Source organism: Carboxydocella sp. ULO1, assembly GCF_002049255.1.
Taxonomy (GTDB): domain Bacteria; phylum Bacillota.
This window is the reverse complement of the sequence record NZ_BDLQ01000076.1, coordinates 1-52,707: the sequence shown is the minus strand read 5'-3', so window position 1 is coordinate 52,707 and position 52,707 is coordinate 1. Positions and strand designations below refer to the sequence as shown.

The following is a 52,707-nucleotide window of genomic DNA, read 5'->3' as shown; positions in this document are numbered from 1 at the left end:
GAGGCGGGGTCACCGGCTGCAAGCCCTGCTAAGGAGAGGAGCAGATGAAACCACCCCGGAGTGCCGTTGCCAAAACCGGTTGGTGAGTAGTGACGGACGGCGCCCGCCGTTATCGGGATGGAGAGGTTTTGCCAGCTGGCAAAACAATTTGGGTGGAACCGCGGAAGCAGAGCTTTCGTCCCATAGGGATGAAAGCTTTTTATTTTTGGTCTGCAGAAAAAGGGGGTTTAATCAATGGCTGAACAGTTAGAGATTACTTTGAAAGATGGCTCAGTGCGAGAGTATCCGCAGGGAACTACAGTAGCAGAGGTAGCGGCCAGTATCGGCCGGGGTTTGGCCAAAGCCGCTCTGGCGGGGAAAATGAATGACAGGATTATCGATTTGCATCAGCCTTTACCTGGTTCGGGGGCGCTGGAGATTATCACAGCTGAGAGCCCGGAAGCGCTGGAAATCCTGCGCCATAGTGCCGCTCATATTATGGCGGCTGCCGTGCAGAAACTTTACCCTGGTACTAAATTTGGGATTGGTCCGGCCATTGCCGATGGTTTTTACTATGACTTTGACAGCCCCCATACCTTTACTCCCGAGGATTTTGCCGCTATCGAGGCGGAAATGGCCCGATTGGTCAAAGAGGATTTGCCCTTTATCCGTAAGGAAATCAGCCGGGAGGAGGCGCTGGCCCTGTTCGGGAAACGGGGAGAAATCTACAAGGTGGAGATCATCAATGACCTGCCGGAAGATGCGGTGATCAGCATTTACCAGGTGGGGGATTTTGTTGACCTCTGTGCCGGGCCCCATTTGCCCTCCAGTGGCCGGATCAAGGCTTTCAAGATCATGAGCATTGCCGGAGCCTACTGGCGGGGCAGTGAAAAGAACAAGATGCTGCAGCGCCTTTATGCTACTGCCTTTTTCAAAAAGGAAGACCTGGAACAGTATCTGTTCCGGCTGGAAGAGGCCAAACGCCGGGATCATCGCAAAATCGGCCAGGAATTGAAGCTGTTTGATATTATGGATGAAGGCCCTGGTTTTCCTTTCTTCTTCCCCAAAGGGATGATAATTCGCAATGAACTGGAGAGTTTCTGGCGGGAAGAGCATCGCAAGGCGGGTTATCAGGAAATCCGTACTCCTATCATTCTGAACCGGCAGCTCTGGGAGCGTTCTGGCCACTGGGCCCACTACAAAGAAAATATGTATTTTACTAAAATCGATGACGAAGATTATGCTGTCAAACCGATGAACTGTCCTGGAGCTATTCTGGTCTACCGGTCCCAGCTCCATTCCTATCGGGATTTGCCCTTGCGCTATGGGGAAATGGGGCTGGTCCATCGCCATGAAAAATCGGGGGTATTACATGGCTTGATGCGGGTGCGCTGTTTTACCCAGGATGATGCCCATATCTTCATGTTGCCAGAGCAGATTAAGGACGAAATTCTGGGAGTAATCGAGTTAATCGACAAATTTTACTCCACTTTCGGCTTCGAATACAAAGTGGAATTGTCCACCCGACCGGAGGACTCCATGGGGTCAGATGAGATCTGGGAGCTGGCTACCAGTGCCCTGCGGGAGGCGCTGGAGGCCAGAGGGATGGAATACAAGGTCAATGAAGGGGATGGCGCCTTTTACGGACCTAAAATTGACTTCCACCTCAAGGATTGCCTGGGACGGACCTGGCAGTGCGGTACCATTCAGCTGGACTTCCAGATGCCGGAGAAATTTGACCTGACCTATGTGGGTGAAGATGGGCAAAAACACAGGCCGGTAATGATTCACCGGGTGGTCTTTGGCTCTATCGAGCGTTTTATTGGCATTCTGACCGAACATTTTGCCGGGGCTTTCCCGGTGTGGCTGGCACCGGTTCAGGTTAAGCTGTTGACTGTAACCGACCGGGCCCGGGATTACGCCGTGAAACTGTATCAGCAGCTGCAGGGGGCTGGCATCCGGGTAGAGCTGGATGACCGCAATGAAAAGATTGGTTACAAAATCCGGGAGGCCCAGCTGGAGAAAGTCCCCTATATGCTGGTACTGGGGGACAGGGAAGTGGAAGCTGGTACCGTTGCCGTACGGCGTCGGGGCCAGGGAGATCTGGGCAGCATGACTCCGGAAGAACTGCAGGAAAGGGTCTTGCTGGAAATTCGGGAAAAAGCTCTTGACTAATCCCGGTCTGGATGTTATACTATGCTGAGTGAGACAACCAAGCAGAAGCCATCCGCTTCTCACCTCAGGACAGCGGGTCACTGAGGTTGATAGGGTCGAACATTACGGCTTGGCCGTAGAGTGAGGACTTTCAGGCGGATGGATATCCATCCGCCTTTTTGTAATTTCAGCAGGAGGTGACTGATTATTAGCAAGGAATTGCGTATCAATGAGGAGATCCGGGTCAAGGAAGTCCGCGTAGTGGACGAAAACGGGGAACAGCTGGGCATCATGCCTATCAAGGATGCCCTGCGCATTGCGGCCGAGCGTAATCTCGACCTGGTGGAGGTGGCTCCTACTGCCAAACCGCCGGTGTGCCGGATTATGGATTACGGCAAATACCGTTATGAGCAGTCTAAACGGGAAAAGGAAGCCCGGAAAAAACAGAAAGTGATCAGTGTTAAGGAAATTAAGCTGCGTCCCAGTATTGAGCAGCATGATTTTGAAGTTAAAGCCAATCATGTCCTGCGCTTTCTGAAGGATGGCGACAAAGTCAAGGCCACCATCATGTTCCGGGGCCGGGAAATCACTCACCCCGAGCTGGGCCAACAGCTGCTGGAACGGCTGGCCGACTATGTCCGGGACTATGCCGTTGTGGAACGGGCCCCCAAAGTGGAAGGCAGGAATATGATAATGATTCTTGCACCAAAACAACACGACTAGGGAGGAGGATCCTGCTATGCCGAAGATGAAAACCCACCGCGGTGCAGCTAAACGTTTCAAGAAAACCGGAACTGGAAAGTTCAAAAGAAGAAGAGCTTTCCACAGCCATATTCTGGAGAAGAAAGCTCCGGCTCGCAAGCGCCGTTTGCGCACTGCTACAGTAGTTGACAAAACCAATGAAAGAAAACTGCGGGTCTTGTTGCCCTACTAAAGGAGGTAAAGGTCAATGCCGCGCGTTAAAGGTGGTACCGTAACACGGAGAAGACATAAAAAGATTTTGAAACTGGCCAAAGGCTACTGGGGTGCTAAGTCCAAGAAATTCCGCATGGCTAACCAGCAGGTGATGAAGTCCCTGATGTATGCCTACCGGGACCGGAAGGATCGCAAGGGCGAATTCCGCAAACTGTGGATTGCCCGGATCAATGCTGCTGCCCGGATGAATGGCATCTCCTATAGCCGCTTGATCAATGGCCTGAAAAAGGCCGGTATCGAAATCAACCGGAAGATGCTGGCCGACCTGGCTGTCAATGATATGCAGGCTTTCAGCCAGCTGGTGGAAAAAGCCAAGGCCAGCCTGTAATTGCAAGCTGAATACCGGGTAAGAATAAAAAAGGGTATGGCATTGCCATGCCCTTTACATCTATGACGAAAAACCCTGAAAAAACCGGGGAGGCTCATTTTATGCGAAGGATTTGGACCTGGCTGACAGCTCCGGCCAGGGTACTGGTAATTGGTTTTGCAACTGTTATTTTGCTGGGTGCTTTCCTGCTTACCTTACCCATTGCCACTAAAAACGGGCAGGGCTTAGCTTTTGTGGATGCCCTGTTTGAAGCCACTTCAGCCGTTTGCGTAACTGGCCTGGTTGTGGTGGATACAGCCACCACCTTTACCCTGTTTGGGCAGATTGTGTTGCTCAGCCTTATTCAAATAGGGGGATTGGGCTTTATGACCATGACCGCCTACATCTTTGTTTTGCTGGGGCGGAAAATTGGGTTAAAGGAACGGATCCTGATCAGGGAATCTCTGAACCAGTGGTCATTACAGGGGATGGTCAAGCTGGCCCGGTATGTGCTGGTTACCACAATTATCATTGAAGGCACAGGTGCCCTTTTGATTGCGTATTTTCTGCATGAGCGCCTGGGCTGGGGACAAGCTCTCTGGTATGGCATCTTTCATGGTATAAGTGCATTTTGCAATGCCGGGTTTGACCTGTTCGGCAATTTTTCCAGTCTTACCAGTGAAGTGGGTAACTGGGGCCTCAATCTGACGGTGATGGCTCTGATTACCCTGGGCGGTTTGGGCTTTGCTGTTATTGCTGAAATTCACCGGGGGAAACACCGGAAATGGAAACAGTTGTCCCTGCACAGTAAAATGGTTTTTGCTATATCTTCGGCTCTGGTGATCATTGGTGCGGTTGCCGTGTATTTTCTGGAATTCAGTAACCCCTTTACTTTGCGGCCCCTGGCCTGGGATACCAAAATTCTGGCCAGTCTCTTTCAGGCAGTTACCCCGCGTACTGCCGGTTTTAATACCCTGGATCTGGCCCATATCCGTCCGACTACGGTTATCATCCTGATTATGCTGATGTTTATCGGGGCTTCCCCGGGGTCGACCGGGGGCGGGATCAAGACCACCACCTTCGGAGCCCTGGCTGCGGCAGTCTGGTCTGTGGTAAGGGGCAAAACGGAAGTGGAAGTGTTTGAACGCCGTTTGGGCCAGGAAATAATCTACCGGGCCATGGCCATCACTGCCCTGGCCATTGGTGTAGTCAGTTTGGTCAGCATGATTCTGACCGTCACAGAGGAAGCGGATTATCTTACTGTCCTGTTTGAGACAGTGTCTGCTTTCGGCACTGTGGGGTTAACCCTGGGGCTTACTCCTAAACTATCTCTGGCCGGGAAACTGCTGATCACCATGACTATGTTTATCGGGCGGCTGGGGCCCCTGACCATGTTTATGGCTCTGGCCCAGATGGAAAAGCCGAATCTGATCAGACATCCAGAAGAGAAGATTCTGGTGGGTTAAAAGGAGGCAGGCAAAATGCAACAATTTGCCGTTATTGGTTTGGGGCGTTTCGGCACCGCAATGGCTAAGACCCTGACGACTATGGGGCATGAGGTACTGGCGGTGGACAAGGATGAAGACCGGGTGCAGGAAATCCGCGATTTTGTTACCCATGCTGTGGAAGCGGACGTACTGGATGAAGCTGTCTTGCGGGAACTGGGCCTGACCAACTTCGACAAGGTTATCGTGGCGATCGGGGCCGATGTGCAGGCCAGCATTCTGGTTACTGTCATGCTGAAAGAAATGGGAGTAAAAAAAGTAATCGCCAAAGCCCAGAATGAACTGCATGGCAAGGTGCTGGCCAGGGTAGGAGCTGACCAGGTGGTATATCCGGAACGGGATATGGCCGTCAGGGTAGCGCAAAACCTGGTTTCCTGCAATGTGCTGGATCATATTGAACTTTCCCGGGATTACAGTATCCTGGAAATCATTGCCCCCGATGACCTGGTGGGGAAGACACTGGCGCAGTCCAATATTCGTAACAAGTACAAAGTTAACATCATGGCTATTAAGCGCGGGGAGGAAATCATCGTCGCTCCCGGCGGTCAGACCATGATTATGAATAATGATATCCTGGTAGTGATCGGAGATAACAAATCCCTGAAAAAACTGCGGATGGAGGGCTAAAAGTGATAATTACCTCCACAGCCAATCCGGAAATCAAGGAGCGGGCTCGCCTGCTGACAGCCAGAGGGCGCCGCGAACAGCAAGCTTTTCTGGTGGAAGGAGTGCGCTTGCTGGAAGAAGTCCTGAAAGCCGATTATCCGGTTACTAAAGTTTATTATACAGCTGCCGGGATTGGTAAAGAGCGGGGACAGGCCCTGTTTTGGCAGTTAAAGGAACGAGCCATTCCTTGCCAGGAGGTTAGTGAAGGGGTGCTGGCCAAACTCAGCGCCACTGAGACGCCGCAGGGTCTGGTGGCGGTGGTGCCGGTACGGCAGCAGGATTTTGCCCTCCCCCGGCTTGGGCGGGGAATAATACTGGTGCTGGATGGGATTCAGGATCCAGGTAATCTGGGGACCATCATTCGCACTGCCTTTGCCGCCGGTATCAGGGAGGTTTGGACCACTCCGGATAGCTGCGATCTGTATAATCCTAAAACGGTACGGGCCACCATGGGTGCCATCTTTCACCTGCCCTGCCGGGAGTTGACCGACATCCTGGCCGCTGTTCGGGCAGCAGCAGAACTGGGCTGGTGGGTAACAGCTACTGCCCTGGAAGGAGCAGTTCCCTATTACCGGTTAGACTGGCGACAGCCCCGCTTGCTTTTGCTGGGCAATGAAGGCCGGGGGTTGAGTCCTGAATTGCTGGCTCTGGCCCGGGAGCGGGTAACCATTCCCATGCCGGGAGGGGCCGAATCCCTGAATGTGGCTGTGGCTGCCGGTATCCTGATGTATGAAACTATTCGTCAGAACTCCGTCGTTTAGGCGGGGGTTTGCCCGCCGGGCCTCGGTGGGTGAAATGCTGCGCATAGCCAGGGAAAAAGGTAAAGGACTGTAAAAAAGAGCCCGGAGATGGGCTCTTTTTTAATGGGCGGCTTCCGGCAGCACAGACTGAAAAATATCCATACCTTCGGGAGTGATATGGATAAAGGTGCGTCGTTCAGGGTCACGACCCCCTTTGCTGTAGAGCTGTTCATAATATTCCCGGATCATACGATGGGCGGAGAATTTTTCCCGGGACATTTCGATACTGGCCCGCATCATCCGGCCCCAGCGGTCCTTGTCTTCATAGTAGGTGGGGATTACTTCATTGACCAGAATATGATAGAGGGCCTTCAGATCCTCGGTGTCCTGATCCCAGTGGGCGGCATTTTTCTCAATTACATGGTCCAGCAGCCAGCCGCTGATACCATGCTGGGGACCTTCGGCTACCCAGCCATCCACGACACTCAGGTTCAGCACTCCATTCATGGCAGCCTTCATGCCCGAAGTACCGCTGGCTTCTAAGGGCCGCCTGGGGTTATTGAGCCAGACATCACAGCCCTGAACCAGGTATTTGGCCACTTCCATGTTGTAGTTTTCCAGGAAGACGACGGCATCGCCAAAGCGGCGGTCCATTTTGACCAGGTCGGCGATAATATTTTTGCCATGTTCATCAGCAGGATGAGCTTTACCGGAAAAGACCAGTTGCAATTTGCCGTTCAGCAGCAGGGGCTCGATCAGGGAAGTATTGCGGAAAATCAGGTCCGAGCGTTTATACGGGGCAGCCCGCCGGGCAAATCCTACCAGCAGGGCACTGGGATTTAAAGGCGTACCGGTACGCTGGCGGATGAAATCGATTAAGCGCTGTTTGGCTGCCTGGTGGGCCGGCCAGAGACTTTGTCCCTTCTGATAGGCATCCCAGATGGCCGGATCCTGCCAGGTTCGATCATGTACTCCATTGGTGACGGAAATGATGGGGGCAGAATTGCTTATCTGCTTCCACATCCGGCGGGCTACTTCCCCGTGGATACGGGAGACTCCGTTAGCAATACAGGAGAGCCGCAAACCGGCTACCGTCATGCCAAAGGGATCGCCGCCGATCAGACGCATTTGCTCATAGGTAAGGCCATTATAGGCGCCCATAAATTGCAGGAGTCCGTGGTCATGCACCTCATTTCCGGCCGGAACCGGTGTATGGGTAGTAAAGACAATCTGGCGGCGGGCGGCCCGCCAGGCTTCCTGAAAAGAGAGGCCCTGGGCCATTTTTTCCCGGATCAGTTCCAGCCCGGCAAAAACCGCATGGCCTTCATTGAAATGATAAATATCCACTTCTATGCCCAGGGCCCTCAGAGCCCGCACTCCGCCGATACCCAGCACAATTTCCTGGGCCACCCGGTCCTGGTTTCTGCCGCCGTAGAGTTTGGAGGTAATCCAGCCGTGACGGCTGCCGGGATAGTTGGTGTCCAGCAGGTATAGGGGAGCATTGCCATACTGGTCCACTTTTTTGATGCGGCAAACCACTTCCTCGCCCCGCACATTCACGGTAACCGTTACACCTGTGTCCTGCAGGAAACTGTAGTCATAAGTCGGGAAAACATCATAGGGACGACCATCGGCCCCGATGTATTGTTCAGTATAATCCTGAGCCCAGAGGATACCGATACCTACTACCGGCAAGCCCATGTCCCGGGCCGCCTTGAGATAATCACCGGCTAAAATTCCCAGTCCACCGGCATAAATAGGGAGCTGGGGGTGAAGACCATATTCCATACAAAAATATGCTACCCTGGGCAGGGTTTTTTGTTGCTGGTACTGCAAAGTTTCTCGCCTCCTGTCTCCTTGATCAGCATTAGTTTTTCTAGAGGCGAAAAACATTATTCTATTCCAGTTCATCTTTGCAGGTGATTGGCTGGTTTAGCAGGCTGTTGCGGATAAATTGTCCCAGTAAATCCAGCCCCAGAACCAGGAGGAGAATAACCAGCACCAGAGTAGCTACTTCGTGATAGGCAAACAACTGCATGCTGAGGGTTAGCTGGGTACCGATCCCGCCGGCTCCCACAAAACCCAGGACGGTAGCAGCTCGCATGTTGCATTCCCAGCGAAAGAGGGTATAGGAGAGCAGTACCGGCAGATTTACAGGAATGCGGGCATAAAGCAGCACCGCCAGCTCAGAGGCGCCAGTAGCCCGCACCGTATCTACCAGCCGCTGGTCAGTCGCCTCAAGAATTTCGGCATAGAGTTTGCCCAGAATGCCCAGACTGTGGGTAGCCAGAGCCAGTACACCCGGAAAAGGGCCCAGACCGACAGCGGTGATAAAGATCAGGGCCCAGAGCAGCTCGGGGACGGCCCGGCAGAGATTCAAAAGCGAGCGGCTGAGATAATACAATCCCCAGCGCAGCAGCCAGGGCAGGGTTCCCTGCGCGACCCGGGAGAGCTCTTCACCCCGGGGCGGGGTAGCCAGGATAGTCAGGGGAATGGCTCCCATGATTGCCAGGGCGGTACCGGCAGTGGAAATAGCCAGGGTTTCCAGCAGAAGTTTGCCCACAGTTCTGAGAAATTCCGGGCTGAAATCCGGGGGCCAGAGGCCCAGCAGAAAGGCCTGCATGTTCTTCAGGTTACCGGCTTCCCGGAAAGCAGCGGGCTGGAATTTAGTATAGCTGAAACTCCAGCTGACCAGCAGCAGCAGAAAGAGGATCAGAGTCAGATGGCGCATCATTCGCTTAAGCATCAGCCCACCTCCCCGGTCCGGGGAAAGCCTCCGGTGGGCCATCATAGACCAGCTGGCCTCTGTGCAAGACCAGCAGACGCTGACAGTAGGTCAGGGCAAAGTCCACCTGGTGCAGGTTGAACAACAGGGTGGTACCGTGATTTTCGTTGAGTTCCCGAAGGGTATTGAGCAAAAGATGGGCAGTGTTGATATCCACCGAAGCAATGGGTTCATCAGCCAGGATAATTTGCGGCCGGGCCAGGATGGTACGGGCAATCGCTACCCGTTGCTGCTGACCCCCGGAAAGTTCACTGGCCTTCACTTCCAGTTTATCGGCCAGACCGACACTGGCCAGTACTGCCTGGATTTCCTCCCGTTCCCGGGCAGTCAGCCACCAGAGGGAGCGCCAGACCTGCCAGGGAGAGATACTGCCCAGACGGCCCATGTTGACATTGTGGGCAACACTAAGTTCCGAAATCAGATTATAGTTTTGATAGATCAGGGAGATACGGGTGCGAAGCTGGCGCAATTCCCGATGGCTGAGCCTGTCCAGGTCCTGCCCCAGCACCGAGATTCTGCCGGAAGTGGGTAATAGCGAGCCGTTTAAAAGCCGGAAAAGGGTGGTTTTCCCGGAGCCGCTGGGCCCGAGAATTCCCACCCGTTCTCCCGCCTGGATTGAAAAAGACACTTCTTTGAGGGCCTGGGTACCATTGCCATAGACCTTGCTGACATTCTCTACCTGTATGATCGGCTTCATTGTTTTAACAACCCCAGTCGTCTGGCTTCCTGTTCTACATAGGCGTAGTCTTCGGCTTTAACCCTGGCAAAGCCTTCAGCCCGTAAAAGCTTGAGCAACTCCGGATCTTTGATGCTGAGAAAAGCGTCCACTATTTTTGCTTCCAGCTGAGGGTCCATGCTGTCCTGGACACACCAGGGATACCCTTCAATGGGGTCAGATTTGGCCAGAATACGGATTTTGTTTTTGTCGATTTTGCCATCTTCAATTAGCTTGTTCAAAATTCGGCCCTCCAGGCCGCCGGCATCCACTTTGCCATTCTGAACAGCCAGAGCAGTGGCATCATGTTTGCCGGTATAGATGATATTGGCGAAATCATCCGGTACCTTCAGCCCGGCCCGGTCCAGCATAATCCGTGGATACAGGGAACCGGAGGTGGAGTTAATATCCCCGAAGGCGAAGGTTTTGCCTTTCAAATCCTGCAGGGTTTTAATAGGGCTATTGGCCGGGGTAATAATCAGGCTGTAGTATTTGGTAGTTTTGGTTTCACTGTCAATCTCCGTGACGATAGGATGAATTTTCGCTTTTTGTTTGGCCTGTACATAGGTGAGACCGCCGAAATAGGCCATATCCAGTTTATCTGCAGCCATTGCTTCTACTACACCGGCATAGTTGGTGGCAACAAACAGCTCTACCGGCAGGCCCAGCTTTTCCTCGAGATATTTGCGGAAAGGCTCATATTTGGCTTTAATTTTCTCCGGGGCCTGGTTGGGTATGAGGCCGACCCGTAATACCTTGGGCTGCTCTTTCTTCTCACTGGTAGTGGCTGTTTGCTGGCTGCAAGCTGCGGACAGCAAGGCCACCAGTATGAGCAACAGGGTGAGTGCTTTTCTGTTCACAACCCTCATCTCCTTCAAGCTAATCTTATTTCATGGTTACTATAGCATAAATTACTTTTTTTCGTCCAATTAAAGTTTTTTATCAGATTGAGCTGGTGATAAATTTTGCTTATAACTTGACATTGAACGCGAAAATTGTATATAATACTCAGCAAACAAAACAATAAAAGCGATGACGGAGAAAAGTAGCACGGGTCATACCTCCCAGGGAGGCGGGGTCGGCGACTGGAAGCCCTGCCAGGTTAGCCGTAGCGAAGTTCCCTCCTGAGCAGCCAGCTGAACGCCATTTCGGCCAGTAGGTGCGGCCGGCCACCCTGACCGTTATCCCGGGGGGCATATCGGACTTACGGTCCCGTATGCTTAATGAGTGCCGGCTATCAGCCGGAAACTGGGTGGTACCGCGGAGCACAGGCTTCGTCCCATTATTTTGGGACGAAGCTTATTTTATTTCTAAAGCAAAAGGAGGGTCATGGGATGGAAATGCAGGTATTGAAAAACCCCAATCCTAAACCGGTGAAGGTGGGTGAGATCTTTTTTGGCGGCAGCCAGGTGGTGCCCATGGCCGGTCCTTGCGCCGTGGAAAGCCGTCAACAGGTTCTGGCCTGTGCTGAAGCGCTGCACAAATTAGGAATAAAAGTCATGCGCGGGGGTGCTTTTAAACCCCGTACCAGTCCCAGGGGGTTTCAGGGCCTGGGGGAAGCTGGCCTGGAATTACTGGCTGAAGCCAAGGCCAGATACGGACTTTTGCTGGTTTCGGAAGTAATCGATGAGGATTCCCTGCGGGCGGGAGCAGAGGTGCTGGATATCATCCAGATCGGTTCCCGCAATATGCAGAATTTCAGCCTTTTGCGCAAAGTCGGTCGCCTGGGTAAACCGGTACTCCTGAAGCGGGGCCTGGCGGCCACCCTGCAGGAATGGTTAGCGGCAGCCGAATACATTCTGGCGGAAGGCAATGATCAGATTATCCTCTGTGAACGGGGGATTCGCACCTTTGAACCGGCTACCCGCAATACCCTGGACCTGGGGGCGGTAGCCTGGCTCAAACAGGAAGTGGGTTTTCCGGTAGTGGTGGACCCCAGCCATGCCAGCGGGCAAAGACGGCTGGTGGGGCCGCTGGCCCGGGGAGCGGTAGCCTGTGGTGCTGATGGGCTTTTGATTGAAGTGCATCCGGAGCCTGACCAGGCTTTGTGTGATGGGCAACAATCCCTCAATTTCGAGCAATTTGCCCGCCTCTTACAGGAACTGGAGCCTGTGGCGAGGGCGGTTGGAAAAAGTTTGGCATAAGGAGGAAAGCGACTGTGCGGCAACAACTGGAGCAAATGGAACAGACGGCCCTGCAGGAAATCAGCGGGGTTCAGGACCTGAACGCATTAAATGAAATACGGGTAAAATATCTGGGCAAGAAAGGGGAACTGACTCAAATCCTGCGCGGCATGGGAACACTAAGCCCGGAAGAGCGGCCGGTCATCGGCCAGCTGGCCAATACGGTAAGGGAGCGATTGGAGTCAGCTCTGGAGAGAAAAACCGCTGAGCTGAAGGAAAAAGCCAAACAGGAAAGGCTGGCCCGGGAAAAAATTGATGTTACTTTACCCGGCCGCCCGGTATTAAGAGGCCATAAGCATCCTCTCACCCAGGTGCTGGAGGAAATCCAGGAAATCTTCATGGGTATGGGCTTTGCCGTGGCGGAGGGCCCGGAAGTAGAATATGACTACTATAATTTCGAAGCATTGAATATCCCCAGGGATCATCCGGCCCGGGATATGCAGGATTCCTTTTATGTAACCTCGGAAATTCTGCTGCGTACCCATACTTCACCGGTACAGGTACGTACCATGGAGGCCATGCGGCCTCAGGTGCCAGTGAAAATTATCGCTCCGGGCAAAGTCTATCGACGCGATGATGATGCTACCCATTCTCCCATGTTCCACCAGGTGGAGGGGCTGGTGATAGATCGCGATATTTCTTTTGCCCATCTCAAGGGTACGCTGCTACTGTTCGCCCGGCAAATGTTCGGACCGGAGCGGGAAATCCGCCTCCGCCCCAGTTTCTTTCCCTTTACTGAACCCAGTGCCGAGGTGGATATTTCCTGTATGATGTGCGGCGGTGCGGGCTGCCGGGTTTGCAAAGGGACAGGGTGGCTGGAGATTTTAGGGGCCGGGATGGTTCACCCCAATGTACTGGCCATGTCCGGCTATAATCCCGAGGAAGTGACTGGCTTTGCCTTTGGCATGGGGGTAGAGCGGATCGCTATGCTGAAATACGGTATCGATGACCTGCGCCTGCTCTTTGATAATGACTTGCGTTTCCTGCAACAATTTTAGACTGGAGGGAAGAGAGAGTGCGTGTTTCCTTTAACTGGTTACAGGAATATGTGGATTTGACGGGGATTACCCCCGAGGAACTGGCAGAAAAAATGACCCGTTCCGGGGTAGCAGTGGAAAACCTGCACTACCGGGGGGAAGGGATAGAAAAGGTAGTCGTGGGCCGGGTGGAAAAGATTGAAGCCCATCCCAATGCCGATAAGCTGCGGATTTGCCAGGTCAATGTCGGGGAAGCTGAGTGGCTGCAAATCGTTACCGGTGCCACCAATGTCCAGGCCGGGGATGTGGTGCCCGTGGCCCTGGTGGGAGCGCGGCTGCCGGGGGATATCAAAATCAAGCGGGGCAAACTCAGAGGGATAGAGTCCAATGGCATGCTCTGTTCCGGAGAAGAACTGGGGATTGAAAAACGATTGCTGCCGGAAGGACAACAGGACGGGATCCTGATTCTGCCTCCGGACATCCCCCTGGGAGCAGATATCAAGGAAATTCTGGGCTTAAATGATGTGGTTCTGGAGCTGGAACTCACCCCCAACCGGTCGGATTGCCTGTCCATGCTGGGAGTAGCCTATGAGGTGGCGGCTTTACTGGGCCGGGAAGTGCGCCTGCCGGCCCTGGATTACCGGGAATACCAGCCGGGGGCAGCGGAACAGGTCCAGGTGGATATCGTTGCTGCTGATCTATGTAAACGCTACACAGCAACGGTTATTCGGGAAGTCAAGCTGGGGCCTTCACCCCTATGGCTGCAAAATCGTTTGCAAGCAGCGGGAGTACGTCCCATCAACAATGTGGTGGATATTACCAACTATGTCATGCTGGAACTAGGCCAACCCCTGCATGCTTTCGATTATGATACCTTGCAGGGACAGCGGATTGTGGTGCGGCGGGCAGCAGAGGGCGAAGAGCTGACCACTTTGGACGGGCAAGAGCGGACGCTGAGCAATGATGACCTGGTCATTGCCGACAGCCAGCGGGCCGTGGCTCTGGCCGGGGTCATGGGTGGACTGGATACTGAGGTAACAGCGGCTACCAGCCATATTCTGCTGGAATCGGCCTGGTTTGCCGGAGCCACTGTGCGCCGGACCTCCCGCAAACTGGGGCTGAGGTCAGAAGCATCCCTGCGCTTTGAAAAGGGACTGGATCCTGAGCTGGCACCATTAGCTGCCCGGCGGGCGGCCCATTTGCTGGAACGGCTGGCTGGCGGGCAAGTGGCAGCCGGTATGGTTGATGTACAGGTGGAAAAGTGGCAGGCACCGGTGATCAGGCTGAAAACCCAGCGGGTTAATTCCTATCTGGGGCTGCAGCTGACCTCTGCAGAAATTGCTGAGCTGCTGGAACGCCTGGGTTTGACCGTGAACGAAGCGGAACCGGGCGTACTGGTAGTAACAGTTCCCAGCCGGCGCCAGGACCTGAGCATTGAAGCTGATCTGATTGAGGAAGTAGCCCGGCTCTATGGCTACGACCGCATTCCTACTGATTTGCCGGTAATGGCTACCACCCAGGGACGCTTGAAGCGGGAACAGGCCCTGGCGGCCCGGGTGCGGGACTATCTGGTCGGAGCGGGCCTGACGGAAGTGATCAATCTCAGCTTTGCCAATCCCGGCCAGCTGGAGAAGTTGAACCTGCCCCAGGGCAGTCCCCTGGCCCGGGCGGTAGTAATCCAGAATCCTCTCAGTGAGGAAGCATCACAAATGCGGACCACTCTCCTGCCGGGCCTGCTGGAGACAGCGCGACGCAATTATAACCGGCGGCTCAGGGAAATGGCCATTTTTGAACAGGGTCATGTTTTCCTGCCCCTGGGGGAAGGAGAATTGCCACGGGAAAGCCTGGAGCTGGCCTTCCTGGGCCTGGGCAGCAGCCCTCGCAGCTGGCTGGGGGCAGGCCAGCCCTATGATTTCTACTGGGCCAAAGGCATTGCCGAGGGATTATTTCAGCTGTTAGGTATTACTGATGTACGCTGGCAGCCGGTGGATTTCCTGCCCACCTTCCATCCGGGCCGTACGGCACGGGCAGTAGCTGGCGGCCGGGAACTGGCCTTGATCGGGCAGCTTCACCCTGATGTGGTGGAAAACTATGAATTGAGCGGGGAGATTGTAACTGGCGAAATGTACCTGGAAAATCTCTTTGCTGTTGCAGGTGGAGTGAAACAATACCAGCCCCTGGCCCGCTTCCCCGGCATTGCCCGGGATTTGGCCCTGCTGGTACCGGTGGAAACCCCGGCGCAAGAACTGTTGCGGGTAGTGCGGGAACAGGGCGATGAAATCCTGGAGCGGGTGGAAATCTTCGATGTCTACCAGGGGACCCAGGTGCCGGCGGGATGGAAGAGCATGGCTCTCAGCCTCTATTACCAGGCGGCTGACCGTACCTTGACCGATGAAGAAGTAAATGCCCGGCAGGAGCGGATCCTGACTGCTGTAGCTGCGGAGTTTGGTGGCAAGCTGCGCTAGGCGGATTTTGTTCCGCGATGGGGGACATTTTCAGGAGCTGGCCAGAAGGACAGAAGGAGAATTAAAATGAGTGGTTTGGATAAAAATATAAAAAAAAACTCGGAAAATTTGCCCGCTGAGCTTTACCTGGCTATAGACGAAGCAGCTGGCATCCTGAAGGTGGATATTATTGAACTCAATTGACTACGCAATGGTAAATTAAGGCAAAGGATTGAAGAAGAGGGCAAGGAAATTTACTCTGTCCTTTAGTATCTTTCTACACCCCTCCGGCTACACTATTATTAAACAGCAAGGCTGGAGGGGTGTGTATGCAAATTGAGGCCTATTTTGGCAATCTCAAACGGGCCAGTGAAACGGTAGCCCGCTTGAAAGCTGCTGGCTTTAACAAAGTTTATATGGATATCAATGACCATTACAATGAAGACCTGAATGTGGACACCAATCTGGCCGGTGCTGAGGGAGCACCCAGTCTGGCTGGCCTGACTTTGCGCTCTGCCGCTCATGCGGTGGATATGAGCAAATCTCCCCTGGCAGCGGCCAGCCCCATGGCCAGTGGTTATGGGCGGTTCGAGGAAATAGCTGATGTTAACTGCAAGGTAATTGTGGAAGTAGAAGAGGGCAAAGCAGAAGAGGCGCGCCTGCTGTTACGCCAGGAAGGTGGCGAGTTGAAGGATCCAAATATCGCCCGACCGCGGATTATCGATGATACGGACATCCTGGATGCTGTGATTGATAATATCAGTAAAAACATCTAGTGCTGAAAAAACATTTAAAAGTGTGGCTGCGGTCACACTTTTTTTATTTGTTCTGTGTTACAATTTAACCAGAGCTTACCACTAAAAAAGATAAGAGGAGGATGATGAAAACATGTTCTGTTACCAGTGTGAACAAACCGCCGGCGGCAAAGGCTGCACCACTGTAGGGGTCTGTGGCAAAAACGAAGATATTGCGGCTCTGCAGGACCTGCTGGTCTTTGCCCTCAAAGGAATTGCTGCCTATGCCTATCATGCCCGGGAATTAGGTTATGTCGATGAAGAAATTGATGCTTTTATGGAAAAAGCAATGTTCACTACTCTTACCAACGTGGACTTTGACCTGAACCATCATATCGAAATGGTACTGGAAGCTGGTCGTATTAACCTGAAGGCTATGGAGCTGCTGGATAAGGCCAATACCGAACGGTTTGGTACTCCCGTACCTACCACTGTTGAAACCGGCAGCAAGCCTGGCCCTGGTATCCTGGTCACCGGCCATGACCTGCTGGATCTGTATGAGCTGTTGAAGCAAACTGAAGGCACCGGGATCAATATCTATACCCATGGTGAAATGCTGCCGGCCCATGCTTATCCGGAACTGAAGAAATTCCCCCACCTGGTGGGCAACTGGGGCACTGCCTGGCAGAACCAGAAAAAAGAATGGTCCGAGTTCCCTGGCGCTATCCTGGTAACCACTAACTGTGTGCTATTGCCAGCTGAAGCCTATAAAGACCGGATTTTCACCTGTGGTGTAGCGAAGCTGCCCGGTGTACCCCATATTCAGAACCGGGATTTCTCTCAGGTAATTGAAAAAGCCAAATCCCTGCCGCCCTTGCCGGAAGCGCCTAAAGGCACTCTTTCCACCGGTTTCCATCATGTGCCGGTACTGAGCCTGGCCGATAAGATCATTGAAGCGGTGAAAGCAGGCAAAATCAAGCACTTCTTCCTGGTAGGCGGCTGCGATGGTGCCAGGCCGGGACGTAACTACTACACTGAATTCGTGGAAAAGGCTCCTAAGGATACCGTTATTCTCACCCTGGCCTGTGGTAAATATCGCTTCAACCACCTGGATCTGGGAGACATTGATGGTATTCCCCGCCTGATCGATATCGGCCAGTGCAATAACGCCTACTCTGCGATCCAGATCGCGCTGGCCCTGGCTAATGCCTTTAACTGCGGAGTCAACGACCTGCCTCTGAGCCTGGTGCTGTCCTGGTTCGAGCAGAAGGCCGTTGCTATCCTGACCACCCTGCTCTACCTGGGTATCAAGAATATGCGCTTAGGTCCTACTCCTCCGGCTTTTGTGACTCCGAATGTATTCAAGGTCTTGCAGGAAAACTACAACCTGCAGCTGATCACCACTCCGGAAGAAGACCTGAAAGCGATTCTTGGCTAAGCAGGAAAACCCCCATCGGTTTACTGGACCGGTGGGGGTTTATATATATTTTTATCTTACCTTTCCAGACTCAAATGAGCTGAAAACTTTTTCAGGAATGAAACCAGCACATTCACACTCTTCTTGATATCAGGATCTGAATTCAACTGCCGTATTATAGCAAACATGCTTTTGGGTTGTTTGTTTTTGTTTTCTTCTATGGCTTCATTCAAAGAATTTATCATACCCAGTAAAAGCTCGCCGCCACCTAAAGCCAGTACTTGGTCCAGCATCGAAACTAATTCCACTACTTGTTTCAGAATATCAGTAACAACCCCTGCTGTAGAAGAATCTTTTACAGATTTTACTATTCCTACTAGTTCAATTAAAACCTCAAATGCGCCTGATTCCTGCAGTTTATTTACTTCAGCAATTAAAGACTGGAGGTTTTTACCGGCCTTTTGAACTTCTCGCAAAAGCTCAAGCATTTCCGGCGTATTTAATTCATCGGCAACTTCACCGATTTGAACCACGGTACTGACCAGGTTTTGCACTACCGAAGCATCCATTGAATCAATGGCGGCATTGAGAAGGCCTAACAGCTGATGGGTTTTTCCTGCTGCTTCAGAGTCATTTTGAACGATGTGTACAACATTTTGTGCGGGTTGGGACATGGTTCACCACCCCCTTTACATGATCCCACGAACGGATAACCAGTACAATTCATTGTAAGCAAGCTTAAACCAGTGCAACATTTCAGAAGATGGCATAGGTTGAGGTGGTGTCTTATAATCAAACCAAATATAGGTTGCATCATTCAAACCTGACTCAATAAAGCAAAACGCTTTACCGCTGTAACGATGAGAAGCAGGGAGTCCTTTTATCTGGCTAATAATATTTTTAACAACTACATCCGCCTGATAATGAGCAGTAGAACCAGCTTTACTTACTGGAAGATTGGTTGCATCACCTAAAACATAAACATTGTCTTGACCAATCATTTTTAAACTGTAACGGTCAGTGGGAATAAATCCGTCTTCATCTCCAATATTGGAATCCCTAACCACTTTTGCTCCGACATGCGCCGGTACGGAGATAAGCAAATCATAAGGATGCGCGGTTCCGTCCATGTTGTATGCCAGTTTTTTGTTTGGATCAACTTCTTCAAGATTAAAGAAAACTTCATACTCGATGCCGCGTTTTTCAAATTCCGCCTCTGCCCATTCGGCAACAGGTTCCAGAGAATGAACTCGGCCAATAGGATAAGTATACTTAAGTGTTACTTTATCGCGAATTCCTAAATCTCTGAACAGTTCATCTGCCATAAAAATCCACTCAAGCGGAGCAACAGGACACTTGTGTGGAACATCTATGGTCATTAAGATTGTACCACCTTTAAATTTGAAGAGTTCATCACGTAACTTCGCAGCACCTTCAGGCGTATAGAAATTATGTGAAGCCTCAGCCAGCCCGGGAACTGAATTGAAATCCGGGTACGACCCCGTTGCAATCACCAGAAAATCATAATTATAGGATTGTTTAGTAGTAGTTACAGTGTTGTTGGCTGTATCAATTTTTGTTGCTTCTTCGAGTATAAACTTAACCTTTGGATGTAAAAGATGTTTTTGTTCCCTGGAAAATTGCTCTAATGTGCCTTCGTTAAAGGACATAAACAAAAAACCAGGTTGATAAAGGTGCTGTTTTTTGTTCCCAATAACCAGCACTTCTACTTCGCCACTATATATTTCCTTTTGCATGGATTTTGCCAAGCGGTTGGCCACCATGCTACCAGCCACGCCACTCCCTAAAACGATAATGCGTTTGGCCATCAGGTTCACCTCCCTGTGCGAAAATAAAAAATAAATTACTTCAATTTTTTAACAGCTATACGCCAAAAATCCCCATCTTGCTTACTGTAAACAAGCTCATGTCCCATCTTGCTAACCCATTCCGGAACATCTTTAGCCGAACCACTGTCACTGGATAACAATTCGTATACTTCGCCAATGTTACCTCTTTTAATTGTTTTTACTAACTCCATCAATGGTCCTGGACAAAATGCACCACGAGCATCAATAGTTTTTGTAATTTGTACTTCAGACATATTATTACCCTCCTTCAATTTACATTACAATAATTTGACTGCCTACAGCTTTACCAAGGAAAGCAGTGACACCGATAATATCATCAAATACGTCTACTAAATCTTCTTTCTTCCATTCCATTAAGTCCATTGCCATTGCGCAACCGTATACATTACAGGTGCCCATATCTCTTGCATTTTCTAACAACTGATAAAAAAGTTCAACGTTCTTATTGAGCATCTCCTGGCCAATTTCACCGGTTTTGAAGTTTTTGGATTCAATTACATCTTTGCGGAAAGCTTTAAGTGCATCCATTGTTACAAAAATGTTTACTTCCATGCCGGATACGGCAGCTACTGAACTCACCAAGCAACCTGCATGTAATTTTTCCATTTCTCCGGAAATAAGGATAACAGTTAATTTTGGTTGTTCCATTTTATCTTCTCTCCTTTTTTAGTTTAGTTTTGTGAATCTTTTCAACCGCTTTTTTATTTGAAAAATTTTCTTACCTTTTTGAGATTCTCACCACCTTGATACATCTTAGATTGGTATTATGTAAGTTTTAATAAATTTCCCCCGTCACTTTATATTTTTGTTTTCATAAATTATTTGACGCAGGGAAAACTTTATCATACTACTTAATCCGTATTTTAAGTTATTACATATACCCCGTATATGTATTCTTTTATTATTATAATTCACTAAATTCGCTTTGTCAATCATTTATTGAAAAGTCAGCGCTGAAGCATGAAGTTTTTGAGAAGTCTTCTATTTTAGATAACTAACACTTTTTAATGTTTGCTAAGGTTCAAAGTTCTTAGGTATGATATTGCAAAAAAAAGAAGACACTACGACTCTTAAGAGTTAAAATAATGTTAGGGGAGATATTATGACACGAGGTGACCACTGATGGCGATTCTGGAAACAGCCAATATTGAGCAAGGCATGCCCACGGTGGAGCAGGCCCGGCTGCGCTTGCTGCAGGCCCTGCGGGGTGCCAAAGCCCGGCGGGCCAGGGCAGTAAAAGTAATCCACGGCTACGGTTCCAGTGGGGTGGGTGGCACTTTGCGGGGGGAAATGCAAAAAGCCCTGGCTGCTCACCGCCGCTCAGGCTTAATTCGTCACTTTGTTTCCGGTGATAAATGGTCCATCTTTACGCCGGAAGGGCGGAGGGCTCTGGAACTGGTGCCGGAACTGAAAGGGGACCGGGACCTGGACCGGGGTAATCCGGGAATAACGATTGTTATTTTGTAGGCAATAGCACCCTTTTACCCCCTCTGTCATAGGCTGAAATGAAGTCCTGACAGAACGGGGGGTGATGCCGGTTGAAGACAGCGACATATCTGGCAGCTGTACCTGCCCGCCGCAGCTGGCTATCCAGCCTGGGCCCGGCCGTGGTGGTAGCGGTGGCCTATGTCGATCCAGGCAATTTTGCTGCCAACCTGGAAGGGGGAGCCCGTTTCGGCTACAGCCTGCTCTGGGTACTGCTGCTCAGCAATTTAATGGCAATTTTTCTGCAGCGCCAGTCAGCCAAACTGGGGATTGGCGCCGGGAAAGACCTGGCCACACTGTGCGGGGAACAGTTTCGGCCAGGAGTCAATCGCCTGTTATGGTTACTGGCGGTAATCGCCGCTATGGCTACTGATCTGGCTGAATTTCTGGGAGCGGCTCTGGGGTTTTATTTGCTGCTGGGGGTTCCCCTCTGGCTGGCCGGGCTATTGACAGCGGTGGTGACTGTTTCCATTCTGGCCCTGGAACGCTATGGGCAAAGACTGCTGGAAATAGTGATAGGCACCATTGTAGCTTTAATTGGGTTCTGTTATGTGATAGAATTGTTTCTGGCCAAACCTGATTGGCCGCAGGTGCTGGCCCATACAGTAATTCCCCGTTTGCCTGCCGGCTCGATTCTGGTAGCGGTGGCTATGCTGGGGGCAACGGTAATGCCCCATGTAGTGTTTTTGCATTCTCAGCTGGTGCTGTACCGGCGCCCCCAGGGAGCATCTGCAGCTTTTTTACGCCAGCTGTTTCGCTGGGAATGCCGGGATATTGCCCTGGCCATGAATACCGCCTTTTTCATCAACTGGGCCATGGTGGTGGTGGCAGCGGCAGTTTTCCACCGGCAGGAGATTGCAGTAAACAGTCTGACCGGTGCTTACCACAGTTTACAGCCAATGCTGGGCAGTCTGGCCCAGCTGGTGTTTGGCATTGCCCTGCTGGCTTCCGGTCTTTCCTCCTCTGTGGTGGGGACGATGAGTGGCCAGCTGGTGCTAAAAGGCTTTATCGGCCTTGACCTGCCTGTGACCTGGCGACGGCTTCTGGTCATGGGCCCGGCTCTGGCGGTTTTGCTCTGGGCAGCCGATCCCCTGCAGGCCCTGGTGTTCAGCCAGGCGGTCTTGAGTTTTGCCCTGCCAGGGGCGATTGTGCCGCTGCTTCTGCTGACCCGGCGCCGGGATTTACTGGGGGAACTGGCGGACCGGCCCTGGGAACAGCTGCTGGGCTGGAGTGTGGTGACTGTGGTGCTGGCTTTTAACGGCATACTATTATTGAGCGGTTTTGGGGGGTGAGCCCCCCATTTCCCCTTTTCACAGAAAAAAGACCTTTACCCCGACCTGCAGTCGAGGTAAAGGTCTCGTTGCCCGTCCCCGGGTTTGGACGGTGGCAGAACCGGGTATTGCTACCAGTATGTCGATTCTGCCTGTGGCAGGTTAATACCACCAACTACTCCCCTTTACACTGGCAATATATGCACTATCCTGCCCAGGGGTGCATACATTGAAGCAGAAGACAGGTACTGGGGGGAGGAAAATGCCACAGGAAGAACTAATCTTCTGGCTGGGAATATTACAGGAACATCTGCAGACAGCGAAAAACCGGCTGGCGGAAGGGGAAAAAGCCTGGCGGCAGGAGGCGGAACAAATTCAACAACGCCTCCAGGCCGTGCAGGACCAGCTGCGGGGAGGCTATTTTGTCAGCAAGGCAGATATCCTGGCTCTGGCCCGGGAAACCTGCCGCTGGCTGCGGCGTTTGCTTTATCGCATGTTGCGCTGTCAGGTGCAGGCCAGCCTGTATCCCCTGCTGGTGGACCACTGGGCCCGGGAGACCCGCTTTTTCTGTCAGTTATTGCGGTTGAGTGCCACCGGTAACCCCCATGCCCGCCTGGGACAGTTAAGGGAGAGTTTATTCTGGTTACGTATTTTTGCTGAACACCTGCAACTGCTCAGCCAGCAGCTGGATCCTACGGAACAGTTACTTCAGGCTGAAGCAGCCCTGTTGTTGCGGCGACTGGAACGATGTCGCCTGACTCTGAGTAACTGGGAGTCTCTGGTGGGGCAGGATAGAGATTTCCCCCTCACCCTGGGCCAGGCATTGGCGGATAGCCGGGAAACGGTGCTGGCGGTGTTGAAATACAAACAAAAAGTAGCGCGGCGGGCCAGACGGTGTCAGTTGCTGGCGGTTTTTCCGGCTGACTGGCCGGAACATCTGTTGCGGGAAGGACGTTATTTTCTCAGTCTCTGGCCATAGGAAAACAGAAAGAGAAAGGAAGGACAAGGGATGGACAGCTATCGTTCGGTAGGCCGGGAAGCGGTGGCGGAAATTGTGATCAAAAAATCCCGGTTTATCTGTTATGTAAAGCCTGTAGAAACTGCCGAGGCAGCCCAGGAATTTGTCGAGGCTATTCGCAAAAAACACTGGGATGCTACTCACAATGTTCCAGCCTGGCGGGTGGGAATGCCGGTACCGGCAGAAAGGTTCAGTGATGATGGCGAACCGGCGGGAACAGCCGGCATGCCGGTACTGGAGGTATTGCGCAAACAGGAGGTAACCAACTGCGTCCTGGTAGTGACCCGCTATTTTGGCGGCACTTTGCTGGGAGCAGGGGGCCTGGTGCGGGCTTATACGGAAAGTGCCGTTAAGGGGCTGGAGGCAGCCGGGATTGTTACCTATCACCTTTATCGGCGATTTACCATTATAGTTCCTTACCCGCTTTTGGGCTCCATCCTCCATCTGCTGGAAAAGCTGGAGGGGAAACTGGAAGAACCCCTTTATGGAGCAGAAGTAGAGGTGCGAGGCTGGTTACTCCCTGAGCTGCAAAACAAGCTGGAAAAGGAAGTGGCGGAACTGGGGCAGGGACAGCTGCTGGTGGAATGGGGGGAAAGCTGTTACTTGCCGTAAATGCCTTTCAGCCGTCCCTTCCAGAAACGCAATCTATTAGTCAGGCCGGGATATCTGGCCTGTAATTTTTTTTGCCATTTCCGGGCCCAGGGCCAATCGGGGGCCAGCAAATAGAGGGCCAGCAGCAAAAACAGAATTCCCTGCAGAACTGGTAAAAAGAGACCGGCGATGCCCAGGATTAGAAAAATCAGGCCCAGGCTGAGGCGCAACAGCTTTTTAGCTTTTTCTCTCATGAGCGTCTCCTTCCTTTGGGACTTCTTCACACTTCTATTATGACTGATTAACCGGGCAAAAGCAATGGGACTGGCACCCGGATTCCTGGTCCCCGATAGTATATTACACAATCACAGCACAATCGAGGGGACAGTGAATGAGCATTCTTCCAGTCCAGCCTGAGTTAAAGGAAACCCTGTGGGGCGGTACCTGGTTCTGGCGCCAGGGCCTGCACCAGGAGGGGAGAAGACGGATAGGGGAAATGTGGTATACTGTACCGGGTATGCCCCTGATGGTGAAATTTATCGATGCAGCGGCACCCCTTTCCCTGCAGGTCCATCCGGGCGATGCCCAGGCCTGGCAGCGTGAGGGCAAAAGGGGTAAAACGGAGGCCTGGTATATCTGGTCCACTGAACCAGGAGCGTATATCTATTATGGGTTTCAGCGGCCAGTGGAAAAAAAAGAGGTGGAAGCGGCTATTCGCGCGGGCCAGCTGGAAAAACTGGTGAAAAAAGTGAAAGTGCGGGCCGGGGATATGATCTTTGTGCCTCCCGGGACTATCCATGCCATTGGCGCCGGGGTAAGATTGGTGGAAGTACAAACTGCGGTAGACCTGACCTACCGTCTGTACGACTGGGGACGGGGCAGGAAACTGCAGATAGAGAAAGGACTGGCGCTGCTTAACACTGCTGCTGTAGAAGAAAATATCGTGGTGTCTACCCTGGAACGGCAGCTGACGGAATTGGATTGTCCGGCTTTCAGATTACAGAAACTCAATTTGCAAGGGCAGATGCAACTATCCCCCGGCGGTTCCTGGTTTTTCCTGGTCGGTCTAAAGGGGGAGGGGCAGCTTAGTAGTGGCAGGTGGCTCTATCAGGTGAAACCGGGAACAGTGTATTGGCTGGATTCAACACCGGTTTGGTTAGGAGGCAAGATAGAGGTTTTAATCTTGAATGGAAATATTTGATATAATATAATAATTTTAATAGAGCTAGAAAAAGGAGTACCAGAGATGAAAAAATTCTGGGATGCCCATGTCCATCTCTTCCCGGAGCGAATATTTAAGGCGATCTGGCGCTGGTTTGCTCAAGCTGGCTGGGAAATACCCTTTGCCAACTGGGAGCTGGAACAATATGTGGCTTATTTGCAGAAAATGGGGATGGAGCGGGCTTTTTTGCTCACTTATGCCCATAAACCGGATATTTCCCTGGAGTTAAATCGCTGGGTGCGAGAAGTATGTCAGCAGTATTCGCAATTCATTCCCTTTGCCTGTATTCACCCTCTGGATACTAACCTGGAAGAGGTCATTATTACGGTTATAGATCACTGGCAATTTGCTGGTTTTAAACTGCAGTTATCAGTACAACAATTTGCTGCTGATGATCCCGGATTAGAACCAATCTATCAGGCCGCATTAGAACGGCGGAAGCCTTTGATCATTCATGCCGGCACCGCTCCTTACTCCCAGCAGGACCCACTGCTGGGGTTAGACCATTTGGAAAAGGTGTTGTTGCGCTGGCCGGAGCTGAAAGTAGTGATTCCTCACTTAGGATTTTATGAGTTCGAAAAAGCCATTCAGCTGGTGAAAACCTATCCCCATGTCTATCTCGATACCTCCTGGGTACTGGGTAATCCCAGGGTACAGGTAGCGTTACCTACTCTGGCCCAATTTATGGAAAAATATCCACACCGTTTCTTGTATGGCAGCGATTTTCCCATTATGGAGTATGCACCGCAAGCAGGACTCCAGACCTTGTTAACTTTGGGACTATCGGAAAGTACATTGGATTGTATACTTCGTGAAAATGCCAGACAATTGCTGGAAGAATAAGAGGCCCTTTGCCAGATATATTGACAAAGGGTCTTAATTTTTTGTTTTACAACCCAAAAGGCTTTAATACCCGTTCCAGAATGCCATGGACGGCAGCAATCAGTACCCCGTAGTTGACAATGGGCACCTGGCGACTGCGGGCCTGTTGCAGGCGGTGTAGCATGGAACGCCGGTTTAACATACAGGCACCACAATGGACGATTAATTTAAAATCCTCCAGGTTATCGGGATAGCCCTGCCCGGATGACCAGGTGTACTGCAGCTCTCCGCCTGCCAGCTGATTGAGCCAGCGGGGAATTTTGGCCCTGCCGATATCATCGGGTTGCCGGTGATGGGTACAGGCTTCAGCGATCAGTACCCGGTCCCCGGGTTTTAATGCTGAGATCGCCCGTGCACCTGCGGCCAGGGTGGCCAGATCTCCTTTGTAGCGGGCATAGAGGATGGAAAAGCTGGTCAATGGTACATTTTCTGGCACCAGCCGGGAGACCAGGCCAAAGGCCTGGGAATCGGTGACCACCAGGGCCGGGGGCTGCTGGAGATTGGCCAGGGTTTGTTCCAGTTCGAATTCCCGGCAAACATAGGCCATTACCCCATGATCCAGGCAATCCCGCAGTACCTGAACTTGCGGCAGTATCAAGCGGCCTTTGGGAGCAGCGGAGTCAATGGGGACGACCAGTACCACTGTATCACCGGGCTTGACCAGGTCGCCCAGAATAGTTTCCGGCTCCCAGTTTTGCGGGGCCTGCTCGATCATCGCCTGTTTCAGTTCTTCGATTCCGGCGCCGGTACGGCTGCTAACCTTTACCCAGGGGAGGTCGAGGACGGCCCGGGCAGCAGCCAGATCGGGGTCAGCCAGGTCGCTCTTGTTTAGCACGCCGACCAGGGGCAGGTTGTGCTGCCGGCAGAGGGCGGCGATCTCCCGGTCAAAGCTGGTTATCCCGGTAGTAGCATCCACCACCAGCAGGGCCAGATCGGCTTTGGGCAGCACTTCCCGGGTTTTTTGTACCCGCAGCTGGCCCAGTTCCCCTTCATCATCCAGACCGGCGGTATCGATCAGCACTACCGGGCCCAGGGGCAGGATTTCCATGGCTTTGTAGACTGGATCTGTGGTGGTGCCGGGGATAGGGGAGACCAGGGCGATGTCCTGGTTGGTCAGGGCATTGATCAGACTGGATTTACCGGCATTGCGGCGACCGAAAAGGGCAATATGCAGGCGATTGGCACGAGGGGTTTCCAGCATCAGTGTTCCTCCTGTTCATCCCTGGCGCAGATACCGGGGGGGCCGGCGGCCGGCCCGGGCGATCTGCTCCAGTGCATAGTTGAGATTGACGGGATTTTTGTTGCTGTAGATCTGGTAATTACCCCGGTACTGGGGTGGGGTCATAATCAACATAATGGTATTGGCACCGGCGCGCAGAGCCAGTTCCTGGCCGCGGGGATGCAGGGTAGCCATGGCGGTAGTGGCGGGCAGGAAAACATTCTGGCAGACTATCCGGGTCAGGGCCACTACCCGCAGACAGAGGTGCAAATCCCCTGGTGGCTGATCGGCCCAGGGGGTATTGGCTGCCGGTAAAAAGGGGCCGATACCGATCATGTGAATGCCATCATCTTTAAAATGGAGAATATCGGCGGCCAGGTCCATTACTGTCTGCCCGGGAAGGCCCACGATATTGCCGGATCCGCTTAAAAGTCCGGCCTGTTTGATTAACTGCAGATGTCGCCGCCGTTCCCCGTAATCATCATCAGGATGGGCTGCTGCAAACAGACAGGGGGAGCCGCTTTCCAGTTTGAGCAGATAGTTGTTGGCCCCTGCTTCCCGAAATAGCCGGTATTCTTCCGCCCTGCGTTCTCCCAGACTGAGGGTGATGCGCAGGCCGTATCTTTCCTTGATGGTCCGGATGAGACGCAGGATTTTTTCCGTAGTATAATAGGGGTCTTCGCCCGATTGCAGGATCACGGTGCGCAAGCCCAGACGGTAGATTTCATCCACTGTGGCCAGAATTTCCTCTTCGCTCATGCGATAGCGGGGCAGAACTGTATTATCCCGGCGCAGGCCACAGTAGTAACAGTTTTTACGGCAGTAGTTGGAAAACTCGATGGCACCCCGGATATCCACCATGTCGCCTACACATTCCTGGCGGACCAGATCACCGGCGGTAAGCAAAGCCTGTTCTTCCGCTTCATCCTGCACAGCCAGTAAACGGGCCAGCTCCTCCTGACTCAAGGGTTCTTCCCGCTCCAGACGCTGCAGCAATTCCCGGTAATCAGCGGCCAGGGGGTAGGCATAGACTGGTGACCAGTCGATGCGCCGGGGCTGGGTGGAATAAGGATAGATGCCTTCCCACTCAATGGCTTCAGCGGCCAGGATTTTTTCCACTTCGGTCCGGTGGCTGGCAGCAAAGCGGATGACAGTGGTACAGGCTGAACCTATGCCCCGGGGAGTAGGCAGCAGTTCCGTTGCAATTCCCGCTTCCCGCAAGGCGTGGTCTGCTTTCAACATATGCTGGGTGGAGGCACAGACCAGCAGCAATGATGGCTCTGTTCTGGCCTTAGCCATGAATTTTTGCAGGAGACTCATGACTTCACCGCCTTACAGGTACAGATCTTTTTCGCCCTGCTCCAGACGGCGCAAGCGGTCAGCGGTGAGACGGCGAATATCCTCCCGCCGGATGGCTTCCTGCTCTTTAGCCAGGACAGGGGCAGCTGCGTTGCGGGCAGCCTCACTGCCAAAGTGGAGGAGATATTCCTGTAAAGTCAGCAGGGCATTGGGCTGGCAGACATTCTGGATATTACCGCTCTTGGCCAGTTGCATAAAGCGTTCCCCGGTGCGGCCGCTGCGATAGCAGGCGGTGCAAAAACTGGGGATGAACCCCGCCTGGAGGACACAGGTAATCACTTCATCCAGAGTGCGATGATCCTCGATAGCGAACTGTTCTGTCGGGTCGGCAGTCCGGGCCCGTTCCCGGTAACCGCCGGGGGAAGTAGCCGAACCGGCGGAAATCTGGCTGATACCCAGATGCAAGAGTTCATCCCTGAGGGCTGGCGTCTCCCGGGTCGAAAGAATCAGGCCGGTGTAAGGAACAGCCAGGCGCAGAACGGCCACGATTTTCTTGAAATCCCGGTCGGAAACGGGATAGGGCGCAGCCTGGAGCTGTGATCCCGGAGCCGGACGCAGCCGGGGTACAGACAGGGTATGGGGGCCAACCCCATAAGTGCGATCCAGATAATGGGCATGGGCCAGCAGCGCCAGGGTGTCGTACCTGTGGTCATAGAGACCATAGAGGACGCCCATCCCGATATCATCGATACCGGCCTGCAGGGCCCGTTCCGGGGCGCTGATCCGCCAGTGATAATCGGCTTTCGCTCCCGCAGGGTGCATCTGCCTGTAAGTGTCGAGATGATAGGTTTCCTGGAAAAGTTGATAGGTGCCGATTCCGGCCGCTTTCAGGCGGCGGAAGCCCTCCCCATCCAGTGGGGCGATATTGACATTGAGGCGGCGAATATCCGCCTGCTGATAAATGGCTTCAATCACCTGAACGATATAGTCTACAGCGGCCTGGCGGCCATTTTCACCGGCTACCAGCAGCAAGCGCTTGTGGCCCTGGCTTTCCAGGGCTTTCGCTTCAGCCACGGCCTCTTCCACTGTCAGGGTGCGGCGGGCCAAACTGCGGTTGGCTGCCCGAAAGCCGCAGTAGAGGCAATTATTATGGCACTCATTGGTTAGATAAAGGGGGGCGAAGATGACCACCCTTCGCCCGTAAATCCGTTCCTTCACCTGACCGGCGGCCTGGAACAGCTCGGTCAGCAGTTCTTCATCTTCGATTTGCAGAAGCTGAGCCGCTTCGGCCAGAGTCAGGCCCTGCGCAGTTGCTGCTTTGGCCAGAATCTCCCGCACCCGGGGAGCAGAAGGCTTAGCCGCTTCCCTGAGCAGATTTTCCAGATCAGCTTCCGCCAGCCAGGTTGGAATTTGCATAATCATTACCTCCGATTCTGATTTACCTCTGTCTAATATTTTAACACATTAGCGGCGTGGTTGGTACCTGGTATGCAAAAGCTGGTGGCTCTTGTGACTCAAAGGATGGCCCAGAAACTCGGCATACAGCTCCTTGATAGCCGGGTTTTCGTGGGACTTGCGGAACCGGGCCTGAGAGTCGCACTGGTAAATACCCTGGGCCCGCTTTTGCCGCACTTCCCAGGTGGTAGGAATCGGCTGGCCGCCACCACCGATACAGCCGCCGTGACAGGCCATAATTTCGATAAAATGGTATTCCGCTTCGCCTTTTTGCAGGGCGGTCAAAAGCTGTTTGGCATTGGCCAGGCCGTGGGCTACCGCCAGTTTCAGCCTGCGCCCTTTTAGTTCTACTTCCGCTTCCTTAATGCCATTGAAGCCCCGCACTTGCCGGAATTCAATCTCAGCCAGGGGCTGGCCGCTGGTCACTTCTGCCACTGTTCTGAGGGCCGCTTCCATTACCCCGCCGGTGGTGCCGAAAATGACACCGGCACCAGTGGATTGGCCCAGAGGCTGATCAAAATCTTCGTCAGGCAGATTCCTGAGATCCAGACCGGCTTCCCGCAGCATGGCGCCCAGTTCCCGGGTGGTGAGGACGATGTCCACATCCTGGTAGCTGGAGGCCTGCATTTCCGGCCGCTGGATTTCAAACTTCTTGGCGGTACAGGGCATAATGGATACCACCACTATGCTGGCCGGGTCAATCCCGTGTTTGCTGGCATAATAGGTTTTGGCCACCGCCCCGAACATCTGGTGCGGGGATTTGCAGCTGGACAGATGTTTTAGCAAATCGGGGAAGAAATGCTCTATATATTTCACCCAGCCGGGACAGCAGGAAGTGATCAGCGGCAGGGAGCCGCCCTCTTCCAGCCGTTCTAGCAGTTCATGACCTTCTTCCATGATGGTCAGGTCAGCAGCAAAATTGGTATCAAAAACGCGGTCAAAACCAAGGCGGCGCAGAGCGGCCACCAGTTTACCGGTCAGGACAGTGCCGGGTTCATAGCCCAGCTCTTCCCCGATGGAAACCCGCACGGCAGGAGCCACCTGAACCACTACGTGCTTTTCGGGATTGGCCAGGACGGACCAGACCCGGGCAGTTTCATTTTTCTCGGTCAGGGCCCCGGTGGGGCAGACCAGCACACACTGGCCGCAGAAGGTGCAAACTGCCTCATTGAGGTTATCACCAAAGGCCGGAGTGATATTGGTGTCGAAGCCCCGCTCGGCTGCCTGCAGACAGCCTACCTGCTGCACCTGCTGGCATACTGCCACACAGCGGCGACAGAGGACACACTTGCGGGGATCGCGGACGATAGAGGGGGAGCTGGCATCAACAGGCAGCTGAGTAGTAGCTCCGGTATAGGGAATCTGCCGTACTCCCACTTCCTCGGCCAGTACCCGCAATTCACAGGTACGGTTGCGGGCACAGGTCAAACATTCCTGAGGGTGGTCGGAAATGATCAGCTCCACCGCAGTCCGCCGGGCTTCCCGTACCGCCGGACTTTTGGTATTGACCACCATGCCGGGGCTGACGGGGAGAACACAGGAGGCCTGCAAAGTACGGGCCCCCTGTACCTCTACCAGACAAACCCGGCAGGCCCCGATTTCATTGAGTTCTTTCATATAGCAGAGGGTAGGGATTTTGATGCCCAGCTGGTGGGCCGCCTCCAGCACGGTGGTGCCTGCTGGTACTTCTACCGTTTGTCCATCTATGGTCAATTGCACCATTTCAGTCATTATCTTCACCTCATTACTTCTTGCTGATGGCTCCGAATTTGCATTTGCTGACACAGGCGCCGCATTTGAGGCATTTTTCCTGGTCAATTACAAAGGGTGACTTAACCACACCGCTGATCGCCCCGGCGGGACAGGCTTTGGCACAGAGACTGCAGCCTTTGCAGAGGGTAGGATCAATCACATAGTTCAGTAAGGCCTGACAGACTCCGGCCGGGCATCTCTTTTCCTGGATATGGGCCAGGTACTCATCCCGGAAATGTTTAAGAGTACTGAGTACCGGGTTGGGAGCGGACTGGCCCAGGCCGCAAAGGGAACTGTTCTTGATATTGCGGGCCAGGGTTTCCAGCTTGTCCAGATCTGCCATGGTGCCCTGACCGGAAGTGATCCGCTCCAGAATTTCCAGCATGCGTTTGGTACCAATCCGGCAGGGGGTACATTTGCCACAGGATTCATCGACAGTGAATTCCAGGTAGAAGCGGGCAATGTCCACCATACAGTCAGTTTCATCCATGATAATCAAGCCACCGGAGCCCATCATCGAACCGGCTGCCAGCAGGGAATCGTATTCAATGGGGGTATCCAGATGGCTGGCAGGCAAACACCCGCCGGAAGGTCCCCCGGTCTGGGCGGCTTTGAAAGCCTTACCATTGGGAATTCCGCCCCCGATTTCGAAGATAACCTGGCGCAAGGTAGTGCCCATGGGCACTTCGATCAAACCGGTATTGTTGATTTTGCCGGCGATAGCAAAGACCTTGGTGCCTTTGCTTTTTTCTGTCCCCATGGCGGCATACCAGTCAGCACCATTGAGGATAATCATCGGGATATTGGCATAGGTTTCTACGTTATTGATGAGGGTAGGCTTGCCCCACAAACCCTTGACTGCCGGGAAAGGCGGCCGGGGCCGGGGTTCGCCGCGGTGACCTTCAATGGAGGTGAGCAGAGCGGTTTCCTCACCACAGACAAAGGCACCGGCCCCTAAGCGAATATCTACATCAAAATTGAAACCGCTGTTGAAGATGTTTTTGCCCAGCACACCCAGGGCCCGGGCCTGAGCAATGGCAATTTTCAGCCGTTCCACGGCAATGGGATATTCGGCCCGGACATAGATATAACCCTGCTGGGCCCCGATGGCATAACCGGCAATGGCCATGGCTTCCAGCACACTGTGCGGATCCCCTTCCAGGATGGAACGGTCCATAAAGGCCCCGGGGTCGCCTTCATCGGCATTGCAGACGACATACTTGATTTCACCTGGTGCATTCGCGGTAAATTCCCACTTCAGACCGGTGGGAAAACCACCACCACCCCGGCCTCTCAGGCCTGAGGCCTTGACAGTAGCAATAACCTCAGCAGGAGTCAGGCTGGTCAATGCTTTGGCCAGGGCCTGGTAGCCATCACGGGCAATGTATTCATGGATATTTTCCGGGTCAATTTGCCCGCAGTTGCGCAGGGCAATCCGCTTTTGATAGCGGAAGAAATCGATGTCCCGGAATTTCTCGATCACTTCCTCTGCCTCAGGCCCGTGATAAAGCAAACGTTTTACCGGTCGGTCCTGCAGGAGATGGGAATTGACGATTTCAGCGGCATCAGCTGGAGAGACAGAGGTGTAGAAAGTTTCGTCGGGATAGATTACTACAATAGGTCCTAAGCGACAGAAACCGAAACAACCGGTTTTAACCACTTTGGCCTGTTGACTGAGACCGGCCTCAGCCAGACTGCTTTCCAGGGCTTCCGCAACTTTAAGGCTGCCAGATGAGGTACAACCGGTACCGGCACAGACCAGGATGTGCCAGCGATAACCATCAGCAGCAGCCTGACCCTGGCGCAAAGCCAGCTGGGCCAGGGCAGCTTCCTTGAGTTCATTCAGCTGGTTAATACTTAGCATGAATTTGCACCTCCGCTTAACCTGCAATAGCGGGAGAAACCTGACCTTCCCGCTGGCGATATTCTTCCAGGATAGCAGCCAGGTCTTTACTGGTCAGACGGCCATAGACCTGGTCATTGATAGCGATAACAGGAGCCAGACCGCAGGCACCGATACAGCGGGTGGCTTCCAGGGTAAACAAACCGTCAGGGGTGGTCTGACCGACGTCAATGCCCAGTTGCTTTTTCAGCTCTTCCAGGAGCAGGCCGGAACCTTTGACATAACAGGCTGTGCCCAGGCAGACACCGATTTTGTATTTGCCAATAGGCTGGGTGGAGAAATAGGAATAGAAAGTAACAACGCCGTAGACTTCACTGGCCGGGACATTCAGTTCTCTGGCGATATATTCCATGACCTCCCGGGGCAAATAGCCAAACAGCTGCTGGGCGGCATGCAGTACCGGAATCAGGGCCCCTGCTTCCTCCCGGTGTTTGGCGATAATAGCATCCAGTTCCTTGAATCTGGGGTCGGCGCTTTTGCTGCCACACTTACATGTGCATTCAGTCATAGCATATCCCTCTCTTTCCGTGATTGTGTTAGTACAATTTTTGTCCCGGAGGGACAATGTTGGTCCCTAGAATGGTAAAATAAAAAGGATTGTTCGTAACTTCACTTTCACAAACTAATTTTACATATTAGCTGGCCTTGAGACAAGACCAGGACTAAAAGTTGTAATTTTGATAATTATCACAAAAAAAGGAGTTCAACATTTACTGGCGAATGGTATAATTAAACAGGGCGGAGGGATCAGGTATGAACACGGTAGAAGTGACGATTGTCAGAGAAAAATATCGCATAAAAGGGGAGGCCAGTCCGGAGCAGATTGAAAAGGCAGCTGCCCTGCTGGATGAAATGATGCGTTCGATTCTGGCGGGCAATCCTTCTCTGCCTTTACACCAGGTGGCTGTGCTGGCTGCCTTGAATCTGGCCAATGATTACCTGACATTAAAGGAAGAATATGAGAGTCTGGTGAAAATGCTGCCCTGAGGAGGGAGAAAAATGAGCAGGTTATGGAGGTTTTTGCTGGTTCTGTTGCTGGCCGGATTTCCGGTAAAGGCAGTCTGGGCTCTTGCCTTTAATCCGGTACCCTATACAGTGGTCACCGCTCGGCAGAGTTTACCGGCCCAGGTTCGCCAGGAAGCTGAAAAGCTGAAAACAACCCGGGGCTACTGGCTCTATCACAGCAGCCGGGAGACGCTGGTGGTAATTAATCTGGGGCAAAAGCCCTCGGCTGGTTACGGGCTGGAGGTAGCAGGGGTGGAAGAAATCGAAGGAGTGGTCACGGTACGGGTGCGGGAAAAGGTACCGCCTCCTGATGCTGTGACAGCCGCTGTGCTTACCTATCCGCAGCTGATAATCCGGGTTAAACCTCTGGCAGGCTGGCGCTGGCGGATAGTGTCTGAAAGTGGGGTTGAATTCAAGCTGCTGCAAGAAATAAAAGCCCCGCCGGTCTATTATACCGTACAGGGGCAGTATCTGGGACGGCAGGGAGCTATGGCTTTCAAGGCCCGGGTGCAGGGGAAAGTGCTGGTTTTTCGTTACCAGGGTAAGCTCAATTTCCGCAAGGGTAGCCGGATCAGTATTAAATATTACTGGAATGCCAAGAAGGAGCGGCAGGCGGTAGAAGTACGGTGTCGCTAGAGACTTATTGCTCTTACTATTTTTCTAAATTAGTGTCTTTACATATAAAATAATCTGTTAATTCTTTTTGGCGTTGTAAAAAATATTTTTTGATCTCTGACCAGGATACCTCCCGAAACAGCCTGGGCATTGGCTCTAATTCTGCATCATCAAAATATCCGAGGGATTTTAAAAAAACCAGTGGCTGAAAGGTTTTAACCGGGTATTTATCCGGATAAGCTTTAAAAATATCTTCGAACTTAATCTGTTCCTTGTCCAAAAAGAATAAGTCCACAAAATCTTTTTTTGTCCCCCGTTGCACTAAAGCAACCAGTTTCATTAAGGCAATATCCTTTAATGATGCTAATTGAATGTTTTTGTAGGTAAGCCCGGTTTCGAGGCGGGGATAGGGATAATAGAGAAAACTTACTTTTACGCCGTAAATAAAACAGTGGAGAGTTCCCGGTCCCTGGCTGGTTAAAAGAAACCCCTCAAAATTGGCCAGTTTTCCGGCAAGTTGAAAAGGGTCAAATTCTTGCTCTGAGAAAAAATCCAGGTCTTCTGACCAACGGTGGCCCAGATAAAGAGCTGCTCCGGTCCCTCCTGCTAAATAAAAGGTTTGTACCAGGGAGTGTCTTGCTAATTGCTCAAGAAGGGTATATCGTTCCTTTGACATGATGTGTTCAAACAAACCACTTCCTCCTTTGGTATACCCAATAGGTTTTGCCACAGAATAGCCGTCCTCCTGGATATATTCCGGCTGTTCCTGACTACTTCTGCAATCTGTTCCCTGGTATAGGTTCGGTAAAGCCAGCGGTTGGCTTCCAGATCTCCGTATTCCAGGATCCGTTCTATAATTTGAAACCAATGGGCGGTTTGGTCTAATGTTTGCACATCATATTCCCAAAAAAATTGATGCAATTCCACGGGTAGCATGGTTTATCACCCTCTGGTTGTATTATACTTCAAGACAATCACTATCTTAATATAATTATACCACGTAATTATATTTGCTAATAATATTTATTTATGCTCCTTTACTGAATGGGCACGTAAGTTGAATAACGTGAAACTACAATAGGATTAACAACCCTACCCCCCGGCCCGCAGGCAGCGCAGGGCCTCATCCAGACGGGCCAGAGCGGTGGGAGGGCCTGTGATGGACAATTGGGTTCTGGGCAAATGGAAACTGCCCAGCTTCTGCGGGGGCAGAGGAGACCAGATCAGAATCAGCTCACCGGACTCAGTCTGCAAAACGAGCTGATTTTCTTTTTCCACCACAACCGTCCAGTAGCAGTGTTGGGCAATTCGATGTAATTCTTCCTGCACTTCAGCTGCAGACAGGCCGAGAATTTTGGTGTTCATCGCCATCCCCCTGTTCTGTTCGAGGTTGATTTCATCATATTATACATCCTCCCTGCAAGTCAATTTGCCCTATACGACATACTGTGGTAAAATATTTCAGGATACCGTATACAGAGGAGGATACAACAGTTGAAGATAGTTATGCAAAAGAGTCTAATTTTAACTAGGTGATGATAGATGTTATTAAGTATGCAAAAAATAAAAGAAATATACTTGATTAGTCGAAGGACACTTATAAACTGGGAAAAAGAAGGGTTAATTACTCCTCTTAGAACTCCAAAGGGTAGGAGAAGGTATAGAAAATAGGTATGATAGAAGAAAAACCAAAACCGACTGTAGTTTTATATGCAAGAGTATCTACAAAAAAGCAGGAAGAGTACCTAAAAAACCAATTCAGGAGACTTAAAGAATATGCCAATTTGCAAGGTTGGTGGTATGAAGTCATATCCGAAATAGCAAGTGGGGTAAATGAAAACAGGAGAGGTTTATTAAAGCTTCTGAACAAAATAAAAAAGGAGAAGTTCAAAAAGTTGTAATAGAGTATCATGATAGACTGGCAAGGTTTGGTTTTGAATATCTTAAATTTTTTATGGAAAGCTTTGGAGTAGAACTTGTAGTTTTGAATGGAAAGGAAAATGAAGAAGATGTAAACAAAGAACTAGCAGAAGACTTAATAGCAATAGTTACCTCATTTGCAGCCAGGATTTACGGGCAAAGAGGTGGCAAAAAGCATGATAACAATCCAAACTAAACTTGTTTTTGACAGTGAAGAAGATAAACAAGAAGTATTAGACCTTATGAGAAGATGGTCATCCTGCGCAAGATTCGCATATAACAGGCTTTTAGAAGGTAAAAACAGAAATACACTAAAAAAAGAACTTCAAGGGATTTTTAATTTAAATTCGAGGTACGTAGATGATGCGATAATGAAGGCAAAAAGCGTTTTAGAGTCTTGCAAAGAAAGGGAAGAGAATCCGACGAAGGTTGTCTTTGGCGGCAGGAGTTTGTTTGATAAGCTCAAGAAACGGCACATAAATGGAAGAGCATATAAGAAGCTAAAACTTGAGTGGCAAGAAAGAAGAAAAGGTAATCTCTACTCAAGGGGAGATAAGAGCAAGAAAGGGAACCTGAATACAAGGATCGAGATAGATGAATATGGTACGAGACTAAGGATAAACGTAGGGGACAGAAAGTATGTATACCCCAAGATACAAGCGGGATGGAAAAAAGGAAGGAGCCGGGAGGAATTACTACAAGCAATAAGCACTTGTGAAGAACCATACTCCGTCGAGCTAAAGCTCAAAAACGGCAAGATATATGCTTACTTTACAATTAGAGAAAACTTCCCGGAAGTTGTGGTGACAAAGGAAAATGGAGTTATAGGCATAGACGTCAACGCATATCCGTACCACATAGCGTGGTCAGAAACAGATGAGAACGGTAAGCTTGTAAGTTATGGCAGAATACCGATGCCTGAACTTACAAGCGGCAATTCAAATAAGAGGGAATATTATAGATGGCAGCATGCTCATGAAGTAGTAAGGTTAGCAGAGGAAAAGAAAAAAGCAATAGCAATCGAAAGATTGGACATAAGAGACAAAGGAAAAAGAGGGGATTTTTCAGGGAGGAAATCAAGGAGGATAAGGCACAGCTTTAGCTACAGGTCACTTTTGGAAAAAATCAAGGTTTTAGCGAAGAGGAAGGGTATACAAGTAATAGAGGTCAATCCTGCCTATACATCTGTGATAGGGATGCTGAAGTATGCACCGCAGTATATGATAAGCAAGGACATAGCAGCTTCGTATGTCGTAGCAAGAAGAGGACTAGGATTAAAAGAGCAAATTCCCGAGGGATATATAGCAATTTTAAAGGATTTAGATGCCAGCGAATTGGAAGAATTAAAAGAGCATGTAAAGAGAACGGTTAAGAACAAACACTTGAAGGAAAGGCAACTAAAGGAGATAGACAGAGTGATAAAAAGCCTTGGGAGTGAGCTGGGGAAGGTACTAATACCTCTGGGTGGAACAAGTATTAGTGCTTGTAGCGCAAGCTATAATCTCTGGCGAGTTCTCAAGGTAGCGGTGGTGACGCCACTCTCCCCTGAGAAAGTTTTAAGAGACGTCTCTGTCCTGAAGAGAGTATTACATTCAGGGCATGTGGGGAGACCTGGCTAAGGGCGCAAGTTCCTGCTTCTTGGGGCAGGGGCTATGGGAGTGCTTAAATACCGCTTGCTGGGAATGAGCACTCTCTGAAAGGGCGGAATACAAATAGCCCAGCCTTCCAGACTTGTGCAGTTTTGCACAGTTTGGATGACCAGGACTATTTAATGAAACTGAAAGAGATCTATCAGCTGGCGGTAGAAATGGGAATGGAAGCTGACCCGCGGGGGAAACAGGCAGTAGAAAGGGATTTGCGCCTGACCCGGAAAAGCTACGAAAAACTGGAAGCGGAAGATAAGGCTTTTTTCGATACCGAGTCCCTGACCAATCCTTACAGTGACACCAGGATTCTCTGGGGGGACCCGGAGAAGGAAGTCAAGCGGATTCTGGTGGGCATTGATATCGAAGCCGGTGAATTATTGCTGGCTGACCGGCTGCGGGAAAAAGGCAAGGAAATCGACCTGGTGCTGGCCCACCATCCGGAGGGGCGGGCTTTTGCGGCCCTGCATCAGGTCATGCATATCCAGTCCGACCTCCTCTATCAGTGGGGGGTGCCGGTTAATATCGCTGAAAGCATTATGGCTGGACGCATCAAGGAAGTCATGCGCAATGTCATGCCCTATAACCACCAGCGGCCGGTGGATGTGGCCCGTTTGCTGGAAATCCCCCTGATGTGCTGTCATACTCCTTCGGATAACCTGGTTACTTCCTGGCTGCAAAAATATCTGGACGAGAAACAGCCGGAAACCATTGCCGATTTGTTGAAAGTACTGAAAACCATCCCCGAATATGCCGAAGCAGCCCGGCAGGGGGCAGGCCCTACCATTTTTGTCGGGGATGAATCCCGCCGCTGTGGTAGGATTTTCGTGGACATGACCGGTGGTACCGGTGGTTCGGAGGATGCCTATGATGAATGGGCCAAAGCCGGCGTAGGCACTCTGGTGGGCATGCATATCAGCGAAAAACACCGGGAGCGGGCAGAAAAAGCCCGTGTCAATGTAGTGATCGCCGGCCACATTGCCAGTGACTCCCTGGGCATGAACCTTTTCCTGGACCGGCTGGAAGCGGCGGGGATTGAAATCATTCCCTGCTCTGGCCTGATTCGGGTCAAGCGCTAACCGTTTAGGACAGGACACCTTCAGCCATACTATGGCTGGAGGTGTATTTTTATGGAAACCAAGTTGAAGCCAGCTGGCCATTAGGATAGAATAGAATTGTTTAAGTGATAAGGTGGAGGTAATTGCTGTGAAACTACCCGAATTGCTGGCCCCGGTAGGTTCCTGGGAGGCACTGGAAGCGGCGGTGGCCAATGGGGCTGATGCCGTTTACCTGGGGGGCAAAAACTTCAGTGCCCGCCAGTATGCCGCCAATTTTGACCGCCAGGAACTGGGGGAAGCGCTGGATTTTGCCCACTTGCGCGGAGTGAAGGTATTTGTTGCCGTTAATACCCTGGTAGCAGACCAGGAGCTGCCGGAAGCTCTGGATTACCTGGGTTTTCTCTATGAGCGAGGAGCAGATGCGGTTATACTGCAGGACCTGGGGCTGGCGGCCCTGGCCCGTAAATATCTCCCTGATCTGGAGTTGCATGCTTCTACCCAGATGACTATTCACAATGCAGCAGGAGTCAGGCAGCTGGAAGAACTGGGCTTTCAGCGGGTGGTGCTGGCCCGGGAAGTCAGCTGGGAAAATATGAAACGGATTCGGGCCCGGACCAGGGCCGAACTGGAAGTTTTTGTCCATGGTGCCCTGTGTATTTGCTATTCCGGCCAGTGTTTGATGTCTTCCCTGATTGGCGGCCGCAGTGGCAATCGGGGCCGCTGTGCCCAGCCCTGCCGCTTGCAATATACCCTCGTGGATCAGCAGGGACGGGAGTTAACCGCTGAGGAAGTGGGTAAACATCTGCTCAGTCCCCGGGATTTGAATCTGGTGGAAGATTTGCCCCGTTTAGTCGAAGCAGGGATTAATTCTCTCAAAATTGAAGGTCGAATGAAACGGCCGGAATATGTCGCTACTGTAGTGCGGGTTTATCGCCAGGCTCTGGACCGCCTGGCGGCCGGGGCCTTCCAGGTAACAGCTGAGGAGAAGAAAGATCTGGCCCAGATCTTTAACCGGGATTTCACCCGCGGCTATTTTGCCGGCAATCCCGGGGCAGAACTGATGAGTTATAAACGGCCCAATAACCGGGGCCTGAAAATCGGCCGGGTGTCCCGGGTGGATCGGGCCAAACGCCGGTTTGAGCTGGTCCTGGAGGAACCCCTGCGGGTAGGGGACGGTCTGGAAATCTGGGTCAAAATAGGCGGACGGCTGGGGCTGACCAGTCCGGTGGCGGCAGCTGCCGGGGGAAAGGTCTGGTTGCCCAGTCCAGGTCAGGTTAGTATGGGTGACCGGGTCTTTAAGACCCTGGATATAGATTTGATGGAACGAGCCAGTAAGAAGATAGAGCCCCTGCCGGTAACGGTAAAGGTCGAGGGGTCAGTGGGACAGCCGTTACACCTGGTCTATCTGGATGAACAGGGGAACCGGGGGGAAGCCTGGACAGCGGAACCAGCCCAGCAGGCCCGGAAGCGACCCCTTACTGAGGAGGTTTTGTGGCAGCAGCTGGGGCGGCTGGGCAACACCCCCTATCAGCTGGTAGGGCTGGAGGCCCGGCTGCAAGGGGAGTGTATGGTGCCTCTCAGCTTGCTCAATGAGGCTCGCCGCCAGGCTATATCTCGCTTGACGGCAGCACGGCTTAAACCCTGGGCCAGACCGGCAGCACCGGCAGCGGACTGGCAGCCTTTACCCCGGCAAGAGAGCCGCAACCAGGGCAGACCCCTGCTCACCGTCCAGGTAGCCAGCTGGTCAGGGGCGGAAGCGGCCCTGGTCGCCGGGGCGGACCTGGTCTATCTGGGTGCAGAATGGTGGCGGCACCAGCGGGAAAAAGCGGATTGGGCGCAACTGCCCGGAACGGAGCGGCTCTGGCTGGCTACTCCCCGCATCCTGCAGGAGGAAGAATGGCAGGGGTATATTCCCTGGCTGGAGCAGATCTTGCAACAACGGCCCCCTGCCGGTTTGCTGGTCAGCAACCTGGGCTTGCTCCACTGGTTGCGGGCCCAGGGCTACCAGGGCGAATTAGTAGCAGACTGGCCCTTAAATGCCTTTAATCAAGTCACAGTCCAGATCTTGCAGCAGCTGGGAGCCAGCCGCATCACCCTTTCCCCGGAACTGACGGGGGAACAGGTAATGGAGCTGGCGGCCACGGGCTTGCCGCTGGAGGTCCTGGTTCACGGCCATATTACCATGATGGTTTCCGAATATTGTGCAGTGGGCAGTTTGCTGGGGGGACGGCGGCCCGGCAAAAAGTGTTCCCAGCCCTGTCGCCAGGGAACTTACGGGCTGAAAGACCGCCTCAATCTGGTGTTCCCCTTGCGCATGGACCAGTTCTGTCACATGCATGTTTTTAATCCCAGGGAACTGGCTTTGCTGGATGAATTGCCCCTTCCCGGCCTGTCCGGGCTCAAAGCCCTGCGGCTGGATTTGCGTTTAGCAGATTCCGAGAAAATCCGGCAGGTGGTGGCGGTTTACCGGCAGGCTCTGGCCGGAAAAATGCTGCCTCAGGCCCGGGAACTCCTGCAAAAACTCAGTCCGGGCGGTTTGACCAAAGGCCACTGGTACCGGGGGGTATTGCAGGTGGAAGAGGAGGAAAAGGAGTAAGACAATGAACAATCGCACTCTGGAAAAACTGGAATACAGCAAAATCATCGCCCAGCTGGCCGATTGCACCATGAGCAACCTGGGCCGGGAGCTGGCGGAAAACCTGTTACCCACTACCGAGGAGGCGGAAATTCGCCGCCGCCAGCAGGAGACTCAGGAAGCCCGGGAATTGTTGCGCGTGTATCCCGATCTGCCCTGGTCCGGTTTAAAAGACCCGCGTCAGGCTGTGGGCCGGGCCAAACGGGGCGCGGTGCTGGCTCCGGAGGAACTGCTGGCTGTTGCAGACAGCATGCGGGCCAGCCGCCGCTTGAAGCGCTTTTTTGCAGAACTGAAGGAACATTATCCGCTGCTCCAGGAATATGCCGCTAACCTGGCCAGCTTTAAACCGGTCGAGGATGCCATTTACCGCGCGATTTTACCGGGCGGGGAAGTGGCCGATGAAGCTTCTCCCCGGCTGGCTGCCCTGCGGCGGCAGATTCGCAGCCATAGTGTCCGGGTGAAGGAAAAACTGGAACAGATTATCCGTTCCCCGGAATGGCAGAAAATGCTGCAGGACCCCATTGTCACCCAGCGGGGGGACCGCTATGTGGTGCCGGTGAAAAATGAATATCGCGGCCAGTTCCCCGGTCTGATCCATGACCAGTCAGGCAGCGGGGCGACCCTGTTTATTGAACCCATGGCCGTGGTGGAAATCAATAATGATCTGAAAAGGCTGAAGGCGGAAGAGGAAGAGGAAATTGAACGCATTCTGCAGGAACTGACGGCCCGGGTGGTGGCGGAAATTGACCAGCTGGAACTGGCGGTGGAGGCCCTGGCCCATCTGGATTTTGCCCTGGCCAAAGGGACTTTGAGCCAGCGCTGGGATGGCGTAGGGCCAAAACTGAACCGGGATGGCTATATTTACATTAAAGGCGGGCGCCATCCTTTAATCAAAGGCCGGGTAGTGCCGGTTACCATCTGGCTGGGCCGGGATTTCACCACCCTGATTATCACCGGGCCCAATACCGGCGGTAAAACTGTGACTCTAAAGACAGTAGGCCTGTTTGTGATTCTGGCTCAGGCGGGCTTGCATCTGCCCGCTGAGCTGGGAACGGAAATTGGCCTCTATCAGCAGATTTTTTGCGATATCGGGGATGAGCAAAGCATCGAACAATCCCTCTCCACATTTTCTTCCCATATGACCAATATCATCTCCATTCTGGCCGAGGCTGACCGGGATAGTTTGGTTTTGCTGGATGAGCTGGGGGCAGGTACCGATCCAGCGGAAGGAGCGGCTCTGGCCCAGGCCATTCTGGAAGAGCTGCATCGGCGGGGAGCCAAAACCATCGCTACTACCCACTACAGCCAGCTCAAAACCTTTGCCTTCAGCCAGCCAGGGATTGAAAATGCCAGTGTGGAGTTTGATGTCAATACCCTGCAGCCTACTTACCGTTTGCTCATCGGTCAGCCGGGGAGTTCCAATGCCCTGCAAATTGCCGCCCGGCTGGGGCTGGCTCCGGAGCTGGTGGAACGGGCCCGTTCCTTTATGAGCAAGGCGGAAACGGAAATGGCCGATCTGATCCAGAGCCTGGAGGCCAGCCAGCGGGCAGCAGAAGCGGAACGCCAGGAAGCCGAGCGGTTGCGCCGGGAAAGCGAGCGCCTGCGGCAGGAGTATGCGCAGCTCAAGGAAAAACTGGAGGCTCAGCGGGAACGGATTCTGGCCAGAGCCCGGGAAGAGGCCTGGGCGGAGGTGAAAAAGGCCCGCCAGGAGGCGGAAAATATCGTGGCAGAGCTGAAGGCCCGACTGGCAGAGGCGCCTTCGGCCCAGACCTTGCAAGCAGCCTATGATGCCCGTTCCCGTTTACGCAAATTGCAAGCGGACAAGGCTGTCACCCCGACAACCCCGTCTGTTGCTGCCGGAGGCAGACCACCGCGGGAGCTGGAAGTGGGGGACCGGGTCAAGGTCTTGAGTTTAAACCAGGAAGGCACTGTGGTCGGTGGGATAAAACCCGGTGTTAGTGCCGTAGTTCAGGTAGGAGCCCTGAAAATGACGGTACGCTGGGAGGATCTGCGCTTGCGGGCCGGTTCTGATCCGGAAGCGGGGCAAGTGCAGGGGGCAGGCAGCCTCATGTCGGCCAAAACCGCTGCTATCAAGCGGGAACTGGATTTAAGGGGCATGACGGTCGATGAGGCTCTTTATGAACTGGAAAAATATCTGGATAACGCCCTGGTGGCCGGACTGAACCAGGTCTATGTCATCCATGGCAAAGGGACAGGGGCTTTGCGCAAAGCCATCACCCAGGCGTTAAAAGAACATCCACGGGTAAAAAATTACCGTCACGGTGCAGCCAATGAGGGCGGCATCGGCGTGACGGTAGTCGAGTTATAATTTCCTATTCCCGGTCCCTTCCGGCCATTTTACCCAGCATGTAAACCAGGGGAATAGTGGCCAGATGCAGGGCCCAGAAGCCGGCATTGGGAAAATCGAAGGTATCTTTTTCACGGCGGCGACCAAACAAAAGGTGCATAGTTTTTAACCTCCTTTGCCGGTTTGTTATTAGTTTATCCCCTTTGAACTGAAAAAAACGCGTTAAAAAATGTTATTGACCCTGTACCGTAGTACAGGGTTTATACTTTATCCAGGGGGTGATAATAAGATGAAATATCGTATTAGTGAACTGGCTGTTAAATGTAATGTCAATAAAGAAACTATCAGGTATTATGAGAGAAAAGGATTAATCAAAGAAACTTTACGAACAGATTCTGGGTATCGAATGTACTCGGAAGAGACTGTAAAGCGTATATTTTTTATTAAACGCATGCAGGAACTAGGGTTTTCTCTGGGTGAAATTCATAACTTACTAAAGGTTATAGATGAAGGTGAAATTCGATGTAAGGATATGTATAATTTTATTTCTCAAAAAATAGATGAAGTTCAACAACGAATAAAAGATTTAAGACGGATTGAAAAAATATTGAACGAATTGAAAGAACGCTGTCCCAATAAGGAAGAGCTACAAGAATGTCCAATCCTTGAAACTTTAAAAGATGATTGAACTTAAAGCTGTTGAGGATGACAACTGATTTTGATCTTTCCGAGAAATTACGTATACGGGAAAGGAGGGTAGAAACATGCTGAGGAAACGGTATATGTTGCGGCCGGTAGCTCACTGTGAAGGTGGCTGCTGACTTAAGGTCCTGGGCATGACCTAAAACTGCCCATTTTAATTGCAATTGAAAAGGGGGTTAGGCCATGGTCGGATGTGGACAAGCCTGTTGTAGCCAGGAAGGTTGCGGAGAAAAGAATCAAATTCCCCGCTGCCCTATCTGTGGAAATGAGGGGCAGCCCGTAAGCCCCCGTACTTTACGCAATCTGCTCAAAACCGGACTAATCGAACAGATTGTGGAGGAAGACTATCATCTCTGTCAGAATCCGGAATGCCAGGTGGTTTATTTTCACCGGGAGCTGGGTCAGATTTTTGGCCGGGATGCCCTGACAGTCAAGGTCTGGTGGAAGGACCCGGGGCTGGATGTTCCCCTCTGTTATTGCAAAGGGGTGACCAGAGGGCAGATCAGGGAAGCCTGGGAACAGGGGGCCAGAACTTTTGCTGAAATCGTCAAGGCTACCGGAGCCATGGGTGGCAGGCGCTGTGAATACGAAAACCCGGCGGGACGCTGCTGCAGTTCGGCGATTCAGGCATATCTTCAGGAACTGGAGGGAAATATTAACTTCGGCTAAAACGGGCCGAAGTTTTTTTCTGCTCTTGACAAGACCAGAACAATCAATTACAATCAAAAATAAGCAGAAACAATCAAAAACAATCAACAAATGAGCAAAATCAGGCAATCACTGGGGGGCTGGCAGGTGTTTGGGGAGGAACGCAAACAACTGATTCTGGACTATGTCAACAAGCATGGTCGTGCATCAGTACAGGAGCTCAGTAACTTTTTGCAGGTTTCGGAGTCCACTATCCGCCGGGATTTGAAAGAACTGGAAGAAGCCAAACTGTTAAACCGGACCCACGGCGGGGCCATTTCGTTGCAGGCAGTTAATTTTGAACCCACTTACTGGGAAAAAGAAGACAGGTTTAAAAGTGAAAAAGAAGCCATTGCCCGTGAAGCAGTTAAGCTGATTGAAAATGGCGATACCATTTTACTGGATTCCGGCACAACCACCTTTCATCTGGTACAGCAGCTTAAAACCTTCAATCACCTGACAGTGGTCACCAATTCCCTGCTCTTTGCCCAGGAATTACAGGGTAATCCCGGTATCGAGGTACTGGTGACCGGAGGCAGTCTGCGCCGGGAGACGCTGGCCCTGGTCGGGCCCATAACCGAACGGGCCCTGGAGCAGGTACGGGTGGACAAGGTTTTTATCGCTACCAATGGGCTGGATTTAGAAAAAGGTTTAACCACTCCCAATCTGCTGGAAGCGGCAGTAAAAAGCAAAATGATTGCAGCGGCTACCCAGGTAATTCTGCTGGCTGACCACAGTAAAATCGGTCGCATTTCTTTTGCCAGATTTGCCGGTCTGGCCGATATTGATCACTGCATCATGGATGCTGCTGCTCCCGTTGAGGTGGTGATGGCTTTGAAGAAAAAAGGAGTTCAGGTTCATCTTGCACAGCCATAGGAGGAAACAAAATGAATTCAGCTGCAGTAGTCACGGTAACTTTAAACCCGGCTCTGGATAAGACGGTAACTGTCGAAGGCTTTACCACAGGAAGCTTAAACCGGGTTCAGGAGGTACGGCTGGACCCCGGGGGCAAAGGGATAAATGTGGCCAGGGTACTGAATAATTTCGGGGTAAGCGTACTGGCTACCGGGTTCATTGCTGGAATGCAGGGTAAACTGCTGTTAAAGGCTCTGGAGGATGAAGGGATAACGACTGCTTTTGTCAGCGTACCGGGGGAAACCCGCACCAACCTGAAAGTGGTTGATCTTGCCACCAGACAAACTACGGAAATCAATGAACCTGGATTTGTAGTGGATTCTGCTCGTATGCAAACGTTTTACCAGCTGCTTGATTCAGTTCTGGAACAGACGGCTTACCTGATTCTGGGCGGTAGTTTACCCCAGGGAGCTGCTGCTGATACTTATCGGGAACTGATCAGCAGAGCAAAAGCAAAGGGGGTGAAAGTAGTCCTGGATGCCGATGGAGAGGCCCTGCGCGCTGGTCTTGCCGCTCAGCCCTTTGCGGTCAAGCCCAACCTGGCAGAACTGGAAAATCTGCTGGGCCGTTCATTGCAAGATACGGAAGCTATCATCGCTGCAGGCCGTCAACTACTGGAACAAGGAGTGGAGCTGGCGGTAATCTCCAGGGGCAGTAAGGGGGCGGTAGTGTTAAACCGGGAGGAAGTGATCGTAACCGAGCCCTTTCCCATAGTGCCGCAGAGTACAGTGGGAGCCGGGGATACCATGGTGGCAGCTCTGGTCTATGCTTTGTTGCAACAAAAGCCTCTGGCTGAAACTGCAGCCTGGGCCACAGCAGCAGGCACCATTGCAGCTTCCAAAGCGGGAACCCAGGTCTGTACCCGGGAAGAAGTGGAGGCCAATCTGGCCCGAGTCAAGGTTATCAATTGGAGATGAGCTATATAGCAAGAGGGGGAGGAAATTTTATGAAAAAGATTTTAGCCGTTACTGCTTGCCCGACCGGGATTGCCCACACCTACATGGCAGCAGAAGCATTGATTAAAGCAGCTAAGGAAAAAAACATCGACCTGAAAGTAGAGACCAGAGGAGCAGTGGGAGTGGAAAATGCGCTTACTCCTCAGGAAATTGCCGACGCTCATGCCATTATTGTTGCTGCTGATACCGATGTCGATGAAGGCCGTTTTGCCGGCAAGCCGGTTGTCAAAGCCTCAGTTGGTGAAGCTATCAAGAACCCGGGAAGACTGCTGGACGAGGCCCTTAACAAAAAGGCGGCTACCAGCGCTTATGTAGCTCAGGTAGAGCAAATCAAGGAAGAAAGAAGCAAACAGCGGACTGGCGCCTATAAGCACCTGATGAATGGGGTTTCCTATATGATTCCTCTTGTCGTAGCCGGTGGTTTGTTGATTGCCCTCTCCTTCGTTTTTGGCATCAAGGCTTTCGAACAAAAAGGGACTCTGGCGGCAGCCCTGATGGATATCGGCGGCGGTTCTGCCTTTGCTCTGATGGTGCCTGTACTGTCCGGCTTTATCGCTTTTTCCATTGCTGAAAAGCCCGGTCTGGCTCCTGGTCTGGTAGGCGGTATGCTGGCTTCTAAGATCGGTGCCGGTTTCCTGGGGGGTATCGCTGCCGGTTTCCTGGCCGGTTATGTAGCGAAATGGCTAAAGGATAACATTAAGTTGCCCAAAAATCTGGAAGGCCTTAAACCTGTACTCATCATACCTCTTTTTGCTACCTTGATTGTAGGCCTGCTGATGATTTATGTAATTGGTACTCCGATTAAAACTATCATGGATGCGATGACTGCCTGGTTGAAGAGCTTGAGTGCCGGCAATGCCGTGCTGCTGGGCCTGATTCTGGGCGCGATGATGGCTTTTGATATGGGTGGTCCGGTCAACAAAGCCGCTTATACTTTTGCTGTCGGTTTGCTGGGCAGTGATGTTTATGGGCCCATGGCAGCAGTCATGGCGGCCGGGATGACTCCGCCCCTGGGTCTCTGGCTGGCTACATTGCTGGCTCCTCACAAATACACCGAGGAAGAAAGAGAAGCTGGTAAAGCAGCCGCAGTCCTGGGAATTTCATTCATCACCGAGGGAGCCATTCCCTTTGCTGCCGCTGATCCCCTCAAGGTAATTCCTTCTATCATGATTGGTTCAGCTGTAACCGGTGCTCTTTCCATGGCCTTTGGCTGTACCTTGCGGGCACCCCACGGCGGTATTTTCGTACTCCCCATTCCCAATGCGGTAGGCAATTTGCCGATGTATGCGCTGGCCATTGTCATAGGTACTGTTGTTACCGCTTTACTGGTCAACCTGTTGAAAAAGCAAAAATAAGTTGTTAACAGGGCATAATGGGATAAGGGGCAGGTTTTCCTGTTCCTTATCCCAACCATTTGAGGAGGAAATAACCATGAATCTGAGCAATATGCTGAATGAAAACACGACTTTGTTGGACCTGACAGTTAACAGCAAGGAAGAATGCATGGAAAAAATGGCAGCGGCTCTTGCTGCAGCCGGATTTGTTTCAGACCTTGACCAGTATCTGCATGCTGTAAAAAGACGGGAAGAAACCGGTACTACCGGGATTGGATTCGGAGTGGCTATCCCCCATGGAAAATCGGCAGCAGTTCAAGCTCCCGGACTGGCTTTTGCCCGCCTGGCTCAGCCGGTAGACTGGCAGGCTATGGATGGACAACCCGTAACTTCTGTGTTTATGATAGCTGTACCGGAACAACAGGTAGGAAATGAGCATTTGCAAATATTGATCGCCATTTCCCGCAAACTGATGCATGAAGATTTCCGGCAAAAATTGCACACCGTAGCTTCTGCTGAAGAACTGGTCAACCTGCTACAAAATCTGTAGTTTGGAGGTAATAACTATGTATGCACGCGAAGTGGAACTTCAAAACGCCTCCGGTCTCCATGTCAGACCGGCCCAGTTGTTGATTGAAACAGCCGGTCGCTTTACCTCCCGGATTACTGTTAAAACCGCCAGTGGTCATCAGGCTGATGCCAGGAGCATTCTCGGGGTGATGGCTCTGGGCCTGAGCAAAGGGGATAAAATTACCATAGAAGCTGAAGGTGATGATGAACAGGCGGCAGTAGAAGCCCTGGTTCAATTAATAGAAAGCAAGTTTGGTGAGGAATAATGGCAGAAAAACGCATTTATGGGCTGGGGGTTTCAGCCGGTATCGGCCTGGGCCCGGCGTTTCTTTACCGGCCGCACCTCAGTCAGCAACAGCCTCAACTGACTGAGGTACAGGATATTGCCGGGGAATTGGCGCGACTGCAGGCAGCGAAAGAGCAGTGTGAAGCTGATTTGCACAAATTGGTGGACTATACCCGGGAAACACTGGGGGAAGAAAAATCCACCATTATTAAAGGCCAGATTAGCTTTTTACTCGACCCTGGTTTTTATCCGGAAATGATAAAACGGGTGGAGACCCGTTCTTATCCGGCCGAAAGAGCTGTTCAGGAAGTAACTGAAGAGTTTGCCCGCATCTTCGAACAGATGCCCAACGAATACCTGCGGGAAAGGGCGGCGGATATCCGGGATGTGGGGCGGAGGCTGTTAACTCTCTTGCAGGGAGGGCAGCAGCTGAGCTTAGCTGAGCTTGACCGGGAAGTGATTATAGTCGCTGACGACCTGACTCCTTCTGATACTGTTCAGCTAAACCGGAACCTGGTCAAGGGGATTGTCACCAGAGTGGGGGGCAAGACTTCCCATACCGCCATTCTGGCCCGTTCCCTGGGGATACCGGCTATTCTGGGAGTTGGAGCCGAAATTGAAAGCATCAATCACAGCGATAACCTTTTGATTGATGGACAGGCAGGTTTGTGTATAATCAATCCTGAACAGGCTACACTGACAGAATATCAGGAGAAGGCAGCAGCAGAGCAGTTACGTTTGCAGGAACTGCAGGCTTTTGCCCACAGGCCTGCCTGTACAGTAGATGGCAAATGCTTTGAGATTGTGGCCAATATCGGCACTCCGGAAGAGGCAGAACTGGCTCTGGAACAGGGAGCAGAAGGAATTGGCCTTTACCGTACTGAATTTCTCTTTATGCACCGGGAACAAATGCCTGATGAAGAAGAGCAGTTCCAGGCTTATCGCCGGGTAGCTGAAATCATGGGCGAACGCCCGGTAATTATCCGGACTCTGGATATTGGCGGGGACAAGGAATTACCCTACCTGGAGCTGGAAAAAGAAATGAACCCCTTCCTTGGTTACCGGGCAATCCGCATTGGCTTGAATCAGCCCCAGCTCCTTAAAACGCAGTTGCGGGCCATTTTAAGGGCCAGTGTTTATGGCAATATCAAGATTATGTTCCCCATGATCTCCAGTCTGGAGGAATGGCGGGAGGCCAGACGGATTTATCAGGAAGCCGAAGCTGATTTGAAACAGGAAGGGAAAGAATTCAAAGCTGGCCTGGAGCTGGGTATTATGGTGGAAGTACCTTCTGCCGCTGTGCTGGCTGCCAGGTTTGCAAAAGAAGTGGATTTCTTCAGCATCGGGACCAATGATCTGGTGCAATACACCATTGCCGTTGACCGGATGAATGAAAAAGTCGCCTATCTCTATGACTATTTCCATCCGGCTGTGCTGGGCTTGATTAAACTGGTAATTGATGCTGCCCATCGGGAAGGCAAGTGGGTAGGAATGTGCGGCAGTATGGCGGGAGACCCCCTGGCGGCACCGTTGCTGGTCGGGCTGGGGCTGGATGAGTGGAGTATGTCAGCTGGCAGTATCAAAGAGATTAAGCGGATTATTGCCGGACTGGATGCCAGGGCATGTGCTGAACTGGCGGAGCGGGCCCTGCAACTCAATACCACAGCTGAAGTGAGAGAATTACTGCAAACCTTCCATCAATAAAGGGTGGAAGGTTTTTTCTTTACAACCTGTAATTACTGTATTAACATAGTAACTGGGAGGTGGCAATATGCTGATTCGTAAAATTTTTCGTACTGGCAATAGCCATGTAGTTGCTTTAACCAAAGAAATGTTACAAAAATTAAAACTAGAAGAGGGATCTAATGTAATTATAGAACTAGACGAGGAAAAAAAGTGTATTATTGTTAAACCGTTAATTGCACCTGATGAAAAGAGTGTGCAATTGCTGGACGGTATAGATAATGATTATGTTAGTTTAGTAAATAGTTTTATAAAAGAATATGAGCTGGCTTTAAAGGAGCTAGCTAAATGAAGGTTCTTAATATTGAGCAATTACTTTTTTTACATTTTAGTATCATTGAAGCGACTGGTGGTAGTCATGGCCTGCGCGATTTAGGGCTTTTAAAAGCAGCAGTAGCCCGGCCCTGGGCTGGATTTGGAGAAGTTGAGTTTTATCCTGAAATATATGATAAAGCAGCCGTACTTACTCACTCAATTATTAATAATCATCCTTTTATAGATGGTAATAAACGTACTGGAATTGCAGTTGGAGTTTTGACCTTAAAAATTAATAATATAAATTTTAAGGTCGATCAAGAGGAAATGGTTCGATTTGTTATGCAAATTGCTCAAGGTCAGGTCGATTGGCCACAGATTGCCAAATGGTTTAGAAGGCATTCTTGTATATCAAGGAGCTAATTGCGTTGTCAGATAATCCTGACAGGCCAAGGGATTAGCGGAAGGACGAAAATAAATTTACCCCAGAAAAAGGTGTATAGGAAAGGGTTTTTAGCGCAAAACA

At 51.8% G+C, this 52,707-nt stretch carries 53 protein-coding genes, 1 pseudogene and 3 other annotated features (1 of these 57 only partly in view); of the genes and pseudogenes, 35 read left to right on the top strand and 19 right to left on the bottom strand.

The window, feature by feature from the left end; all coding sequences use genetic code 11:
• Positions 1-186, top strand: a binding site (T-box leader); it begins 45 nt to the left of the window's first position.
• Positions 187-234: 48 nt separating this feature from the next.
• The 7 genes from thrS to ULO1_RS09610 all read left to right on the top strand — a co-directional run bounded on the left by thrS (position 235) and on the right by ULO1_RS09610 (position 6,347).
• Positions 235-2,154, top strand: a complete 1,920-nt coding sequence (gene thrS / locus ULO1_RS09640; RefSeq protein WP_078665547.1) for a threonine--tRNA ligase — start codon at positions 235-237, stop codon at positions 2,152-2,154.
• Between the two features lie 33 nt (positions 2,155-2,187).
• Positions 2,188-2,322 (top strand) — a sequence feature (ribosomal protein L20 leader region).
• Between the two features lie 36 nt (positions 2,323-2,358).
• Positions 2,359-2,856, top strand: a complete 498-nt coding sequence (gene infC, locus ULO1_RS09635; RefSeq protein ID WP_242946648.1) for a translation initiation factor IF-3 — start codon at positions 2,359-2,361, stop codon at positions 2,854-2,856.
• Between the two features lie 16 nt (positions 2,857-2,872).
• Positions 2,873-3,067, top strand: a complete 195-nt coding sequence (gene rpmI, locus ULO1_RS09630) for a 50S ribosomal protein L35 (RefSeq protein WP_078665549.1) — start codon at positions 2,873-2,875, stop codon at positions 3,065-3,067.
• A 15-nt stretch (positions 3,068-3,082) separates the two neighbouring features.
• Positions 3,083-3,436, top strand: a complete 354-nt coding sequence (gene rplT / locus ULO1_RS09625) for a 50S ribosomal protein L20 (RefSeq protein WP_078665550.1) — start codon at positions 3,083-3,085, stop codon at positions 3,434-3,436.
• 101 nt (positions 3,437-3,537) lie between these two features.
• Positions 3,538-4,881: a TrkH family potassium uptake protein gene (locus tag ULO1_RS09620; RefSeq protein WP_078665551.1), complete on the top strand. Its 1,344-nt coding sequence runs from the start codon at positions 3,538-3,540 to the stop codon at positions 4,879-4,881.
• A 15-nt stretch (positions 4,882-4,896) separates the two neighbouring features.
• Positions 4,897-5,547 carry a TrkA family potassium uptake protein gene (locus ULO1_RS09615; RefSeq protein WP_078665552.1) on the top strand — a complete coding sequence of 217 codons (651 nt, stop codon included), beginning with the start codon at positions 4,897-4,899 and terminating at the stop codon, positions 5,545-5,547.
• A gap of 2 nt (positions 5,548-5,549) precedes the next feature.
• A complete protein-coding gene (locus ULO1_RS09610) occupies positions 5,550-6,347 on the top strand; it encodes an RNA methyltransferase (protein WP_079933463.1) in 798 nt (265 codons plus the stop codon).
• Between the two features lie 99 nt (positions 6,348-6,446).
• On the opposite strand, the gene glgP is transcribed toward ULO1_RS09610, so the two are convergent.
• From glgP to phnD, 4 genes are all read right to left on the bottom strand, one after another.
• The gene (glgP, locus tag ULO1_RS09605) at positions 6,447-8,162 is read right to left on the bottom strand and encodes an alpha-glucan family phosphorylase (RefSeq protein WP_376738161.1); all 1,716 of its coding nucleotides are present in this window, start codon (positions 8,160-8,162) and stop codon (positions 6,447-6,449) included.
• Positions 8,163-8,223: 61 nt separating this feature from the next.
• A complete protein-coding gene (gene phnE, locus ULO1_RS09600) occupies positions 8,224-9,072 on the bottom strand; it encodes a phosphonate ABC transporter, permease protein PhnE (RefSeq protein WP_200805668.1) in 849 nt (282 codons plus the stop codon).
• Entirely contained in the window at positions 9,065-9,808 is a 744-nt protein-coding gene (locus tag ULO1_RS09595; protein ID WP_079933461.1) for a phosphonate ABC transporter ATP-binding protein, read from the bottom strand. The genes phnE and ULO1_RS09595 overlap by 8 nt, the downstream gene beginning before the upstream one ends.
• The gene (gene phnD, locus ULO1_RS09590; RefSeq protein WP_159446873.1) at positions 9,805-10,686 is read right to left on the bottom strand and encodes a phosphate/phosphite/phosphonate ABC transporter substrate-binding protein; all 882 of its coding nucleotides are present in this window, start codon (positions 10,684-10,686) and stop codon (positions 9,805-9,807) included. Before phnD ends, ULO1_RS09595 begins: the two co-directional genes overlap by 4 nt.
• A 163-nt stretch (positions 10,687-10,849) precedes the next feature.
• Positions 10,850-11,111 (top strand) — a binding site (T-box leader).
• Between the two features lie 49 nt (positions 11,112-11,160).
• On the opposite strand from phnD, the gene aroF reads away from it, so the two are divergent.
• From aroF to hcp, 5 genes are all read left to right on the top strand, one after another.
• Entirely contained in the window at positions 11,161-11,970 is an 810-nt protein-coding gene (aroF, locus tag ULO1_RS09585) for a 3-deoxy-7-phosphoheptulonate synthase (RefSeq protein WP_079907358.1), read from the top strand.
• Between the two features lie 14 nt (positions 11,971-11,984).
• Positions 11,985-13,007 carry a phenylalanine--tRNA ligase subunit alpha gene (pheS, locus tag ULO1_RS09580; RefSeq protein ID WP_200805667.1) on the top strand — a complete coding sequence of 341 codons (1,023 nt, stop codon included), beginning with the start codon at positions 11,985-11,987 and terminating at the stop codon, positions 13,005-13,007.
• 17 nt (positions 13,008-13,024) lie between these two features.
• On the top strand, positions 13,025-15,451 hold the full coding sequence (gene pheT / locus ULO1_RS09575; protein ID WP_079907356.1) for a phenylalanine--tRNA ligase subunit beta: 2,427 nt from the start codon (positions 13,025-13,027) through the stop codon (positions 15,449-15,451).
• Positions 15,452-15,759: 308 nt separating this feature from the next.
• Positions 15,760-16,206 (top strand): hypothetical protein, encoded by a 447-nt coding sequence (locus ULO1_RS09570; protein WP_079907355.1) that lies wholly within the window; start codon positions 15,760-15,762, stop codon positions 16,204-16,206.
• Positions 16,207-16,318: 112 nt separating this feature from the next.
• Positions 16,319-17,602, top strand: coding sequence for a hydroxylamine reductase (gene hcp, locus ULO1_RS09565; protein ID WP_078665561.1), 1,284 nt, complete (start codon positions 16,319-16,321; stop codon positions 17,600-17,602).
• 56 nt (positions 17,603-17,658) lie between these two features.
• Here the strand turns inward: hcp and ULO1_RS09560 are convergent, their stop codons facing one another.
• Genes ULO1_RS09560 through ULO1_RS09545 form a run of 4 tightly spaced genes read right to left on the bottom strand, consistent with a single transcriptional unit; the run spans position 17,659 to position 20,100 of the window.
• Positions 17,659-18,255, bottom strand: coding sequence for a DUF1641 domain-containing protein (locus ULO1_RS09560; RefSeq protein ID WP_079933459.1), 597 nt, complete (start codon positions 18,253-18,255; stop codon positions 17,659-17,661).
• A gap of 15 nt (positions 18,256-18,270) precedes the next feature.
• Positions 18,271-19,410, bottom strand: a complete 1,140-nt coding sequence (locus ULO1_RS09555) for an NAD(P)/FAD-dependent oxidoreductase (protein ID WP_079933458.1) — start codon at positions 19,408-19,410, stop codon at positions 18,271-18,273.
• Between the two features lie 35 nt (positions 19,411-19,445).
• On the bottom strand, positions 19,446-19,685 hold the full coding sequence (locus ULO1_RS09550; protein ID WP_079933457.1) for a sulfurtransferase TusA family protein: 240 nt from the start codon (positions 19,683-19,685) through the stop codon (positions 19,446-19,448).
• Positions 19,686-19,704: 19 nt separating this feature from the next.
• The gene (locus tag ULO1_RS09545) at positions 19,705-20,100 is read right to left on the bottom strand and encodes a DsrE/DsrF/DrsH-like family protein (RefSeq protein ID WP_078665565.1); all 396 of its coding nucleotides are present in this window, start codon (positions 20,098-20,100) and stop codon (positions 19,705-19,707) included.
• 474 nt (positions 20,101-20,574) lie between these two features.
• On the opposite strand from ULO1_RS09545, the gene ULO1_RS09540 reads away from it, so the two are divergent.
• The 4 genes from ULO1_RS09540 (at position 20,575) to ULO1_RS09525 (ending at position 23,838) form a co-directional block, all read left to right on the top strand.
• Entirely contained in the window at positions 20,575-20,919 is a 345-nt protein-coding gene (locus ULO1_RS09540) for a Smr/MutS family protein (RefSeq protein WP_079906490.1), read from the top strand.
• A 71-nt stretch (positions 20,920-20,990) separates the two neighbouring features.
• Positions 20,991-22,229 carry an Nramp family divalent metal transporter gene (locus tag ULO1_RS09535; protein WP_079933456.1) on the top strand — a complete coding sequence of 413 codons (1,239 nt, stop codon included), beginning with the start codon at positions 20,991-20,993 and terminating at the stop codon, positions 22,227-22,229.
• Between the two features lie 241 nt (positions 22,230-22,470).
• The gene (locus ULO1_RS09530; RefSeq protein ID WP_079906491.1) at positions 22,471-23,187 is read left to right on the top strand and encodes a DUF2935 domain-containing protein; all 717 of its coding nucleotides are present in this window, start codon (positions 22,471-22,473) and stop codon (positions 23,185-23,187) included.
• A gap of 30 nt (positions 23,188-23,217) precedes the next feature.
• Positions 23,218-23,838 carry a YigZ family protein gene (locus ULO1_RS09525; protein WP_079933455.1) on the top strand — a complete coding sequence of 207 codons (621 nt, stop codon included), beginning with the start codon at positions 23,218-23,220 and terminating at the stop codon, positions 23,836-23,838.
• On the opposite strand, the gene ULO1_RS09520 is transcribed toward ULO1_RS09525, so the two are convergent.
• The gene (locus ULO1_RS09520) at positions 23,826-24,071 is read right to left on the bottom strand and encodes a PGPGW domain-containing protein (RefSeq protein ID WP_079933454.1); all 246 of its coding nucleotides are present in this window, start codon (positions 24,069-24,071) and stop codon (positions 23,826-23,828) included. The genes ULO1_RS09525 and ULO1_RS09520 overlap by 13 nt on opposite strands.
• 137 nt (positions 24,072-24,208) lie before the next feature.
• Between ULO1_RS09520 and ULO1_RS09515 the strand changes: the two genes are divergently transcribed.
• A complete protein-coding gene (locus ULO1_RS09515) occupies positions 24,209-25,018 on the top strand; it encodes a class I mannose-6-phosphate isomerase (RefSeq protein ID WP_079933453.1) in 810 nt (269 codons plus the stop codon).
• A 45-nt stretch (positions 25,019-25,063) separates the two neighbouring features.
• Positions 25,064-25,882, top strand: coding sequence for an amidohydrolase family protein (locus ULO1_RS09510; protein ID WP_079933452.1), 819 nt, complete (start codon positions 25,064-25,066; stop codon positions 25,880-25,882).
• Between the two features lie 46 nt (positions 25,883-25,928).
• Here the strand turns inward: ULO1_RS09510 and hydF are convergent, their stop codons facing one another.
• The 6 genes from hydF to nuoE are packed head-to-tail and all read right to left on the bottom strand — an operon-like array spanning position 25,929 to position 34,057.
• Positions 25,929-27,122 (bottom strand): [FeFe] hydrogenase H-cluster maturation GTPase HydF, encoded by a 1,194-nt coding sequence (gene hydF / locus ULO1_RS09505; protein ID WP_079933451.1) that lies wholly within the window; start codon positions 27,120-27,122, stop codon positions 25,929-25,931.
• Between the two features lie 15 nt (positions 27,123-27,137).
• Entirely contained in the window at positions 27,138-28,460 is a 1,323-nt protein-coding gene (hydE, locus tag ULO1_RS09500; protein WP_079906082.1) for a [FeFe] hydrogenase H-cluster radical SAM maturase HydE, read from the bottom strand.
• A gap of 12 nt (positions 28,461-28,472) precedes the next feature.
• The gene (gene hydG, locus ULO1_RS09495) at positions 28,473-29,855 is read right to left on the bottom strand and encodes a [FeFe] hydrogenase H-cluster radical SAM maturase HydG (RefSeq protein WP_242947928.1); all 1,383 of its coding nucleotides are present in this window, start codon (positions 29,853-29,855) and stop codon (positions 28,473-28,475) included.
• A 48-nt stretch (positions 29,856-29,903) separates the two neighbouring features.
• Complete coding sequence (locus tag ULO1_RS09490; protein ID WP_200805620.1) at positions 29,904-31,616, bottom strand: NADH-dependent [FeFe] hydrogenase, group A6; 1,713 nt, start codon at positions 31,614-31,616, stop codon at positions 29,904-29,906.
• 22 nt (positions 31,617-31,638) lie between these two features.
• Positions 31,639-33,510, bottom strand: a complete 1,872-nt coding sequence (gene nuoF / locus ULO1_RS09485) for an NADH-quinone oxidoreductase subunit NuoF (RefSeq protein WP_078666408.1) — start codon at positions 33,508-33,510, stop codon at positions 31,639-31,641.
• A gap of 16 nt (positions 33,511-33,526) precedes the next feature.
• Positions 33,527-34,057, bottom strand: a complete 531-nt coding sequence (gene nuoE, locus ULO1_RS09480; RefSeq protein ID WP_079906084.1) for an NADH-quinone oxidoreductase subunit NuoE — start codon at positions 34,055-34,057, stop codon at positions 33,527-33,529.
• A 245-nt stretch (positions 34,058-34,302) separates the two neighbouring features.
• On the opposite strand from nuoE, the gene ULO1_RS09475 reads away from it, so the two are divergent.
• Positions 34,303-34,536 (top strand): cell division protein ZapA, encoded by a 234-nt coding sequence (locus ULO1_RS09475; protein WP_078666410.1) that lies wholly within the window; start codon positions 34,303-34,305, stop codon positions 34,534-34,536.
• A gap of 12 nt (positions 34,537-34,548) precedes the next feature.
• Positions 34,549-35,190 (top strand): protease complex subunit PrcB family protein, encoded by a 642-nt coding sequence (locus ULO1_RS09470; protein ID WP_079933450.1) that lies wholly within the window; start codon positions 34,549-34,551, stop codon positions 35,188-35,190.
• A 16-nt stretch (positions 35,191-35,206) separates the two neighbouring features.
• Here the strand turns inward: ULO1_RS09470 and ULO1_RS09465 are convergent, their stop codons facing one another.
• The 3 genes from ULO1_RS09465 to ULO1_RS09455 all read right to left on the bottom strand — a co-directional run bounded on the left by ULO1_RS09465 (position 35,207) and on the right by ULO1_RS09455 (position 36,534).
• Entirely contained in the window at positions 35,207-35,899 is a 693-nt protein-coding gene (locus ULO1_RS09465; protein WP_159446513.1) for a nucleotidyl transferase AbiEii/AbiGii toxin family protein, read from the bottom strand.
• Entirely contained in the window at positions 35,809-36,105 is a 297-nt protein-coding gene (locus ULO1_RS15435; RefSeq protein ID WP_079906087.1) for a DUF6922 domain-containing protein, read from the bottom strand. The genes ULO1_RS09465 and ULO1_RS15435 overlap by 91 nt, the downstream gene beginning before the upstream one ends.
• Positions 36,106-36,261: 156 nt before the next feature.
• A complete protein-coding gene (locus ULO1_RS09455) occupies positions 36,262-36,534 on the bottom strand; it encodes a hypothetical protein (protein ID WP_079906088.1) in 273 nt (90 codons plus the stop codon).
• 177 nt (positions 36,535-36,711) lie between these two features.
• Between ULO1_RS09455 and ULO1_RS09450 the strand changes: the two are divergent.
• From ULO1_RS09450 to ULO1_RS09430, 5 genes and pseudogenes are all read left to right on the top strand, one after another.
• A pseudogene (locus tag ULO1_RS09450) lies at positions 36,712-37,285 on the top strand (IS607 family transposase).
• A complete protein-coding gene (locus tag ULO1_RS09445; RefSeq protein WP_079933449.1) occupies positions 37,266-38,708 on the top strand; it encodes an IS200/IS605 family accessory protein TnpB-related protein in 1,443 nt (480 codons plus the stop codon). Before ULO1_RS09450 ends, ULO1_RS09445 begins: the two are co-directional and overlap by 20 nt.
• Positions 38,709-38,860: 152 nt before the next feature.
• Positions 38,861-39,811: an NGG1p interacting factor NIF3 gene (locus ULO1_RS09440; RefSeq protein ID WP_079933502.1), complete on the top strand. Its 951-nt coding sequence runs from the start codon at positions 38,861-38,863 to the stop codon at positions 39,809-39,811.
• A gap of 127 nt (positions 39,812-39,938) precedes the next feature.
• Positions 39,939-42,386, top strand: coding sequence for a DUF3656 domain-containing protein (locus tag ULO1_RS09435; RefSeq protein ID WP_079906091.1), 2,448 nt, complete (start codon positions 39,939-39,941; stop codon positions 42,384-42,386).
• Positions 42,387-42,390: 4 nt separating this feature from the next.
• Entirely contained in the window at positions 42,391-44,754 is a 2,364-nt protein-coding gene (locus ULO1_RS09430; RefSeq protein ID WP_079906092.1) for an endonuclease MutS2, read from the top strand.
• A gap of 4 nt (positions 44,755-44,758) precedes the next feature.
• Here ULO1_RS09430 and ULO1_RS15315 read toward each other — a convergent pair whose 3' ends face one another.
• On the bottom strand, positions 44,759-44,893 hold the full coding sequence (locus ULO1_RS15315) for a hypothetical protein (protein ID WP_278307340.1): 135 nt from the start codon (positions 44,891-44,893) through the stop codon (positions 44,759-44,761).
• 129 nt (positions 44,894-45,022) lie between these two features.
• Between ULO1_RS15315 and merR the strand changes: the two genes are divergently transcribed.
• The 10 genes from merR (at position 45,023) to ULO1_RS09380 (ending at position 52,604) form a co-directional block, all read left to right on the top strand.
• A complete protein-coding gene (gene merR / locus ULO1_RS09425) occupies positions 45,023-45,421 on the top strand; it encodes an Hg(II)-responsive transcriptional regulator (RefSeq protein ID WP_078666418.1) in 399 nt (132 codons plus the stop codon).
• A 197-nt stretch (positions 45,422-45,618) separates the two neighbouring features.
• Positions 45,619-46,104, top strand: coding sequence for a (2Fe-2S)-binding protein (locus ULO1_RS09420; RefSeq protein WP_079906093.1), 486 nt, complete (start codon positions 45,619-45,621; stop codon positions 46,102-46,104).
• A 126-nt stretch (positions 46,105-46,230) separates the two neighbouring features.
• On the top strand, positions 46,231-46,998 hold the full coding sequence (locus ULO1_RS09415; RefSeq protein ID WP_174182996.1) for a DeoR/GlpR family DNA-binding transcription regulator: 768 nt from the start codon (positions 46,231-46,233) through the stop codon (positions 46,996-46,998).
• An 11-nt stretch (positions 46,999-47,009) separates the two neighbouring features.
• Positions 47,010-47,954 (top strand): 1-phosphofructokinase, encoded by a 945-nt coding sequence (pfkB, locus tag ULO1_RS09410; protein ID WP_079933448.1) that lies wholly within the window; start codon positions 47,010-47,012, stop codon positions 47,952-47,954.
• A gap of 29 nt (positions 47,955-47,983) precedes the next feature.
• Positions 47,984-49,348, top strand: a complete 1,365-nt coding sequence (locus ULO1_RS09405; protein WP_079933447.1) for a PTS fructose transporter subunit IIC — start codon at positions 47,984-47,986, stop codon at positions 49,346-49,348.
• 76 nt (positions 49,349-49,424) lie between these two features.
• Positions 49,425-49,877, top strand: coding sequence for a PTS sugar transporter subunit IIA (locus ULO1_RS09400; protein ID WP_078665617.1), 453 nt, complete (start codon positions 49,425-49,427; stop codon positions 49,875-49,877).
• 16 nt (positions 49,878-49,893) lie between these two features.
• Positions 49,894-50,163 carry an HPr family phosphocarrier protein gene (locus tag ULO1_RS09395; protein ID WP_078665616.1) on the top strand — a complete coding sequence of 90 codons (270 nt, stop codon included), beginning with the start codon at positions 49,894-49,896 and terminating at the stop codon, positions 50,161-50,163.
• Positions 50,163-51,887 carry a phosphoenolpyruvate--protein phosphotransferase gene (gene ptsP, locus ULO1_RS09390; RefSeq protein WP_079906096.1) on the top strand — a complete coding sequence of 575 codons (1,725 nt, stop codon included), beginning with the start codon at positions 50,163-50,165 and terminating at the stop codon, positions 51,885-51,887. The genes ULO1_RS09395 and ptsP overlap by 1 nt, the downstream gene beginning before the upstream one ends.
• A gap of 67 nt (positions 51,888-51,954) precedes the next feature.
• On the top strand, positions 51,955-52,218 hold the full coding sequence (locus ULO1_RS09385) for a hypothetical protein (protein WP_079906097.1): 264 nt from the start codon (positions 51,955-51,957) through the stop codon (positions 52,216-52,218).
• Positions 52,215-52,604: a type II toxin-antitoxin system death-on-curing family toxin gene (locus ULO1_RS09380; RefSeq protein ID WP_079933446.1), complete on the top strand. Its 390-nt coding sequence runs from the start codon at positions 52,215-52,217 to the stop codon at positions 52,602-52,604. Before ULO1_RS09385 ends, ULO1_RS09380 begins: the two co-directional genes overlap by 4 nt.
• Positions 52,605-52,707 lie beyond the last annotated feature (103 nt).

Excerpts from the sequence above, each read along its gene's own strand:
- thrS (WP_078665547.1), top strand. The coding sequence starts at position 235 with ATGGCTGAACAGTTAGAGATTACTTTGAAAGATGGCTCAGTGCGAGAG.
- rpmI (WP_078665549.1), top strand. The coding sequence starts at position 2,873 with ATGCCGAAGATGAAAACCCACCGCGGTGCAGCTAAACGTTTCAAGAAA.
- rplT (WP_078665550.1), top strand. The coding sequence starts at position 3,083 with ATGCCGCGCGTTAAAGGTGGTACCGTAACACGGAGAAGACATAAAAAG.
- ULO1_RS09620 (WP_078665551.1), top strand. The coding sequence starts at position 3,538 with ATGCGAAGGATTTGGACCTGGCTGACAGCTCCGGCCAGGGTACTGGTA.
- ULO1_RS09615 (WP_078665552.1), top strand. The coding sequence starts at position 4,897 with ATGCAACAATTTGCCGTTATTGGTTTGGGGCGTTTCGGCACCGCAATG.
- phnE (WP_200805668.1), bottom strand. The coding sequence starts at position 9,072 with ATGCTTAAGCGAATGATGCGCCATCTGACTCTGATCCTCTTTCTGCTG.
- ULO1_RS09595 (WP_079933461.1), bottom strand. The coding sequence starts at position 9,808 with ATGAAGCCGATCATACAGGTAGAGAATGTCAGCAAGGTCTATGGCAAT.
- aroF (WP_079907358.1), top strand. The coding sequence starts at position 11,161 with ATGGAAATGCAGGTATTGAAAAACCCCAATCCTAAACCGGTGAAGGTG.
- ULO1_RS09570 (WP_079907355.1), top strand. The coding sequence starts at position 15,760 with ATGCAAATTGAGGCCTATTTTGGCAATCTCAAACGGGCCAGTGAAACG.
- hcp (WP_078665561.1), top strand. The coding sequence starts at position 16,319 with ATGTTCTGTTACCAGTGTGAACAAACCGCCGGCGGCAAAGGCTGCACC.
- ULO1_RS09560 (WP_079933459.1), bottom strand. The coding sequence starts at position 18,255 with ATGTCCCAACCCGCACAAAATGTTGTACACATCGTTCAAAATGACTCT.
- ULO1_RS09555 (WP_079933458.1), bottom strand. The coding sequence starts at position 19,410 with ATGGCCAAACGCATTATCGTTTTAGGGAGTGGCGTGGCTGGTAGCATG.
- ULO1_RS09550 (WP_079933457.1), bottom strand. The coding sequence starts at position 19,685 with ATGTCTGAAGTACAAATTACAAAAACTATTGATGCTCGTGGTGCATTT.
- ULO1_RS09545 (WP_078665565.1), bottom strand. The coding sequence starts at position 20,100 with ATGGAACAACCAAAATTAACTGTTATCCTTATTTCCGGAGAAATGGAA.
- ULO1_RS09540 (WP_079906490.1), top strand. The coding sequence starts at position 20,575 with ATGGCGATTCTGGAAACAGCCAATATTGAGCAAGGCATGCCCACGGTG.
- ULO1_RS09530 (WP_079906491.1), top strand. The coding sequence starts at position 22,471 with ATGCCACAGGAAGAACTAATCTTCTGGCTGGGAATATTACAGGAACAT.
- ULO1_RS09525 (WP_079933455.1), top strand. The coding sequence starts at position 23,218 with ATGGACAGCTATCGTTCGGTAGGCCGGGAAGCGGTGGCGGAAATTGTG.
- ULO1_RS09520 (WP_079933454.1), bottom strand. The coding sequence starts at position 24,071 with ATGAGAGAAAAAGCTAAAAAGCTGTTGCGCCTCAGCCTGGGCCTGATT.
- ULO1_RS09515 (WP_079933453.1), top strand. The coding sequence starts at position 24,209 with ATGAGCATTCTTCCAGTCCAGCCTGAGTTAAAGGAAACCCTGTGGGGC.
- ULO1_RS09510 (WP_079933452.1), top strand. The coding sequence starts at position 25,064 with ATGAAAAAATTCTGGGATGCCCATGTCCATCTCTTCCCGGAGCGAATA.
- hydF (WP_079933451.1), bottom strand. The coding sequence starts at position 27,122 with ATGCTGGAAACCCCTCGTGCCAATCGCCTGCATATTGCCCTTTTCGGT.
- hydE (WP_079906082.1), bottom strand. The coding sequence starts at position 28,460 with ATGAGTCTCCTGCAAAAATTCATGGCTAAGGCCAGAACAGAGCCATCA.
- hydG (WP_242947928.1), bottom strand. The coding sequence starts at position 29,855 with ATGCAAATTCCAACCTGGCTGGCGGAAGCTGATCTGGAAAATCTGCTC.
- ULO1_RS09490 (WP_200805620.1), bottom strand. The coding sequence starts at position 31,616 with ATGGTGCAATTGACCATAGATGGACAAACGGTAGAAGTACCAGCAGGC.
- nuoF (WP_078666408.1), bottom strand. The coding sequence starts at position 33,510 with ATGCTAAGTATTAACCAGCTGAATGAACTCAAGGAAGCTGCCCTGGCC.
- nuoE (WP_079906084.1), bottom strand. The coding sequence starts at position 34,057 with ATGACTGAATGCACATGTAAGTGTGGCAGCAAAAGCGCCGACCCCAGA.
- ULO1_RS09475 (WP_078666410.1), top strand. The coding sequence starts at position 34,303 with ATGAACACGGTAGAAGTGACGATTGTCAGAGAAAAATATCGCATAAAA.
- ULO1_RS09470 (WP_079933450.1), top strand. The coding sequence starts at position 34,549 with ATGAGCAGGTTATGGAGGTTTTTGCTGGTTCTGTTGCTGGCCGGATTT.
- ULO1_RS15435 (WP_079906087.1), bottom strand. The coding sequence starts at position 36,105 with ATGCTACCCGTGGAATTGCATCAATTTTTTTGGGAATATGATGTGCAA.
- ULO1_RS09455 (WP_079906088.1), bottom strand. The coding sequence starts at position 36,534 with ATGAACACCAAAATTCTCGGCCTGTCTGCAGCTGAAGTGCAGGAAGAA.
- ULO1_RS09445 (WP_079933449.1), top strand. The coding sequence starts at position 37,266 with ATGATAACAATCCAAACTAAACTTGTTTTTGACAGTGAAGAAGATAAA.
- ULO1_RS09440 (WP_079933502.1), top strand. The coding sequence starts at position 38,861 with ATGAAACTGAAAGAGATCTATCAGCTGGCGGTAGAAATGGGAATGGAA.
- ULO1_RS09430 (WP_079906092.1), top strand. The coding sequence starts at position 42,391 with ATGAACAATCGCACTCTGGAAAAACTGGAATACAGCAAAATCATCGCC.
- ULO1_RS15315 (WP_278307340.1), bottom strand. The coding sequence starts at position 44,893 with ATGCACCTTTTGTTTGGTCGCCGCCGTGAAAAAGATACCTTCGATTTT.
- merR (WP_078666418.1), top strand. The coding sequence starts at position 45,023 with ATGAAATATCGTATTAGTGAACTGGCTGTTAAATGTAATGTCAATAAA.
- ULO1_RS09420 (WP_079906093.1), top strand. The coding sequence starts at position 45,619 with ATGGTCGGATGTGGACAAGCCTGTTGTAGCCAGGAAGGTTGCGGAGAA.
- pfkB (WP_079933448.1), top strand. The coding sequence starts at position 47,010 with ATGAATTCAGCTGCAGTAGTCACGGTAACTTTAAACCCGGCTCTGGAT.
- ULO1_RS09405 (WP_079933447.1), top strand. The coding sequence starts at position 47,984 with ATGAAAAAGATTTTAGCCGTTACTGCTTGCCCGACCGGGATTGCCCAC.
- ULO1_RS09400 (WP_078665617.1), top strand. The coding sequence starts at position 49,425 with ATGAATCTGAGCAATATGCTGAATGAAAACACGACTTTGTTGGACCTG.
- ULO1_RS09395 (WP_078665616.1), top strand. The coding sequence starts at position 49,894 with ATGTATGCACGCGAAGTGGAACTTCAAAACGCCTCCGGTCTCCATGTC.
- ptsP (WP_079906096.1), top strand. The coding sequence starts at position 50,163 with ATGGCAGAAAAACGCATTTATGGGCTGGGGGTTTCAGCCGGTATCGGC.
- ULO1_RS09385 (WP_079906097.1), top strand. The coding sequence starts at position 51,955 with ATGCTGATTCGTAAAATTTTTCGTACTGGCAATAGCCATGTAGTTGCT.
- ULO1_RS09380 (WP_079933446.1), top strand. The coding sequence starts at position 52,215 with ATGAAGGTTCTTAATATTGAGCAATTACTTTTTTTACATTTTAGTATC.